Source organism: Polaromonas sp. P3_A5 (assembly GCF_056403055.1).
Genome location: NZ_JBFUGF010000001.1, coordinates 1 through 53,306 on the forward strand (window position 1 = coordinate 1; position 53,306 = coordinate 53,306).

Annotated in this window: 66 protein-coding genes and 1 riboswitch (1 of these 67 running past the window's edge); of the genes, 38 read left to right on the forward strand and 28 right to left on the reverse strand. The window is 61.1% G+C overall.

What is annotated here, in order from left to right; genetic code table 11:
* The 13 genes from AC1DU8_RS00005 to AC1DU8_RS00065 form a co-directional block, all read left to right on the forward strand.
* Positions 1-246, forward strand: a 246-nt coding sequence (locus AC1DU8_RS00005) for an EF-Tu C-terminal domain-related protein (protein ID WP_477686924.1), incomplete at its 5' end; no start/stop codon positions are given.
* Positions 247-271: 25 nt separating this feature from the next.
* On the forward strand, positions 272-586 hold the full coding sequence (gene rpsJ / locus AC1DU8_RS00010) for a 30S ribosomal protein S10 (protein ID WP_007838118.1): 315 nt from the start codon (positions 272-274) through the stop codon (positions 584-586).
* Between the two features lie 216 nt (positions 587-802).
* The gene (gene rplC / locus AC1DU8_RS00015; RefSeq protein ID WP_011481229.1) at positions 803-1,486 is read left to right on the forward strand and encodes a 50S ribosomal protein L3; all 684 of its coding nucleotides are present in this window, start codon (positions 803-805) and stop codon (positions 1,484-1,486) included.
* Complete coding sequence (gene rplD / locus AC1DU8_RS00020) at positions 1,486-2,106, forward strand: 50S ribosomal protein L4 (protein WP_011481230.1); 621 nt, start codon at positions 1,486-1,488, stop codon at positions 2,104-2,106. The genes rplC and rplD overlap by 1 nt, the downstream gene beginning before the upstream one ends.
* On the forward strand, positions 2,103-2,438 hold the full coding sequence (gene rplW, locus AC1DU8_RS00025; RefSeq protein ID WP_457281637.1) for a 50S ribosomal protein L23: 336 nt from the start codon (positions 2,103-2,105) through the stop codon (positions 2,436-2,438). Before rplD ends, rplW begins: the two co-directional genes overlap by 4 nt.
* On the forward strand, positions 2,438-3,262 hold the full coding sequence (gene rplB, locus AC1DU8_RS00030; protein ID WP_011481232.1) for a 50S ribosomal protein L2: 825 nt from the start codon (positions 2,438-2,440) through the stop codon (positions 3,260-3,262). The genes rplW and rplB overlap by 1 nt, the downstream gene beginning before the upstream one ends.
* 9 nt (positions 3,263-3,271) lie before the next feature.
* On the forward strand, positions 3,272-3,550 hold the full coding sequence (gene rpsS / locus AC1DU8_RS00035; RefSeq protein ID WP_007866503.1) for a 30S ribosomal protein S19: 279 nt from the start codon (positions 3,272-3,274) through the stop codon (positions 3,548-3,550).
* A 10-nt stretch (positions 3,551-3,560) separates the two neighbouring features.
* Complete coding sequence (rplV, locus tag AC1DU8_RS00040) at positions 3,561-3,890, forward strand: 50S ribosomal protein L22 (protein WP_007866508.1); 330 nt, start codon at positions 3,561-3,563, stop codon at positions 3,888-3,890.
* Between the two features lie 12 nt (positions 3,891-3,902).
* Positions 3,903-4,811, forward strand: a complete 909-nt coding sequence (gene rpsC, locus AC1DU8_RS00045) for a 30S ribosomal protein S3 (protein WP_457281636.1) — start codon at positions 3,903-3,905, stop codon at positions 4,809-4,811.
* 24 nt (positions 4,812-4,835) lie between these two features.
* On the forward strand, positions 4,836-5,252 hold the full coding sequence (gene rplP, locus AC1DU8_RS00050; RefSeq protein ID WP_122954483.1) for a 50S ribosomal protein L16: 417 nt from the start codon (positions 4,836-4,838) through the stop codon (positions 5,250-5,252).
* A 12-nt stretch (positions 5,253-5,264) separates the two neighbouring features.
* Positions 5,265-5,474: a 50S ribosomal protein L29 gene (rpmC, locus tag AC1DU8_RS00055; protein ID WP_431098894.1), complete on the forward strand. Its 210-nt coding sequence runs from the start codon at positions 5,265-5,267 to the stop codon at positions 5,472-5,474.
* Positions 5,471-5,740 (forward strand): 30S ribosomal protein S17, encoded by a 270-nt coding sequence (gene rpsQ / locus AC1DU8_RS00060; RefSeq protein WP_457281635.1) that lies wholly within the window; start codon positions 5,471-5,473, stop codon positions 5,738-5,740. Before rpmC ends, rpsQ begins: the two co-directional genes overlap by 4 nt.
* Positions 5,741-5,986: 246 nt before the next feature.
* Positions 5,987-6,493, forward strand: a complete 507-nt coding sequence (locus AC1DU8_RS00065; protein ID WP_457281634.1) for a peroxiredoxin — start codon at positions 5,987-5,989, stop codon at positions 6,491-6,493.
* A 166-nt stretch (positions 6,494-6,659) separates the two neighbouring features.
* Here AC1DU8_RS00065 and AC1DU8_RS00070 read toward each other — a convergent pair whose 3' ends face one another.
* Positions 6,660-7,148, reverse strand: a complete 489-nt coding sequence (locus AC1DU8_RS00070; RefSeq protein ID WP_457281633.1) for a GNAT family N-acetyltransferase — start codon at positions 7,146-7,148, stop codon at positions 6,660-6,662.
* 81 nt (positions 7,149-7,229) lie between these two features.
* Entirely contained in the window at positions 7,230-7,919 is a 690-nt protein-coding gene (locus tag AC1DU8_RS00075; protein WP_457281632.1) for a cytochrome b/b6 domain-containing protein, read from the reverse strand.
* Between the two features lie 188 nt (positions 7,920-8,107).
* On the opposite strand from AC1DU8_RS00075, the gene AC1DU8_RS00080 reads away from it, so the two are divergent.
* Positions 8,108-8,563: a c-type cytochrome gene (locus tag AC1DU8_RS00080; protein ID WP_457281631.1), complete on the forward strand. Its 456-nt coding sequence runs from the start codon at positions 8,108-8,110 to the stop codon at positions 8,561-8,563.
* 176 nt (positions 8,564-8,739) lie between these two features.
* Here AC1DU8_RS00080 and AC1DU8_RS00085 read toward each other — a convergent pair whose 3' ends face one another.
* Positions 8,740-9,255, reverse strand: coding sequence for a TlpA disulfide reductase family protein (locus tag AC1DU8_RS00085; RefSeq protein ID WP_457281630.1), 516 nt, complete (start codon positions 9,253-9,255; stop codon positions 8,740-8,742).
* Between the two features lie 15 nt (positions 9,256-9,270).
* On the opposite strand from AC1DU8_RS00085, the gene AC1DU8_RS00090 reads away from it, so the two are divergent.
* The 5 genes from AC1DU8_RS00090 (at position 9,271) to AC1DU8_RS00110 (ending at position 17,061) form a co-directional block, all read left to right on the forward strand.
* Positions 9,271-9,984: a DUF4197 domain-containing protein gene (locus AC1DU8_RS00090; protein WP_457281629.1), complete on the forward strand. Its 714-nt coding sequence runs from the start codon at positions 9,271-9,273 to the stop codon at positions 9,982-9,984.
* A gap of 543 nt (positions 9,985-10,527) precedes the next feature.
* A complete protein-coding gene (locus AC1DU8_RS00095; RefSeq protein WP_477726327.1) occupies positions 10,528-11,562 on the forward strand; it encodes a cytochrome-c peroxidase in 1,035 nt (344 codons plus the stop codon).
* Positions 11,559-13,367 carry a DAHL domain-containing protein gene (locus AC1DU8_RS00100; protein WP_457281627.1) on the forward strand — a complete coding sequence of 603 codons (1,809 nt, stop codon included), beginning with the start codon at positions 11,559-11,561 and terminating at the stop codon, positions 13,365-13,367. The genes AC1DU8_RS00095 and AC1DU8_RS00100 overlap by 4 nt, the downstream gene beginning before the upstream one ends.
* The gene (locus tag AC1DU8_RS00105) at positions 13,364-14,659 is read left to right on the forward strand and encodes a sensor histidine kinase (protein ID WP_477667594.1); all 1,296 of its coding nucleotides are present in this window, start codon (positions 13,364-13,366) and stop codon (positions 14,657-14,659) included. Before AC1DU8_RS00100 ends, AC1DU8_RS00105 begins: the two co-directional genes overlap by 4 nt.
* Complete coding sequence (locus tag AC1DU8_RS00110) at positions 14,656-17,061, forward strand: response regulator (protein ID WP_457281625.1); 2,406 nt, start codon at positions 14,656-14,658, stop codon at positions 17,059-17,061. Before AC1DU8_RS00105 ends, AC1DU8_RS00110 begins: the two co-directional genes overlap by 4 nt.
* Positions 17,062-17,298: 237 nt before the next feature.
* Here AC1DU8_RS00110 and phnD read toward each other — a convergent pair whose 3' ends face one another.
* The 9 genes from phnD to AC1DU8_RS00155 form a co-directional block, all read right to left on the reverse strand.
* Positions 17,299-18,270, reverse strand: coding sequence for a phosphate/phosphite/phosphonate ABC transporter substrate-binding protein (gene phnD / locus AC1DU8_RS00115; RefSeq protein ID WP_477726328.1), 972 nt, complete (start codon positions 18,268-18,270; stop codon positions 17,299-17,301).
* A 290-nt stretch (positions 18,271-18,560) separates the two neighbouring features.
* Positions 18,561-19,076, reverse strand: coding sequence for a DinB family protein (locus tag AC1DU8_RS00120; RefSeq protein WP_477726329.1), 516 nt, complete (start codon positions 19,074-19,076; stop codon positions 18,561-18,563).
* The gene (locus tag AC1DU8_RS00125; protein ID WP_457281622.1) at positions 19,076-19,282 is read right to left on the reverse strand and encodes a DUF1737 domain-containing protein; all 207 of its coding nucleotides are present in this window, start codon (positions 19,280-19,282) and stop codon (positions 19,076-19,078) included. The genes AC1DU8_RS00120 and AC1DU8_RS00125 overlap by 1 nt, the downstream gene beginning before the upstream one ends.
* 93 nt (positions 19,283-19,375) lie before the next feature.
* Positions 19,376-20,689 carry a D-amino acid dehydrogenase gene (locus tag AC1DU8_RS00130; protein WP_457281621.1) on the reverse strand — a complete coding sequence of 438 codons (1,314 nt, stop codon included), beginning with the start codon at positions 20,687-20,689 and terminating at the stop codon, positions 19,376-19,378.
* 219 nt (positions 20,690-20,908) lie between these two features.
* A riboswitch (glycine riboswitch) is annotated at positions 20,909-20,997 on the reverse strand.
* Positions 20,998-21,099: 102 nt separating this feature from the next.
* Entirely contained in the window at positions 21,100-21,642 is a 543-nt protein-coding gene (locus tag AC1DU8_RS00135; protein ID WP_477702069.1) for a GrpB family protein, read from the reverse strand.
* Between the two features lie 197 nt (positions 21,643-21,839).
* Positions 21,840-22,322 carry a thioredoxin domain-containing protein gene (locus AC1DU8_RS00140; protein WP_477726330.1) on the reverse strand — a complete coding sequence of 161 codons (483 nt, stop codon included), beginning with the start codon at positions 22,320-22,322 and terminating at the stop codon, positions 21,840-21,842.
* On the reverse strand, positions 22,319-23,053 hold the full coding sequence (locus AC1DU8_RS00145; protein WP_477726331.1) for an alpha/beta fold hydrolase: 735 nt from the start codon (positions 23,051-23,053) through the stop codon (positions 22,319-22,321). The genes AC1DU8_RS00140 and AC1DU8_RS00145 overlap by 4 nt, the downstream gene beginning before the upstream one ends.
* 22 nt (positions 23,054-23,075) lie before the next feature.
* Positions 23,076-24,131, reverse strand: a complete 1,056-nt coding sequence (locus AC1DU8_RS00150; protein ID WP_477689458.1) for an amidohydrolase family protein — start codon at positions 24,129-24,131, stop codon at positions 23,076-23,078.
* 49 nt (positions 24,132-24,180) lie between these two features.
* On the reverse strand, positions 24,181-25,413 hold the full coding sequence (locus AC1DU8_RS00155; protein ID WP_477689459.1) for a CaiB/BaiF CoA transferase family protein: 1,233 nt from the start codon (positions 25,411-25,413) through the stop codon (positions 24,181-24,183).
* Positions 25,414-25,600: 187 nt separating this feature from the next.
* Here AC1DU8_RS00155 and AC1DU8_RS00160 point away from each other — a divergent pair, with 187 nt between their 5' ends.
* The 5 genes from AC1DU8_RS00160 to AC1DU8_RS00180 all read left to right on the forward strand — a co-directional run bounded on the left by AC1DU8_RS00160 (position 25,601) and on the right by AC1DU8_RS00180 (position 28,936).
* On the forward strand, positions 25,601-25,978 hold the full coding sequence (locus tag AC1DU8_RS00160) for a DUF2513 domain-containing protein (protein WP_477689460.1): 378 nt from the start codon (positions 25,601-25,603) through the stop codon (positions 25,976-25,978).
* 86 nt (positions 25,979-26,064) lie between these two features.
* Complete coding sequence (locus AC1DU8_RS00165) at positions 26,065-26,580, forward strand: gamma-glutamylcyclotransferase family protein (RefSeq protein ID WP_477689461.1); 516 nt, start codon at positions 26,065-26,067, stop codon at positions 26,578-26,580.
* Positions 26,581-26,608: 28 nt separating this feature from the next.
* Positions 26,609-27,616: a CBS domain-containing protein gene (locus tag AC1DU8_RS00170; protein WP_477689462.1), complete on the forward strand. Its 1,008-nt coding sequence runs from the start codon at positions 26,609-26,611 to the stop codon at positions 27,614-27,616.
* Between the two features lie 49 nt (positions 27,617-27,665).
* Positions 27,666-28,046 carry a DUF1801 domain-containing protein gene (locus AC1DU8_RS00175; protein WP_477689463.1) on the forward strand — a complete coding sequence of 127 codons (381 nt, stop codon included), beginning with the start codon at positions 27,666-27,668 and terminating at the stop codon, positions 28,044-28,046.
* Between the two features lie 20 nt (positions 28,047-28,066).
* Positions 28,067-28,936 (forward strand): hypothetical protein, encoded by an 870-nt coding sequence (locus AC1DU8_RS00180; RefSeq protein ID WP_477689464.1) that lies wholly within the window; start codon positions 28,067-28,069, stop codon positions 28,934-28,936.
* Between the two features lie 151 nt (positions 28,937-29,087).
* On the opposite strand, the gene cynS is transcribed toward AC1DU8_RS00180, so the two are convergent.
* The 8 genes from cynS to AC1DU8_RS00220 all read right to left on the reverse strand — a co-directional run bounded on the left by cynS (position 29,088) and on the right by AC1DU8_RS00220 (position 36,067).
* Positions 29,088-29,531 carry a cyanase gene (cynS, locus tag AC1DU8_RS00185; protein WP_477689465.1) on the reverse strand — a complete coding sequence of 148 codons (444 nt, stop codon included), beginning with the start codon at positions 29,529-29,531 and terminating at the stop codon, positions 29,088-29,090.
* Between the two features lie 46 nt (positions 29,532-29,577).
* Positions 29,578-30,390, reverse strand: coding sequence for an ABC transporter ATP-binding protein (locus tag AC1DU8_RS00190; protein ID WP_477726332.1), 813 nt, complete (start codon positions 30,388-30,390; stop codon positions 29,578-29,580).
* A gap of 31 nt (positions 30,391-30,421) precedes the next feature.
* Positions 30,422-31,285 carry a nitrate ABC transporter permease gene (gene ntrB / locus AC1DU8_RS00195; protein ID WP_477689467.1) on the reverse strand — a complete coding sequence of 288 codons (864 nt, stop codon included), beginning with the start codon at positions 31,283-31,285 and terminating at the stop codon, positions 30,422-30,424.
* 136 nt (positions 31,286-31,421) lie between these two features.
* On the reverse strand, positions 31,422-32,786 hold the full coding sequence (locus AC1DU8_RS00200) for a CmpA/NrtA family ABC transporter substrate-binding protein (protein ID WP_477689468.1): 1,365 nt from the start codon (positions 32,784-32,786) through the stop codon (positions 31,422-31,424).
* A 300-nt stretch (positions 32,787-33,086) separates the two neighbouring features.
* Complete coding sequence (locus AC1DU8_RS00205; RefSeq protein WP_457281610.1) at positions 33,087-33,506, reverse strand: CBS domain-containing protein; 420 nt, start codon at positions 33,504-33,506, stop codon at positions 33,087-33,089.
* Between the two features lie 120 nt (positions 33,507-33,626).
* A complete protein-coding gene (locus tag AC1DU8_RS00210) occupies positions 33,627-34,286 on the reverse strand; it encodes a response regulator transcription factor (RefSeq protein ID WP_477689469.1) in 660 nt (219 codons plus the stop codon).
* Entirely contained in the window at positions 34,283-35,458 is a 1,176-nt protein-coding gene (locus AC1DU8_RS00215; RefSeq protein ID WP_477689470.1) for a sensor histidine kinase, read from the reverse strand. The genes AC1DU8_RS00210 and AC1DU8_RS00215 overlap by 4 nt, the downstream gene beginning before the upstream one ends.
* Positions 35,459-35,470: 12 nt before the next feature.
* Positions 35,471-36,067 (reverse strand): hypothetical protein, encoded by a 597-nt coding sequence (locus tag AC1DU8_RS00220; RefSeq protein WP_477689471.1) that lies wholly within the window; start codon positions 36,065-36,067, stop codon positions 35,471-35,473.
* Between the two features lie 217 nt (positions 36,068-36,284).
* On the opposite strand from AC1DU8_RS00220, the gene AC1DU8_RS00225 reads away from it, so the two are divergent.
* The 11 genes from AC1DU8_RS00225 (at position 36,285) to AC1DU8_RS00275 (ending at position 45,760) form a co-directional block, all read left to right on the forward strand.
* Positions 36,285-36,842: a hypothetical protein gene (locus AC1DU8_RS00225; protein ID WP_477667616.1), complete on the forward strand. Its 558-nt coding sequence runs from the start codon at positions 36,285-36,287 to the stop codon at positions 36,840-36,842.
* A gap of 15 nt (positions 36,843-36,857) precedes the next feature.
* On the forward strand, positions 36,858-38,165 hold the full coding sequence (locus AC1DU8_RS00230; RefSeq protein WP_477689472.1) for an MFS transporter: 1,308 nt from the start codon (positions 36,858-36,860) through the stop codon (positions 38,163-38,165).
* Positions 38,162-38,605, forward strand: coding sequence for a PTS sugar transporter subunit IIA (locus AC1DU8_RS00235; RefSeq protein WP_457281604.1), 444 nt, complete (start codon positions 38,162-38,164; stop codon positions 38,603-38,605). Before AC1DU8_RS00230 ends, AC1DU8_RS00235 begins: the two co-directional genes overlap by 4 nt.
* A complete protein-coding gene (locus tag AC1DU8_RS00240) occupies positions 38,574-38,843 on the forward strand; it encodes an HPr family phosphocarrier protein (RefSeq protein WP_477689473.1) in 270 nt (89 codons plus the stop codon). Before AC1DU8_RS00235 ends, AC1DU8_RS00240 begins: the two co-directional genes overlap by 32 nt.
* A 3-nt stretch (positions 38,844-38,846) precedes the next feature.
* On the forward strand, positions 38,847-39,773 hold the full coding sequence (locus tag AC1DU8_RS00245; RefSeq protein ID WP_477726333.1) for a tetratricopeptide repeat protein: 927 nt from the start codon (positions 38,847-38,849) through the stop codon (positions 39,771-39,773).
* A complete protein-coding gene (gene ptsP, locus AC1DU8_RS00250) occupies positions 39,770-41,533 on the forward strand; it encodes a phosphoenolpyruvate--protein phosphotransferase (protein ID WP_457281601.1) in 1,764 nt (587 codons plus the stop codon). The genes AC1DU8_RS00245 and ptsP overlap by 4 nt, the downstream gene beginning before the upstream one ends.
* Positions 41,534-41,740: 207 nt before the next feature.
* A complete protein-coding gene (locus AC1DU8_RS00255; RefSeq protein WP_457281600.1) occupies positions 41,741-42,199 on the forward strand; it encodes a Spy/CpxP family protein refolding chaperone in 459 nt (152 codons plus the stop codon).
* Positions 42,192-42,650 (forward strand): DUF4260 domain-containing protein, encoded by a 459-nt coding sequence (locus AC1DU8_RS00260; protein ID WP_457281599.1) that lies wholly within the window; start codon positions 42,192-42,194, stop codon positions 42,648-42,650. The genes AC1DU8_RS00255 and AC1DU8_RS00260 overlap by 8 nt, the downstream gene beginning before the upstream one ends.
* A gap of 31 nt (positions 42,651-42,681) precedes the next feature.
* Positions 42,682-43,701, forward strand: coding sequence for an alpha/beta hydrolase family protein (locus AC1DU8_RS00265; RefSeq protein ID WP_477726334.1), 1,020 nt, complete (start codon positions 42,682-42,684; stop codon positions 43,699-43,701).
* A gap of 8 nt (positions 43,702-43,709) precedes the next feature.
* Positions 43,710-44,396 (forward strand): response regulator transcription factor, encoded by a 687-nt coding sequence (locus tag AC1DU8_RS00270; protein ID WP_457281597.1) that lies wholly within the window; start codon positions 43,710-43,712, stop codon positions 44,394-44,396.
* Entirely contained in the window at positions 44,393-45,760 is a 1,368-nt protein-coding gene (locus AC1DU8_RS00275) for a sensor histidine kinase (RefSeq protein ID WP_477706930.1), read from the forward strand. Before AC1DU8_RS00270 ends, AC1DU8_RS00275 begins: the two co-directional genes overlap by 4 nt.
* A gap of 12 nt (positions 45,761-45,772) precedes the next feature.
* Here the strand turns inward: AC1DU8_RS00275 and AC1DU8_RS00280 are convergent, their stop codons facing one another.
* Positions 45,773-46,615, reverse strand: coding sequence for a DMT family transporter (locus tag AC1DU8_RS00280; protein WP_477701513.1), 843 nt, complete (start codon positions 46,613-46,615; stop codon positions 45,773-45,775).
* 218 nt (positions 46,616-46,833) lie between these two features.
* On the opposite strand from AC1DU8_RS00280, the gene AC1DU8_RS00285 reads away from it, so the two are divergent.
* Complete coding sequence (locus AC1DU8_RS00285; RefSeq protein WP_457281594.1) at positions 46,834-47,049, forward strand: hypothetical protein; 216 nt, start codon at positions 46,834-46,836, stop codon at positions 47,047-47,049.
* 13 nt (positions 47,050-47,062) lie between these two features.
* On the opposite strand, the gene AC1DU8_RS00290 is transcribed toward AC1DU8_RS00285, so the two are convergent.
* From AC1DU8_RS00290 to AC1DU8_RS00320, 7 genes are all read right to left on the reverse strand, one after another.
* The gene (locus tag AC1DU8_RS00290; protein ID WP_477726335.1) at positions 47,063-47,764 is read right to left on the reverse strand and encodes a helix-turn-helix domain-containing protein; all 702 of its coding nucleotides are present in this window, start codon (positions 47,762-47,764) and stop codon (positions 47,063-47,065) included.
* Positions 47,765-47,774: 10 nt separating this feature from the next.
* Entirely contained in the window at positions 47,775-48,812 is a 1,038-nt protein-coding gene (gene lipA, locus AC1DU8_RS00295; RefSeq protein ID WP_457281592.1) for a lipoyl synthase, read from the reverse strand.
* 49 nt (positions 48,813-48,861) lie between these two features.
* Entirely contained in the window at positions 48,862-49,572 is a 711-nt protein-coding gene (gene lipB / locus AC1DU8_RS00300; protein WP_477726336.1) for a lipoyl(octanoyl) transferase LipB, read from the reverse strand.
* A 28-nt stretch (positions 49,573-49,600) separates the two neighbouring features.
* Positions 49,601-49,918, reverse strand: a complete 318-nt coding sequence (locus tag AC1DU8_RS00305; protein ID WP_457281590.1) for an HP0495 family protein — start codon at positions 49,916-49,918, stop codon at positions 49,601-49,603.
* A 14-nt stretch (positions 49,919-49,932) separates the two neighbouring features.
* Entirely contained in the window at positions 49,933-50,838 is a 906-nt protein-coding gene (locus AC1DU8_RS00310) for a D-amino acid aminotransferase (protein ID WP_477667627.1), read from the reverse strand.
* A gap of 68 nt (positions 50,839-50,906) precedes the next feature.
* On the reverse strand, positions 50,907-51,452 hold the full coding sequence (locus tag AC1DU8_RS00315; RefSeq protein ID WP_457281588.1) for a DUF2062 domain-containing protein: 546 nt from the start codon (positions 51,450-51,452) through the stop codon (positions 50,907-50,909).
* Positions 51,453-51,489: 37 nt separating this feature from the next.
* Positions 51,490-51,936, reverse strand: a complete 447-nt coding sequence (locus tag AC1DU8_RS00320) for a DUF4149 domain-containing protein (RefSeq protein WP_477689481.1) — start codon at positions 51,934-51,936, stop codon at positions 51,490-51,492.
* 335 nt (positions 51,937-52,271) lie between these two features.
* Here AC1DU8_RS00320 and AC1DU8_RS00325 point away from each other — a divergent pair, with 335 nt between their 5' ends.
* Together AC1DU8_RS00325 and atpB are read left to right on the forward strand one after the other, a co-directional pair.
* Positions 52,272-52,718 carry an ATP synthase subunit I gene (locus tag AC1DU8_RS00325; protein WP_457306431.1) on the forward strand — a complete coding sequence of 149 codons (447 nt, stop codon included), beginning with the start codon at positions 52,272-52,274 and terminating at the stop codon, positions 52,716-52,718.
* A 31-nt stretch (positions 52,719-52,749) separates the two neighbouring features.
* Positions 52,750-53,306, forward strand: partial view of a F0F1 ATP synthase subunit A gene (atpB, locus tag AC1DU8_RS00330; protein WP_457281586.1) — the 5' portion only. Its footprint extends 295 nt past the window's final position; only the first 557 of its 852 coding nucleotides appear in the window; its start codon is at positions 52,750-52,752; the stop codon falls past the right edge of the window.

Here is a 53,306-nt window from a genome sequence, read left to right on the forward strand (position 1 = left end):
AAGGACGAAGGCGGCCGCCACACGCCATTCTTCAACAACTATCGCCCCCAGTTCTACTTCCGCACGACGGACGTGACCGGTGCGATCGAGTTGCCAGAAGGCAAGGAAATGGTCATGCCAGGCGATAACGTGTCGATCACCGTCAAGCTGATCAACCCGATCGCCATGGAAGAAGGCCTGCGCTTTGCCATCCGCGAAGGCGGCAAGACCGTCGGCGCCGGCGTCGTTGCCAAAATCATTGCGTAATTTCCGCAAACCATAAGGAATTACCATGGCCACCAAGCAAAAAATCCGCATTCGCCTGAAGGCGTTTGATTACAAGCTGATCGACCAGTCGGCAGCTGAAATCGTTGACACTGCCAAGCGCACCGGTGCGATTGTCAAGGGCCCCGTGCCCCTGCCAACGCGCATGAAGCGTTTTGACATCCTGCGTTCGCCCCACGTCAACAAGACGAGCCGCGACCAGCTGGAAATCCGCACGCACCAGCGTCTGATGGACATCGTGGACCCTACGGACAAAACCGTGGATGCCCTGATGAAGCTCGACTTGCCGGCTGGCGTGGACGTCGAAATCAAGCTGCAGTAAGCAAAAAATCGGGGTTTCGGCCACAAGCTGGCCCCCAAATCGACAGGTTTTAGCCCAGGTTTGCCATTTTTGGCCGCCTGGGCTATACTCTTGGGCTGTCCTTTGCATATTGGCTCCTTGCTTCTATGGATTGGGCGGTTTTATTAACAGTCTTTCACATCAAAACGTCTGTGGCCAATTGAAGTCGCAGCGGTGAAAGTTACGAAAGAACACATCATGAGTCTGAGCAACTCCCTCGGGTTGCTGGGCCGCAAAGTTGGCATGATGCGTCTGTTCACGGATGATGGGGACACAGTTCCTGTTACCGTGGTGGATGTATCGAACAACCGCGTGACCCAGGTTAAAACCGAAGCAAATGACGGCTACGATGCCCTTCAAGTGGCATTTGGCGCACGCAAAGCATCGCGCGTGACCAAGCCGGCCGCTGGCCACCTTGCGAAAGCAGGCGTTGAGGCTGGTGAAATCCTGAAAGAATTCCGCGTGACGGCTGACGTCGCAGGCAAATACGCTGCCGGTACTGTTGTGCCCGCAGCCGACGTGTTTGCCGTGGGCCAGCTGGTGGACGTGCAGGGCACCTCCATTGGTAAAGGCTACGCCGGCACCATCAAGCGCCACAACATGAGCTCGCAGCGCGCGTCGCACGGTAACAGCCGTTCGCACAACGTTCCCGGCTCCATCGGTATGGCGCAGGACCCCGGCCGTGTGTTTCCTGGTAAACGCATGACGGGCCACCTGGGTGACGTCACCGTGACCACGCAAAACCTGAACATTGTGCGCATTGACGAAGCCCGTCAGCTGCTGATGATTCGCGGCGCTGTGCCTGGTTCCAAAGGCGGTTTTGTCACGGTTCGCGCCGCGATCAAGGCCAAGCCCACCACCGCTGCTAAAGGAGCGAACTGATGCAGGTCGAACTCCTGAATGACCAAGGTCTGGCTTCGTCCAAAGTGGACGTGCCTGATACCGTATTTGGTCGCGAATACAACGAAAGCCTGATTCACCAGGTGGTCGTGGCCTTCCAGGCCAACGCCCGCCAGGGTACCCGGGCCCAGAAGGACCGTGAGCAGGTTCGTCACTCGACCAAGAAGCCGTTTAAACAAAAGGGCACCGGTCGTGCACGTGCTGGTATGACGTCTTCGCCACTGTGGCGCGGCGGCGGTCGTATCTTCCCGAACATGCCTGATGAAAACTTCACGCAGAAGATCAACAAGAAGATGTATCGCGCCGGCATGGCGTCCATCTTCTCGCAACTGGCGCGCGAAGGCCGCCTGGCTGTGGTTGATTCGCTGGCTGTGGATTCACCCAAGACGAAAGTCCTGGCTGACAAGTTCAAGGCCATGAACCTCAACTCGGTGCTGGTCATCGCTGATGTGGTTGATGAAAACCTGTACCTGGCTTCCCGCAATCTGGTGAACATCCTCGTGGTTGAGCCCCGTTACGCCGATCCGGTGTCGCTGGTTCACTACAAGAAGGTTCTGGTCACCAAGGCCGCCATGGACCAACTCAAGGAGATGTTCGCATGAGCGCCCGTAACCCATCTTCTCCAAAACTGAAATTCGACGAAGGCCGCCTGATGCAGGTTCTGGTCGCTCCCATCGTGTCTGAAAAGGCGACGATGATTGCGGACAAGACCAATGCCGTGACCTTTAAGGTGCTGCAGGACGCTACCAAATTTGAGATCAAGGCTGCTGTGCAGCTGATGTTCAAGGTGGACGTTCAGTCGGTTGCCGTCCTCAACATCAAAGGCAAGACCAAGCGCTTTGGCAAATCCGTGGGCCGCCGCGACAACATTCGCAAGGCCTACGTGACGCTCAAGCCAGGTCAAGAGCTCAACCTCGGTGGGGAGTCTGCGTAATGGCTGTCATTAAAATGAAACCCACCTCTCCCGGCATGCGCGGGATGGTGAAGATCTCCCGGGATCACCTGCACAAGGGTGAGCCTTACGCGCCGCTGCTGGAGCCACAATTCCAGAAGTCCGGCCGTAACAACAACGGGCACATCACGGTTCGCCACAAAGGCGGTGGTCACAAGCACCACTACCGCGTGGTCGACTTCAAGCGCAACAAGGACGCCATTCCGGCCAAGGTCGAACGTATCGAGTACGACCCCAACCGCACGGCCCACATTGCTCTGCTCTGCTACGCCGACGGCGAGCGCACCTACATCATCGCCCCCCGCGGCCTTGAAGTCGGCGCCACGCTGATCAGCGGTTCGGAAGCGCCGATTCGCGTCGGCAACACCCTGCCGATCCGCAATATTCCTGTCGGTTCGACGATCCACTGCATCGAGATGCAAATCGGCAAGGGCGCGCAAATCGCCCGCTCTGCCGGCACCTCTGCAACCTTGTTGGCCCGCGAAGGTACCTACGCCCAGGTGCGTATGCGCTCCGGTGAAGTTCGCAAGATCCACATCGAATGCCGCGCCACCATTGGTGAAGTCGCCAACGAAGAACACAGCCTGCGCCGTCTCGGCAAGGCCGGTGTGAAGCGCTGGATGGGTATTCGCCCGACCGTTCGCGGTGTGGTGATGAACCCCGTTGACCACCCGCACGGCGGTGGCGAAGGCAAGACCGGCGAAGGCCGTCATCCTGTCGATCCATGGGGTAACCTGACCAAGGGCTACCGCACCCGCAACAACAAGCGCACGCAAGTGATGATTGTTTCGCGTCGCAAGAAGTAAGGCTAACCCATGACACGTTCACTCAAAAAAGGTCCGTTTGTCGACCATCATTTGGTAGCCAAAGCCGACAAGGCCGTTACCAACAAGGACAAAAAGCCGATCAAGACCTGGTCGCGTCGCTCCATGATCCTGCCCGAGTTCATCGGCCTGACCATCGCCGTTCACAACGGCAAGCAGCACGTACCTGTCTACATCACCGATCAAATGGTTGGCCACAAGCTGGGCGAGTTCGCACTCACCCGGACTTTCAAAGGTCATCCGGCTGATAAAAAAGTTGTGAGAAAGTAAGGAAAAGACCATGGAAACACGTGCAACCCTCCGGGGCGTTCGTCTGTCGGTCGACAAGGGCCGTCTGGTCGCTGACCTGATCCGCGGCAAGAAAGTGGATCAAGCCCTCAACATCCTGAATTTCACGCAGAAAAAAGCTGCTGGAATCATCAAGAAGGTTGTGGAGTCCGCCATCGCCAACGCTGAACACAACGATGGCGCCGACATCGACGAGCTGAAGGTGAAAACCATCTACGTCGAACAAGGTGCCACGCTCAAGCGTTTCTCCGCGCGCGCAAAAGGCCGCGGCAACAGCATCAGCAAGCCCACGTGCCATGTGTACGTGGTCGTTGGCAACTAAAGGCAGCAGGATATGGGACAAAAAATCAACCCAACCGGGTTTCGCCTTGCAGTTAGCCGCAACTGGTCTAGCCGCTGGTACGCAAGCAACCGTGATTTCGCCGGCATGCTGGCTGAAGACATCAAGGTTCGCGAGTATCTGAAGGCCAAGCTCAAGAACGCTGCGGTTTCGCGCGTTCTGATCGAGCGCCCCGCCAAGAATGCCCGCATCACGATTTTCTCGGCACGTCCGGGCGTCGTGATCGGCAAAAAAGGTGAGGACATCGAGAACCTCAAGAAAGAACTGAGCCGCCAGCTGGGCGTGCCGGTCGCCGTGAACATCGAAGAAGTTCGCAAGCCTGAAATTGATGCCAAGCTCATCGCTGACAGCATCACCCAGCAGCTTGAAAAACGCATCATGTTCCGCCGTGCGATGAAGCGCGCCATGCAAAATGCCATGCGTCTGGGTGCCCTGGGCATCAAGATCATGTCGTCCGGCCGCCTCAACGGCATTGAAATCGCTCGTTGCGAGTGGTACCGCGAAGGTCGCGTGCCCCTTCACACCCTGCGCGCCGACATCGACTACGGCACCTCCGAAGCCAAGACCACCTATGGTGTGATCGGCGTCAAGGTCTGGGTCTACAAGGGCGACACGCTGGGCCGCAACGATGCGCCAGGCGCCAAGATGGTGGAAACACCGGCCGACGAAGAACGCAAGCCGCGCGGCCCACGCCGTGATGCCCGTCCTGGCGATCGCCCTGGTTCCGACCGTCCTGCTCCACGCGGTGCCCGTGCACCACGCGGTGCGACCAACACCGCTCCGGTAGATGGAAGCGACAAGCCGGCTGAAGCTACTCCTGGTAGCGAAGCCCCGAAAACCACCGTTAAGCGCGTCCGTAAAGCCGCGCCAGCTGCAGCAGCTGACGGTGCCAAGACCGAGTAATCGGTCTATTAACGGAGAATCAAAATGCTGCAACCCGCTCGCAGAAAATACCGCAAAGAGCAAAAAGGCCGTAACACCGGCATCGCAACCCGGGGTTCCTCGGTTGCGTTCGGTGACTTCGGTCTTAAATGCACTGACCGTGGCCGTCTGACGGCCCGTCAAATTGAAGCCGCACGCCGTGCGATTTCCCGTCACGTCAAACGTGGCGGCCGTATCTGGATCCGTGTCTTCCCGGACAAGCCGATTTCCCAAAAGCCTGCTGAAGTGCGTATGGGTAACGGTAAAGGTAACCCAGAGTACTACGTGGCTGAAATCCAGCCCGGCAAGATCGTCTTTGAAATCGTTGGTGTGCCTGAAGAGCTGGCCCGCGAAGCGTTCCGCCTGGCATCCGCCAAGCTGCCGCTGCGCACCACCTTCGTCAGCCGCATGATCGGCCAGTAAGGGGAAATGACAATGACCAAATCTACTGAACTGCGCCAAAAAGACGTTGCCGGCCTGAAAACCGAAGTCAAAGAGCTGCAAAAAGCCCACTTTGGCCTGCGCATGCAAAAAGCCACGCAGCAACTGACCAACCTTTCCACGCTGCGTTCCACGCGTCGCAGCATCGCTCGCGCCAAGACTATCCTGGCCGAAACCATCGTCAAGCAAGGAGCCAAAAAATGACGGAAGCTAAAAAATCCCTCAAGCGCACCTTGATCGGCAAGGTGGTCAGCGACAAGCGCGCCAAGACTGTCACGGTTCTGGTTGAGCGTCGTGTGAAACATGAGCTGTACGGCAAGATCGTATCGCTGTCCAGCAAGTACCACGCCCATGACGAAAAAGGCGAGTACCACACGGGTGACGTGATCGAGATCACCGAAAGCCGCCCGATCTCCAAGACCAAGAACTGGGTTGTGACCCGTCTGGTTGAAAAGGCTGCGGTCGTTTAAGTCTTGAGTTCAACTTAAGGCTGACTCCGGTCACGCTCAAAAAAACGGCTCACTTCGGTGGGCCGTTTTTGTTTGTGCTTTCTGCGATGCCGCTGGTGTGCCGCCGTCCCTCCGGGCTTTCGAAGTATGACCTTCACGTGCGCGCCGCCTTTTGCACAGTGAGCACACGCTTGCTGCCGCCGCACTACACTTCGGGGTTGATTTCCCCACTTCATTCACAACCCATCCATTCTTGAGGAGCACACCATGATCAAAGTAGGCGACACCCTTCCGGCCACCACGCTGATGGAATTTTCTGAAGTTGAAGGCAACGGCTGCAGCATTGGCCCCAATCCGGTCGACGTGGCCAAGGCCACCGCCGGCAAGACCATCGCCTTGTTCGCGCTTCCCGGTGCGTTCACGCCCACCTGTTCGGCCAAGCATGTGCCCGGCTACGTAGAGAAGTTCGCTGAACTGAAGGCCGCAGGTGTTGACGAGATCTGGTGCCTGAGCGTGAACGATGCGTTTGTCATGGGCGCCTGGGCACGCGACCAGAAGACCGGCGACAAGGTGCGCATGCTGGCCGATGGCAGTGCAGAGTTCGCCAAGGCCACGGGCCTGACGCTGGACCTGACGGCGCGCGGCATGGGCCTGCGCAGCAACCGCTACTCCATGCTGGTCAAGGATGGAAAGGTCGCCAGCCTGAATGTTGAAGGCCCAGGCAAGTTTGAAGTCAGTGATGCCGCCACGTTGCTGGCGCAAGCCAAAGGCTGATCACGCTGCCCCCCCGGCCCTTACGGGTCTGTCAAAGCCGCTGCCTCTTTGTCAGCGGCTTTTTTATTGTGCTCTGCTGGTGATGGCGGATTGACGTCGGCTAGTTAATTGCTATCAATAACATAGCTGCTTGCGCAAAGCCCCATTGGCCTGCAGCATGTTTTTCCTACAAATCGACCTTGAGATAGTGCGCGCCCGGGATCGGGTTGTGATAGTAGGGCGGTATCTCGGAGAATCCCAGCTCGGCATACAGGGCGCGCGCCGATTCCATGTCGTCCAGCGTGTCCAGCAGCACCGAGGAATAGCCCGCCACGCGCGCAGCATCCAAAGTCGCCTCCGCCAGCTGCCGGCCCAGACCGAGACGGCGAAACGGCAGGCGTACATACAGCCGCTTCATTTCCCCGGCATTCGGGTAGTCGACCGAGTCCAGTGCACGCAGCGCGCAACAGCCGGCGATTTCGCCGTCGACCAGAGCCAGCAGCAGCGCACCCTCAGGGTCATCGTACTCACCGGGCAGCTCGGCCAGTTCGGCCTCAAAGTTCTGGAAGCACAGGTCAATGCCGAGCTGCTCCGCATATTCGCGAAAAATCAGCCGCGTGGCAGCCAGCTGCGCCGGCGTGTCGGGCGTGATGAACTGGATGGAGGGGCGTTGCACGGATCGGCAGGAAGAAGTCGACAACCAGTTTACCGTGATTTGCAACTGGAGAGCAGGCCCGGGACGCCCCGGCCGGAGGCATCAAAATGCAGCAGGCGCGGCCAGTGTAGACACCCAGTAAGCCACGCCACCGCAGATCGCCAGGATCAGCGCTGCAGCCAGGCGCGAGACCGTGTCGTCCCGCGATGGCGGAGCCGGCACCACCAGCTCCTTGTCACCGTGCAGCATGGCGCCGACCAGGTTGTGCTTGCGGGTCAGGTAATAAACGATGGCCGCGATGTGCAATACCACCAGGGCCAAAAGCACCCATTTGCCAATGTTCTTGTGGTAGTTGGTTGTCAGGCTGACGGTGGCGTTGGAGACGAAACGTGTCAGGGGGCCGGCAAAGGCAATTTCGTCGTCGCTCAGCAGGCCCGTGCCGACCTGGGCCACCAGAAATCCCAGCATGGCGAACACCGAACCCGCACCTATCGGGCTGTGGCCGACACCGTGTTCGGGCTTGCCCTGGCCTTTGAGGTAGTTGATGACGCTTTGGGGCGCATAGATGAACGCCCCAAAACGAGACCAGCGCCCACCCACCAGGCCCCAGACAACGCGAAACAGCAGCAGGGCCAGCACGGTATAGCCAAACCGGAAATGCCAGACCATGGCGTTGCCACCGATGGTGCCGGTAATGGCCAGCCCAAGCACACAAGCCACCAGCGCCCAGTGAAAAAATCGCGTGGGGAAATCCCAGACGCGCACCTTGTGAAGATTTTTATTGGTGTACATGCTCACTCCTCGTTTTGTGATTGTTCTATGCAACGGTGCTCTTTATACGGCCTCGCTGCCACTTGGTGCTTTCCCGTAGCGCATAAGTTCCTGCGGAACTTATCTGGTCTGGCTAAACTCAGCCCTATGGCAACAGGCAAAGTGTGTTGCCATTGCCCCATCTTAAGAAAAAACCTACGAGGAAACCCATGAAAGCTTTTGCCTGTATCGCCGCAGCCGCCACATTGATGGCCATGGCTGCTCCGGCCTCCGCGCAGTTTGCCAAACCCGAAGATGCCATCAAATACCGCCAGAGCGCGTTGTTTGTCATGGGCCAGCACTTCGGGCGTGTCGGTGCCATGGCCAACGGCCGTGTTCCCTTCGACGCCAAGGTTGCAGCGGACAACGCAGAAATTGTGGCCGAGATGGCCAAGCTCCCGTGGGCCGCCTTTGGCCCCGGCACCGACAAGGGCGGCAACACCAAGGCCAAGCCTGAAATCTGGGCTGAACAGGCCAAGTTCAAGGAAGGCCATGAAAAGCTGGTCGCAGAGACCGCCAAGCTGGCCGCCGCGGCCAAGACCGGCAACCTTGATAACCTGAAGACCGCTTTCACGGCGACGGCTGGCAGTTGCAAGGCTTGCCACGACGCATTCAGAAATCAGTAACACCCCCGTCCAGGCTCACTGCGTGTAGCCTGTTCCCCCCTCGAGGGGGCGGCGCCTGGGGCCGGCGAAGCCGGACCCTCGGCCCCCGCTTGAATGGAGACATCTCCGCCCCGGGGTTGGGCAACAAAAAAGCCGGTTCGTTTGAACCGGCTTTTCTTTTGGGGGAGCGAAACGCTTCAGGTCTCTTTGAGAAGCTTTTCGATCAGCTGGTGCAGCGCTGCAAAGTCGGGCTCACCCACGTACTGCTTGACGATCTCGCCGCGCTTGTTGACGAGGTAAGTGGTGGGTGTGAGCTGCACATCGCCCCATGCTTTGGCCACTGCGCCGGTGTTGTCGATGGCCACCTTGAAAGGTAGTTGGCGCGTCTGCGTGTAATTGACGACATAGCTGGGTGGGTCGTAGCTCATGGCCACGGCCAGCGTGTCGTAGCCTTGGGATTGGTATTTGTTGTAGGTCGAAATGACCTTCGGCATTTCTGCCACACAGGTCACGCAGCTGGTGGCCCAGAAATTGACGAGGGTGACCTTGCCTTTGAGGTCTGCGGTGGTTTTTTTGCTGCCGTCCAGCAACACAAAGGTCGACTCCGGCGCGGCCTCGGCGCCGCCACATCCCGGCAGGCAAGCAAGGGCCGCCACAGCCAAAATACCGGCCAGTGCCGTGCGGCATACTGTCAGGCGGGATGTCAATTTCATTGGAAGGACCTCATCATGCAACGTCGCAATTTTAACCAGGCCGGCGTCAGCGCGTTGGGCGCACTGATATTGGCCACCTACCACCAGGCCCACGCACTCTCGCTCGGGGACTTGTCGGGCATCAGCAATGCCGACGCCAGCGCCGGCCTGAAAACAGCCCTCGAAAAAGGTGCTGTCGCCGCCGTCGCCCTGCTGGGCAAGACAGATGGATTCCTCGGCAACCCAAAAGTTCGCATTCCCTTGCCCGGATATCTCGAAGATGCTTCGAAATTGCTAAAAAACTTCGGCCAGGGCAAGCGGATCGATGAACTGGTGACGTCCATCAACCGGGCCGCCGAAGCTGCCGTGCCCATGGGAAAGGACCTGCTGGTCAATGCGGTACGCACCATGAACGTGAATGACGCGAAAAACATCCTGACCGGCGGCGAAACCTCGGTGACCACTTTCTTCGCTGAAAAAACCCGCGCTCCGCTGGGCGTGAAGTTTCTGCCCGTGGTGACCAAGGCGACCGAAAAAGTCGGCCTGGCCAACAAGTACAACGAATTCGCCGGCCGGGCCGCCGGCTTTGGCCTGGTCAAGAAAGAAGACGCCAACATCCAGCAGTACGTGACCGGCAAATCGCTGGACGGCCTGTACCTGATCATCGGTGAGGAAGAAAAGAAGATCCGGCAAGACCCGGTAGGCACCGGCAGCGCCATCCTCAAGAAGGTCTTCGGATCCATGAAATAACGGTTTTGCTGAAATGTCGCACCGGAAATCGGTTTTCAGCCCATATAGCGCGGGCGCAAGCAGCTATCAAAAAGTGAGCGACATAGAGGGCAGGGCGGCGGGATCTGGTTGAGGAACAGAGACGGCGTTCTCATGCGCCGGGCGGCTCCGAAAAAAACGCATTTGCTTACATGCGGTTGGTAAATATGACCACGCGGGAAATGCCTTAACAGCCCCGCCGATAAACGTGCTCTGATCAGGTTGCAGCGAACGGTCTGGAGCGGCTGCGGATACCGCGGATCACCGACGGTATGTAAAGAATGCCGCTCAAGCCGCCAAGCTGGGTTATGCAGGCTTCGTCCCGTGGCTGGGGGGCAACGGATGGACGCCGGCATGAAGCGCCGCCACGTCAGCAAATCCGGACAATTGCCGAAACATGGATTTATCATCAAGAAGGACAGCCATCGCTTCTCAGTGGGTGGCAACCTTGCGGTTCACGCTTCGGGGTTGCGTCCGGTTCGGATTCGCGCTTCGCACTCCCGCACGAAACCCACGAGGTGAGCCATGAACGAGCACCCCGATCCATGCTCCAGGGGCGCCAGCCCAGACCCTTCTGCCGCCACGGTTTCGGCGGTCACGGGATTGGGTGAGCGGCTGAAGCTGCTGCTGGCTGTGCTGACGTTCGCCTCCCATGCCGCCATCGCGGCCCCCTTGCTCAATGAGCCCATCCAGCCAATCCCCCTCACACTGAAGCAGGACCCGGCCCGTGTCGAAATCGGGCGGCAGCTGTTTCACGATCCACGCCTGTCCGGAAACGGGCGCGTGTCCTGTTTCAGCTGCCATGATTTGAGCAAGGGCGGCGGTGACGGCCGTGACCGCTCCGTCGGGCTTAACGGTGGGCTGACCGGTGTCAATGCCCCGACGGTGTTCAATGCGGCGCTCAATTTCAGGCAATTCTGGAACGGCCGCGCCGAATCGCTGGAGTCCCAGGTAGACCATGTCATGCTGAACCCGATCGAGATGGGGGCGAAGTGGGAAGATGTGGTTCGCAAGATAGCGGACGACGCGAAATACAAAAGCGCGTTTGGTGCGGCCTACAAAGACGGCGTGACCAAAGCCAATATCCAGAACGCCATCGCGACATTCGAACGGACGCTGATCACACCCAACTCACGCTTCGACAAATATTTGCGCGGTGACACCAACGCCATTACAGACGCGGAGAAGGTCGGCTACGCCAAGTTCAAGCAGTACGGGTGCGTCGCCTGCCACCAGGGCGTCAATGTGGGCGGCAACATGTTCCAGAAATTCGGCGTCATGGGCGACTATTTCGCCAGACGCGGCAACCCGACGGAAGCCGATCTTGGCCGGTACCTCGTCACGAAGGTGGAAAGCGACAAGCACGTCTTCAAGGTGCCAAGCCTGCGCAACATCGCGCTGACGGCGCCTTATTTTCACGATGCCTCGGCCAAGACACTGGAAGATGCCGTCGATGTCATGTTCAGGTACCAGCTCGGACGCGTTGCCTCCAGGGAAGACAAGGAATCCATCGTCAAGTTCCTCAATACGCTCACCGGCGAACGGGACTTCAAACCGTGAAAAAAAAGAATCAACTTGCCCTGGCGCCTATGGCGGTAATCACCGCCGTGCTGCTGTCCATCCTGGTGTTCCTGTATAGCAAAACCCAAAGCTTCGACGAGTCGCACTACTTTGAGGATATGGCTGTGCTGCGCCACCTGAAGCAGCTGGACGCGCAATGGGAGCTGGATGTGCTGAAGTCCAGGATCGGGATCAACACGCACTACGATGCGCTGGCCGATAACCAGGGCGGGATGGCCCGGCTCATGGAACAACTCGAGTCGGGCACCCACGCCCACAAGCACGATGCATCGGGGCAGGTGGACAAGCTCGCGGCGCTGGAACGCGCCGTGCAGGACAAAGCCGCCCTGATCGAGCAATTCAAGTCGCACAACTCTGTGCTGCGAAACTCGCTGGCCTTTCTTCCCACCGCGGCGGAAGATGTCCAGCAGTCGCTCGGGCCCGGCCGCGGCGCCACAGAGCCGGCGCTCCGGCAGATTTCGTCTGGCGTTAGCAGGCTGCTGCTCGCGAGCATGCTGTACAGCCAGAGCCCGACCGACGAAAAGGGTGCCGAGATAGAAGAGGAACTGGGCCGGCTTGACGGCAAGCTGCGCCATACTCCGCCGGGCATTGCCGACAGGCTGGGGATCTTCCGCGCGCATGTCCAGACCATCTTGCGCGAACAAAAAACAGTCAATGAACTTCTCGCGGGTATTTCCTCGGCACCGACCGCCAAGTTGCTCGATGCGGCCAACGATGCATCAACGATCGAGCAGCAGCGCGCGGGGGTGGAGGGCGAGCGCTACGGCCGCTACCTGCTAATTTTCTCGGCCGTGCTGGTGGCTCTGCTGCTGTATGCAGCCCTTCACGTGTTTCGCAGCCATGCCGTGATCCGGCGCGTCAACACGGAACTCCAGGCGGCCAATGAGCACCTTGAACAGCGCGTGCAGGAACGGACGAAGGAGCTGCGCCAGGCGCAAAGCGAGCTGATGACCACTGCGCGCCAGGCGGGCATGGCCGAGATTGCCACCAATGTGCTGCACAACGTGGGCAACATCCTCAACAGCGTCAACGTCTCGGCCGACCTCATCGGCAGCACCTTGCACAAATCCAGGGTGCAGGGGCTTTCCCGGGGCATGCAGCTGATGAACGAGCACGCCGCAGACCTGGCCCATTTTCTGGTTCACGACGAGAAGGGCAAGATACTGCCCGGCTATTTGAATGGGATCTCCCAGACCCTGGTGCAGGAGCAGCAGGGCATGCTCAAGGAGCTGGAACTTCTCACCAGAAGCATCGACCACATCAAGGACGTCGTCGCCACGCAGCAATCGTACGCAGGCGGCGGCAGCATCGTTGAGCCGGTGCAGATCAGCGACCTGGTGGAGGACGCGCTGCGGATGAACGGTGTCTCACTGGCGCGCCACGGAGTCACTGTGGTGAAGGAGTTCGCGCAGGTGCCAGAAGCACTGCTGGACCGCTCACGGGTCCTGCAGATTCTCGTGAACCTGATCAGCAACGCCAAAAATGCCATGGCGGGTATGCCGGCCGCATCGCACCAGATCACATTGCGGGTGGAGCCTGTTGGCGAGTCGACCTTGCGGGTCTCTGTCATGGATAAGGGAGAGGGGATACCGGCGGAAAACCTCACGCTGATTTTCTCGCACGGATTTACGACGCGCAAAACAGGCCACGGCTTTGGTTTGCACAGTTGCGCGCTGGCAGTCAGCCAGATGGGCGGGACACTTTCCGCTCACAGCGACGGGCCGGGTCTGGGGGCCACCTTCACACTGGAGCTGCCAATGGATATCGCGCAGACCAAATCATGACGCAGCTACAGAACCAGCGCATCCTGCTGATCGACGACATGCTGTCGATCCATGAGGACTTTCGCAAAATCCTCGCTGCGAAACCGGTGGCGCGTGATCTGGACGTTGCCGAAACCGAGTTGTTTGGTGAGGTCACGCAGATTTCCTACGGTGATTTTGAACTGGACTCCGCTTATCAGGGCGCCGAAGGTGTGGCCAAGGTGGAGGAATCCATCCGGGCCGGGCGGCCCTATGCCATGGCTTTTGTGGACATGCGCATGCCGCCGGGCTGGGACGGGGTGGAGACCATCGAGCGGCTTTGGGGTGTTGATCCGCATGTGCAGATCGTGATCTGCACAGCCTACTCCGACCATCCCTGGGAAAATGTGCTGGCGCGGCTGGACGTGCAGGACCGCCTGCTGGTGCTCAAAAAGCCATTCGACATGATCGAAGTCAGCCAGCTCGCGAGAACACTGACCGCCAAATGGGAGCTGGCGCGGCGCGCGGCAGCACAGGTGAGCAGCCTGGAAGATACCGTGCAGGATCTCAGGGCAACCGAAGCGGCTTTGCGCCAGTCCAACAAGGAACTCGAAGCCTTCTCGTATTCGCTCGCGCATGACTTGCGCTCTCCCCTGAACTCGATTGACGGCTTCAGCCACTTGCTGCAAAAGGCGGTCAGCGGTGATGCGGCGGAACGCGCGAGGCATTACCTGAGCCGGATACGCGAGGGAGTCAGGCAAATGGGTGAGCTCACGGATGGCCTTCTGCTGCTGGCCCAGGTGTCCCGTACCAACCTGAAGATCGAGACAGTCGACCTCACGGCAATAGCCGAGCGCGTGCGCGGTGACTGCCAGAAACGCAATACCGCGCGAGATGTGAAAGTCCACATAACGCCCAACCTTACCGCTGTGGGTGACTCCGCGTTGCTGTGCCAGGTAATGGAAAACCTTATTTCCAACGCATGGAAGTTCACCGTCCATGCCACTGCCCCCGAGATCTGGGTTGGGGCGCAGCACCCCGACAACGAAAGTACGGTCTATTTTGTCCGTGATAACGGCGTCGGGTTTGACATGACGTACGCGGACAAATTGTTCGGTACCTTCCAGCGCCTGCATTCACCGGGTGAGTTTGCAGGGATGGGAATCGGGCTGGCAAGCGCTCACCGGATCATTTCCCGTCACGGCGGTCGTATCTGGGCCGAAGGGGCGGTGGGGCAAGGTGCCACATTTTTCTTCACCATTCCATCGCCTGTGCGGCAACACTCGCCCGATGAAAGCCCGGCTGATGCGAAAAAACACAGGAGCCAGCCATGACTCAACTGCAGAACCGGCGCATTTTGCTGATCGACGACATGCCGTCCATCCACGAAGACTTCCGGAAAATTCTTGCGTCCAGGCCGGTTGCGCATGACCTGGACGATGCCGAAGCCCTGTTGTTTGGCGACGCCGCACCGGTATCCGATGATGGCTTTGAGCTGGACTCGGCCTACCAGGGACGTGAGGGTCTGGACAAGGTCGAGGTCTCCGTTCGGGCCGGGCGGCCCTATGCCATGGCCTTTGTGGACATGCGCATGCCGCCGGGCTGGGATGGTGTGGAGACCATCGAACGGCTCTGGCGCGTTGATCCAAAGGTACAGATCGTCATCTGCACCGCCTACTCCGACCATGCCTGGGAAGATGTGTTCGCGCGGCTGGAAGCCCGGGATCGTCTCCTGATTCTGAAAAAACCGTTTGATCCGGTTGAAGTCAGCCAGCTGGCAAGAATGCTGACCACAAAATGGGAGCTGGCGCAGCAGGCGGCAGCGCAGGTGAGCGGCCTGGAGGAAGCCGTGCAGGAGCGCACCCGCGCCTTGCATGACAGCGAATCACAACTGCGCCAGATCACGGACAGTGTGCCCGCCTTGATTGCCTATATCGACGCCGAACAGCGCTTTCAGTTCCATAACCTTGCCTACGAAGAAGTTCTTGGCCTGAAGCACGGCCAGATCCACGGCAAGACCATGCGCGAACTGATGGGCGACGAGCTCCACGAAAAAGAGCGGGGCAAGATTGAAGAAGCGCTCGCCGGTTACGCGGCGCAATACGATCGCACGCAGGTCACGTCAGATGGCCAGCTGCGCGACTACGTCATGCAGTACTTTCCACGCTACGGCGAAAACGAGGACGAAGGCAAGGTGGTCGGCTTTTTCTCGCTGGGCACCGACGTGACCGAACTCAAGCGCATTGACCGCATGAAGAGTGAGTTCGTCTCTACCGTCAGTCATGAGTTGCGCACCCCGCTGACCTCCATTCGCGGCTCCCTGGGCCTGATCGCCGGCGGCGTGGCCGGGGAGCTGCCGGCCATGGCCAAAAACCTGGTCGGCATCGCCACCAACAATTGCGAACGGCTCATCAGGTTGATCAACGACATTCTGGACAGCGAAAAAATTGAATCCGGAAAAATGCGTTTTGACTTCCAGCAGATGGAACTGCAGCCTCTGCTGACGCAAGCCCTGACGGCCAACGAAGGCTTCGCAGGCCAGCACAACGTCAAGCTGGTTCTGGACGCACCGGCAGAAGCGGTAAGGGTCAGCGTCGACAGCGACAGGCTGACCCAGGTCATTACCAACCTGTTGTCCAACGCCGTGAAATTCGCGCCGGCCCAGTCCTGCGTGGAAGTCCGGCTGCTGTGCAAGAACGGCAGGGTCCGGGTGGAAGTCGCCGACAGCGGCCCCGGCATTCCCGAAGAGTTCCGAAAGCGCATCTTTCAGAAATTCTCGCAAGCCGACACATCGGACACCCGAAAAATGGGTGGTACGGGCCTGGGCCTGAACATCTCGCGCGCCATCGTGGAGCGGATGGGCGGCCAAATCGGGTTCACGACGGAAACCGGCGTCGGAACTGTTTTCTTCTTTGAGCTGCCCGAGGCGGTGCCGGCGCCGATTCAAACCAGCATCAGGTCCGGGGCAGCGACCAGGCCGCTCATCCTGGTCTGCGAAGACGATCCCGACATTGCCCGCCTGATCAACCTGATGCTTGATAAAGGCGGCTTTGACTCGGACATGGTGCACAGCGCAGGGCAGGCGCTGGAGCAAGTCATGCTGATGCCCTACGCTGCCATGACGGTCGACCTGAACCTGCCCGACCAGGACGGCATCAGCCTGATTCGTGCACTGCGCCGCGAAGAGGCGACGAAAGACCTGCCGATCGTGGTGGTCTCGGCCAATGCTGAAGAAGGCGAGCTCGAGTTCAATACCCAGCCCCTGGCGGTTTCAACATGGCTGGAAAAACCCATCGATGAGAACCTCCTGATCCTCAGTTTGCACCGTGCCATCGGTAACATGGCCGAAGGCCGGCCGCGCATTTTGCACGTCGAGGACGACCTCGATATCCAGCGCATTGCCGCGGCCATTGCCCAGGACTTTGCCACCTTTGAATTTGCCGCCACGCTGCGCGAGGCACGCGACCAGCTGGCGCGCCGCCGCTATGACCTGGTGCTGCTTGACCTGACGTTGAAAGACGGCTCGGGCTGGGGACTGCTGGACACCATTGAAGCGCTCGACATCGTGCCGCCAGTGGTCGTGTTTTCCGCGCACGATGTGGAGCCGAAGCAAAGCCAGCGTGCGGAGGCGGTGCTGGTGAAAGCACACACTTCCAACGAGCAGCTGATTCGGACCCTGCAGCGGGTGCTCGATGAAAGCCTCTGGGGAACGGTTCACCCACCTTTGAGTGCCTGAAATAGACTCACCCCCGTCCAGGCTCACTGCGTGTAGCCTGTTCCCCCCTTCCAGGGGGCGGCGCCTGCGGTCTGGCAAAGCCAGTCCCGCGGCCCCTGCTGGTGAAATACCTCCATCACTGGCGTACTCACAGAATCTTCAGGCCAGCTCGAGCCGTGGAACCGGCTTTGCCGGGCCACAGGCGGGCGGCCCCCTCGGGGGGCAGGGAGCTACACGAAGTGAGCGACCGTGGGGGCTCTACTTCTTTTGACTGGCGCGGTAGACCTGCATCACCGTCGCGAAGTCGCGATCAAAGTTGATGGGCAGGAAGGTGTCGTTGCCGGGCAGCTGCTTTTTCAGTGTGGGTGAGAAGCTGTAGCTGAACGAGCATTTCTTCACGCGTGCCTGCAGTTCGGGCGAAACGTCCTTGCTCATGGTCCAGGTTTCCGTCATGAAGGGCGGGCTTTCCCAGAGCGTGCGGATGCTCGAGCCTTTGACGTCGCCCTTGACGACCATGCGCTGGTACAAATCGCTGGCCACGGCTGCGGCCGGATAAAAACCATGCATCACGCCCGTGACGGAGCGCTCGTGGCCGTTGGAGAACACGACTTCGTAGTCCTTGTCCGGCGTCAGGCCCAGCGCCGGGAACAGCGCGCGCGGCGCGAGGTTGCCCGAGTTCGAGGTTGGCGTGGTGTGCGCGATTTTCTTGCCGATCAGGTCCTTCGGTTCCCTGTACGGGCTGTCGATGCGGGTGATCAGAATCAGTTTGTAGGAGTTGCGCAGGCCCGTGGCCTTGTTGCCCGGAACGCCAAACGGCGCCGGCTGGCCGGCGGTGACCAACTGCGCAGCCAGGCCGGGGTTGACCTGTGCCAGCTGGACCTTGCCGGCCGAGATACCTTCAATCAGCTCTTTTTCACCGAGGATGTCGATGTTGCTGGTCTTGTCCATCGATTCGCCTTGCGCGTTTTGCAGGTCGATGTTTCCGCAGCGTGACAGGTGGCTGAAGTAGTCGCCCCACAAGGCCATGGTTTCGCTCTTGCCATAGGTCTTGGGCATGGCCACGACCATTTTTTCGCGAGGGCCGGAATATTTTTCGGGCGCGGGCGCGGGGGTGGCGGCCGCTGCTTTTGCCTTGCGTGCAGGCTTCGCCTCGTCGGTCTGGGCTGTTGCCGAACCCAGGGCGCAGGCGGCGCTGGCCAATATTGCTGCATGGCGCAGATAAAACTTCATGTTGATCACTCCAGTTGTCTATGAAAAAACCGATACGCAGGAATGCAGGTTTGTATGCCGCTGGCTATACACAAACCGCGCTCCCAACCCAATCAGTGTGCATGACGGCGCGTCAAAACGAACTTTTTGTTACATTCGAATGAATACCTTCGTGACATAAATCAGCGTATCTGCTTCAGAGGCTGTTGTTTTTTCATTGAAAAGACGGCCCTGGCAACCTGTAAGCGCCTGGGAGGCGGCCAATACTGCGCCTCAGGATGCCCGTGCTGTGCGACAGGGGGGTGAAGGCCTCAAGCGGCGAGGGAGGCGTCGATTTTCCCGAGCAGCCATTGCAGACCGGCCAGGTGTTGCTGGTCATGGCTGCACAGGTAATGCACCAGGCTGCGCAACGTGAGGGCGCCGTAACCTTCGAATTCCGCCGTGCGGCCCAGTTGTTCGGGCGTGATGCCCGACAGCATGGCCATCGTCCGGGTGCGTGCTGCCCGAAACGCCGCGAAGACTTCCTGCGCATCAGCAGCCGCGTAGTCGCGTTCCTTTTCCAGTACATAGCCGTCCAGTGATTCCAGCACGGGATTGGTTTCCGACAAGGTGCGCTGAAATCGCACGTGGTAGCCGTCGATCTCGATGTCCCGCACGTGGCAGATCTGCGCGAGGGCCGTGAAGTGTTCGCTCGGAATGCCTTCCCACGACGGCGGCGTCCAACCCTTGTGGCTTTCAGGAATCGCATCGTAAAACTGTTCCAGATGGCGCGGAAAATCCGCCATGGCCTGGAGCGTTGCGGGGTTCAGGGGCAGGGCACTGCTCATCAGCCGGCCTTGCGCAGCGAAGGCCACAGCACCGCCTGCGCCACGATCACGTTCTCGCCATTAAAGGTCGCCGCCGGCGAGCCGTAAAGCTCGTAACCCAGCGCCAGCGCCTCGCTCACGCGGCGGCAAAAGCTCGCGTCATCAGGGCCGGTAAGGAGCCTGTAGGTGGGAAGACCGTCGGGGGGCGTGGTGGCGGGTGATGTCATGGCGGCAAGCGGCTGATGAACGGAGGGCGATATTACCGTTTCCGCCCACCTGCTGCAGGACGCCGTGCTTCAGACCCCCTTTTCAGGCCTTGCTCAGGCCTTCGCCATCCCCGGCAATGCCATCACACGCCCCGGTGCCGGCATCCCGGTAAACGCAAAGTCGACTTCCGGCACGCGCCCGCTCACGATGTCCGCAATCGCCGCGCCCGAGCCGCAGGCATGCGTCCAGCCCAGTGTGCCGTGGCCCGTGTTGAGAAAGACATTGGAGGCCTTGCTTTTGCCGATGTAAGGCACATTGCTCGGCGTGGCCGGCCGCAGGCCTGTCCAGAACTGCGCGCCCTCGCCGTCCGTCATGTCGGGAAAGAGCTGCTTCACACGGCGCACGATGGCGTTGCAGCGCACCAGGTTCAGCTCGGTGTTGTAGCCGTTGAGCTCGGCCGTGCCGGCAATGCGCAAGCGGTTGCCAAAACGCGAGAACACCAGCTTGTACTCGTCATCCGTCAGGCTGACCTGGTACGACGCCGCCTCGTTGATCACGGGCAGTGTGACCGAATAACCCTTGGCCGGGTAGATGCGCAGGCTTTGCCCCAGCACCTTGGCCCACTGCGCGCTGAAGGCGCCCAGGCACATCACATACGCGTCGGCTTTCAGCATCTCGACCTTGCCGCCGGCCTCGCCGCTGCCCATCGCCACCTGCACGCCGTTCAGCTGCCCCTCTGCAGCGTCCAGGCCCAGCACCGTGGTGTTGTACAAAAATTTCACACCGGCCTGCTCGCAGCGCGCCGCCAGCGCGGCGGTAAACGCGCGGGCGTCACCCGATTCATCGCTGGGTGTCATGCTGCCGCCCACGATGCTGCCGCGGCATTGCGCCAGCGCGGGCTCAATCGCCACACACTCGTCGGCCGTCTTCATGTCGAGTTCGCAGCCGTGCTCGCGCATGATGCGCGCGGGCTCCTGCGCCGCATCGTACTCGGCCTGGCTGGTGTAGAAGTGCAGGATGCCCTTGGTCTGCGCGTTGTACAGCAGGCCCAGCTCGGCGCGCAGTTTTTGCAGCGCGCCGCGGCTGTACATGCCCAGGTTCACGATCTGCTTGATGTTTTGTGCCGTGCGCGCGGGCGTGCAGTTGCGCAAAAACTCCAGCCCCCACAGCCACTGGTTCACATCGGCGCGCAGCCTGAAGAGCAGCGGTGCGTCTTCACGCGCCAGCCATTGCAGCACTTTCAGCGGCGCGCCCGGGTTGGCCCAGGGCTCCGCGTGGCTCACCGATATTTGCCCGCCGTTGGCAAAGCTGGTTTCCATCGCGGCCGCGTTGCGGCGCTCCACCACCGTGACTTCATGGCCGCGTTGCGCCAAATACCAGGCCGTGGTGATCCCCGTGACACCCGCACCCAAAACCATGACTTTCATGGCGATTCCTTTTCATTCAAGCAGAACATTGCAGTAGCGCAAGCGCCGTGCCAGGGGTTGCTGTTGAATCGGAAGAATCGTGGCAACCGCCAAGCCATCACATGCTTGCGGCCGCTTCCACTGTCCTTGTTACCTGAGAGATTCAGCCGTTGCTTGGGGCTTCGGCTTTGCTCCTTCGGTGCGCTGCACCTTGCGTGCGGCGTCTCTCCAGACGGCTGTGTGTTCCGGGCAGTACGGGACCTGAGCGATTATGGAAGTTTGCGCCTTCGGTGGCTGCCTTTGGGGCAGCGCTCTCCTGCTTGAACGGGTTTGAATTTACCACCGAAGCCTGTTTTGCCAAGCGTGAATGCGGCGTTCAGTACAGGTCTAGCGGGTTGATTCAGCGGCTTAATAGTAGGAAGCAGGGAGGCTCAGCCTTCGCTGGCCGCCTGCACAAACGCGGCTTTGGCATCGGTATAGGCCTCGCGGTCACCCGGGTGCCTGGCCGCCAGTTCCGCCTTGAGCGCGGCATAGCGCGCCGCCAGCGCCGGGTCCGAACGCAGGGCGTCGCGAAAACGCAGGCGCTGCGCCCACACCTCGCCGCCGTGAACCACCAGGTGCAGATGATGCGTGCGCCGCCCTTCTGTCCAGCGCATCAGCCATTTACGGTCGGTCAGCGAGGCATTGAATTCAGCGGAGGTCGTGTAACCGTTGGCGCACAGCGGCGCCAGAAGCGCCTCGGCCGCCGCCATGGATTCCACACCGGCCAGCATGTCGATCACCGGTTTGGCCGCCAGGCCGGGCACGGCTGTGCTGCCGATGTGCTGGATGTCGATCAGGCGGGCCGGCAGCTGAGGGGAGAGCGCAAGCAGGCGGTCCCGCTCAGCCACAAACTGCTGGGGCCAGGCTGGGTTGTAGGCCTGCAAGACCACTTCCTCGTGGATAGCGGCAAGCAGCGATTCCTGGTCAGTCATGCGCGTGACGGCTGGCAGGTTGTTGTGCAGGGGCAAAAAACGCTGTGCGACACGCCAGAATCCTTTGCGGGGCTATTTTTGGGGCGGTTTTAAGCATGAAAAAGGCCATTTGCCCAATCAGTGATTGCGCGAGCAGCTATCAAAACAATAGCAACCAGAAATCCCCACGGCTGCGAATGGGGCGGTCTGCATTTCATTTACCTGAGCGCCAGCACAGCTTTGCGCGCCTGCGTCAGCCGCTCTTCCAGGTAGGCGCCATAAAAGTCGACAGACGCCAGGCCAACCAGCCGTTCCGCCAGGTCTTGCCCGGCCGGGCCCAGAAACAGCACCGTGGGGGTGAAACCGGCTTTCCATGCCGCGACTTGCGCGGCGGCTGTCGTCACCTGGCCGTCAAAGCCGGTCAGCGGTGTCGTGCGGTCGCTGATGTTGAGCTGCCAGGCGTGCAGGCTGCCGTCTCGTTGCCCTGGCAGCAGGTAGTTGCGCCGTACCAGCTCGCAGAATGGGCAGCCGGGCAGGCTGACCAGCAGCACCAGCGGCTCATTTTTAAGGGCGGCGATTCCAGCGGCAGCCGGCAAAGAGGCCGGCACAGGCAAGGCCGTGTCTTTGGCCAGCGCAAGCTGGGGCACGGCCAGCCCGGCTGCCAGCGCGGCTGTGAACTGGCGGCGGGCCACCTGGCTCATTCAGCGCTTTCCAGCAAAATCTTCGTCAGCGCAGCCGGTTCGCTGATCATGGGGTCATGGCCGGTTTTGATTTCGACCACGCGCGAATTCGGCAGCCATGCACCGTCCCAGAACTTTGCGTCCTTCACGCGCAGCCGGCTGGGTTCAATCGTGGCCAATGCGGGCTCGGTGCAATTCACAAAAGTGCGCGGCACGGCGGCTACGCGCTGCATATCAAAGTGCAGCGGTGCCTGGTAGGTGTTGCCGGGGTGCGGCGTCTGCCGGCGCTTGACCCATTCGCGGTCGGCATCGTGCAGGCCGAACACCTCCGGGTCGGGCGCCGGAAAGCTGAAGCTGGGTGAAGCCTGCGCCGCCGCCATGCGCTGCTGCTGCGTGGCGCTGGCCTGCGTGCTGCTCCAGCTCTCGCCGGGCTTGGGCACCACCGCATCCACATACACCAGGTGCTTGATGCGGTCGGGCATGCGGTCAGTGACAGCCGTGCCGATCATGCCGGCATAGGAATGCACCGCGAGCGTCACCTCGTGCAACTCTTCCGCCTCAATCAGGTTGATCACGTCGTTGATGTGCGTGTCGAGGTTGATCGTGGGTGAAAGCAAATGGGCGCGTTCGCCCAGGCCGGTCAGTGTCGGCGTGAACACCTTGTGGTGGTCCAGCTGCAGCGCCTGCGCCACCCGCCGCCAGCACCAGCCGCCGTGCCAGGCGCCGTGCACCAGAACAAAATTGTGTTTCATCGCTTTACCTCCGTGTGTTTCTTCAGGCAAATTCTTCGCCAAACAGCAGCGACCAGGCATTGCGGTACGCGACCTGATGCCGGACATTCTCCGGCAGCTGCTGCAGGAAATAGCGGTGCTTCTGGTCATAGGACACCATGCGGTCCATCCGGTCTCCGCCCAGATCTAGCGCCGACAGAAAGCGTTTCGGATGGGCGACTATCAAGTCGCGCCATTCACGGGCCAGCCCGCCGTCGCTGCCCCAGACGCGCGCATGCCGCTGGTTGCTCAGGGGATAGATTGAAGCGGAGTCGCCGAAAGCCGTGTCGAAATGCAGGTTGGCGAAGCGCCGTATCAGGCCGTCCACATACGCCGCGTTGTAACGCGTGGCCCGCTCGATGTAGCGGATTTGCGCCAGATGGCACCAGACCACTTTGGCCCTGGGGTACTGCGCCAGCATGGCCTCCAGCGGCGTCAGCAAGTCGTCCTCGATTTCATAGTGGATCTGGAAAGCGACGCCGGTTCTTTCGCTCAGCGCGAAGACGCGGTGGCCTACGGGGCCGTCAATGGGGATCTGGACATCGCGGTCGTCCCCCATGCCGTGTTTGACCTGCCGTGGCGACGGGTAGTGGCGAAACTCATACTCGCCCAGGCACATGATTTGCCGTTTCTCGATGGCCGCCTCCTGGCCGTCCATGAATTCGGTGGGCGCCTCCGTCAGCGCCGGCGGCTGGCCGCCGTTCCCCACGGGGATAAAACGGTCCGGATAGGCTGAAACCAGTTTCTCCGACAGGGCGTTGAAGCGCACGCCCTTTTTAAACTCGCCCTGGCCTATGTCCGCCGACAGAGCCATCAGGCCAATGTTGAGCCCGTCCATGTTCTTCGCCACGAAATCGATGTCCAGCTTGCCGGGGTTGCAGGAGCTCTCGATGTCCACATAAGGCAGCTCGCCTGCCGCAAGGATTTTCTTCAGGCGCTGCGCATACCCGGCTTTCAGCACCCCGAAGTCGGCCATGGCCTGGGCATGACCCAGCCCGGGCAAGGCGGCGCCAAGGGGCAGGCCCAGCATGGTGGTGATCATGCGGCGTCGAATCATCATGCGAAGCGTTCTCCTGTGTGGGTGAATGCCGGGCAGGCTTGCCCGCCGGTCAAATCGTCTTGCCGTCCTTCAACTCGGACAGTTTCGTTTCGGAATAGTTCAGCAGCTCGCGCAGCACTTCATCCGTGTGCTGACCCAGCAGCGGCGGCGGTAAATCGGTCCGCACCGGTGTTGCGCTCATGCGGATGGGGCTGGAGACCAGTTTCAAATCATCCTTCACCGGGTGCTTCCACTCCGTCACCATCTTGCGCGCCTCAATCTGCGGGTCGGCAAACACCTCTGCCAGGCTGTTGATCGCACCGCACGGCACTTTTGCCGCCTCCAGCGCTCCCAGCCAGTCGGCCTTGCTGCGCGTCTTCATCACGGCTTCCAGGATCGGCACCAGCTGGCCGCGGTTCTGCACGCGGTCGCGGTTCTTCGCAAAAAGCTGGTTGGTCGCCAGCTCCGGAATGTTGGCCACCGCACAGAACTTCGCATACTGCGAGTCATTGCCCACCGCGAGGATTAAGTGATCTTTGCTGCCATCCGCGGCCGGGGCCACTTCAAACACCTGGTAAGGCACGATGTTCTGGTGCGCATTGCCCGCCCGGCCCGGCGCCTTGCCGCTCACCAGATAGTTTGCGCCCAGGTTGGCCAGCATGGCCACCTGCGTATCCAGCAGCGCCATGTCCACCTGCTGGCCCTCGCCGGTTTTCTCGGCATGGCGCAGCGCGGCGAGTATTGCCACCGTCGCATACATGCCCGTCATCAAATCCGCCACCGCCACTCCCACCTTCTGCGGCCCGCCCCCCAGGTCGTCACGCTCGCCGGTCACGCTCATCAACCCGCCCATGCCCTGGATCGCATAGTCATACCCCGCGCGGTCGGCATAAGGCCCGTTCTGGCCAAAGCCCGTGACCGAGCAGTACACGAGGCGCGGGTTAATGGCCTTCAGCGACGCATAGTCCAGCCCATAACGCGCCATGTCCCCAACCTTGAAGTTCTCCACAAACACATCGCAATGCGCAGCCAGCTCACGCACCAGCGCCTGGCCCGCAGGCTGTGCGATGTCGCAGGTGACGGAGCGCTTGTTACGGTTGGTCCCCAGGTAATAAGCCGCCTCGGTGTCCGCACCCTGCGCATCCTTCAAAAACGGCGGCCCCCAGGTGCGGGTGTCGTCACCCGTGCCGGGGCGTTCAATCTTGATGACGTCGGCCCCCAGGTCGGCGAGTGTCTGCGTACACCAGGGGCCCGCGAGTACGCGGGAGAGGTCGAGGATGCGGATGCCGGATAGGGAGTTCATGTCGCCATTTTGCACTTTGCTTGGGGCTACGCTGATCGCAGGACGCCGGGATATGAGCAGCTTTTCAATGCCGTAAAGCCCTCCGATTGGAGGATGGGCCGAACTGCTTGCCTAGGCTAAGCTGCCATAGTCAAACTGCCAACGGCTCGCTAGAAGAAGCGCGCGCGGCCACAACTCAGGAGTTGCCATGAAAAGAAACTGGGAAACTATTCGCGAGCTTCTATCCAAAGTAGAGGAGTGCAGTCTCCCTACGGAAATGGTTCAGCTTTCCCAATTCCCGGAAGAACGTGCGTCAGAAATCTCATACCACATGAGCCTTCTTATAGAAGCGGGTCTTGTTAACGGCCAGATGGTGAAAACGATGGGCCCAGAAGTGAAAGACTTTTTTGGTCAGAGGCTTACCTGGGAAGGGCATGAGTTTCTGGATTCGATTAGAAGTGACACAGTGTGGGCAAAGACGAAAAAGCTGTTTACGGAGCAAGGTGTGTCCATGACATTTGAACTCGTGAAGTCCGTGGCGAAAGATGCAGCCGCAGCGCTGATGAAAGGTGCACTCGGGGGCTGATGGCTGCGTACCGAAAATATGCAACGCCACGTTTGTATTTCGGTCGATTTAGGCATTAAAAATCATATGTGTATTGGAGTGAATCGATGGCACTCGTTTTTCAGTATGGCTCGAACATGTGTAGCGCTCGCCTTAATAGCCCGGATAGATTAGCTGGTGACGCGAAAGTAATCTGTATTGCTCAGTCCGTAGATCTTTTCGAGTTTGCATTCACTGTATTCAGCAAAACAAATAATTGCGCGGCCGCTGACATTGCTTCAAGCGAGAGCGGCCAATGCATATTTGGCGTGCTCTATGAGATTCCTGATTTTCTTATCTCCCGAGAGTCTGCGAAGACGCTCAACAGGCGATCAATGGATGCAATAGAAGGCGAGGGTACCAACTACATTCGTCAGGCAATCCAGCTGCAAAAAGTTGATGGATCGAAGGTCGAGGCGTTGACTTACGTTGTCAAAGACCGTAAGTCCGATATAAAAACCTCAAGGAAATACGTCCAGCACATCTTAGAGGGCATGAAGGAACACAACATTCCAGAAGAGTACCGCAGATACGTGGTGTCCCAGGTAATTGCAAACAATCCAGATTTAGCTCAAGAGTTTTGAATCGCAGCCGTAGACCTAGGAGTTACCAATGGCTCAAGCCGAAGAAAAACTTACAGCGATCGTCGACCAACTAAAGAGAGGCGTAGCGCCGCCCAAAGAGTCGGTGCGGGCTTTCTTACTTTGGTTTGGTGCGGAGCGGCGCGGATATCGCGTCGTCCGTCTTATTCGCAACGCTCTTAGGCGGCATGGCCTGACAACATCGCCGGACTTTGAATGGGCCTATATCGACGGCCAGGTGGCGTTTGTGAAGGCACCTCTCGAGGTTCAAGGTCCACAGGGAGTAGCAGACGACTCCGCATCAGATCCTACTTACAGGATTCGCAGTCTGGCGTCAGCAAACCGGGCTCCGATCAGTGTTACGCCTGATTCCTCAGTGCAGCAGATAACGACGTTGATGATGACTAATGACTTCTCGCAGCTTCCTGTGATGACTGGACCACGAGATGTCAAGGGCGTGGTCAGTTGGAAGACGATTGGGATGAGGTTAGCGCTTAAGAAGCCCATCGCCACTGCTAAGGATTGCATGGAAGAGCCTAGGATACTTAGCGCGGCTGAGCCATTGTTTTCTGCGATATATGTCGTGGCTGCGAACGATTACGTTCTTGTTCAAGCTCACGATAAGACTATCTGCGGAATCGTTACAGCGAGCGATTTGAATGAGCAGTTTCGCCTGCTCGCCGAGCCCTTCTTGCTTGTAGGTGAGATCGAGAACGGAGTTCGACGATTGCTGCATGGCAAATTTACGCAGGTTGAGCTTATAGCTGCTAAAGCACCAGGTGACGATGGCCGTCAAATTGATACTCCAGCAGATCTGACATTTGGCGAATATATCCGGCTTGTTGAGAGCGATAAAAATTGGAAAAAACTCAAAATCGAAATTGACAGAGTAACTTTCGTCGCGCACCTCAATCGCGTGAGAGACATTAGGAATGACGTCATGCACTTTGATCCTGATGGCTTAGAAGACGACGATCTGAGGTTTCTACGCGAGTTCGCTCACTTCTTAAAGCGCTTAAGAGATGTTGGCGTTACTTAATGGGAGGATCACTTGTTCAATCTACAAGCACGGCCTAGGACTTGCCATGATGAAGAAGACTCTTCCAGCCGCTAGCCCTGATGCATATGTGACTGCCCTGTCCGGCTGGCAGCGTGCCACCGTCGAGCAACTACGGGCCGCCGTCCTGGGCGGCGTCGCGCTGGATGAAGTCATCAAGTGGGGCCACCTGGTCTATTTGTCGAACGGGCCGGTGCTGTTGATCCGCGCTGAAGAAACCCGCGTGCTGTTCGGCTTCTGGCGGGGTCAACGCCTTCGCGAGATAGACCCGTTGTTAAAACCCGGCGGCAAGTACGAAATGGCGACGAGAGAGTTTCATGAGGGTGAGGAGGTCAACGTCACCTTGTCGGGCCGTCTTGTCAAAGAAGCGGTACGGCTTAACAAGATGCTCGGCGACCCCACCAAGCTCTAATAACGCTCTGGACTCCAAGAATGCAACCACGCTACGAAGAGAAGACTTTCGAGAGTTACTTCAATAACGAGCTTGACCGGAGGGCGGTGGTTTACTTCCCATTTGGTCAGGTTCAAGAGGGCGGAATGGGTGCAGACGCTTCAGGTTTCTCTCGAAATCGATGGCTTTGGCGGCGCCTGGGGCACCCGTTCTTCTTTCGTCCGCCGTTTGGAGGTGTGGACCTACGCGACATCGCCGACGAAATGGAGCATCACCTGGGGCAAGAGATTCGGAACATCCCTCGTATCAAGGCAAACCTCCTATTTCAGTACAAGAGACCGGAGCTAATTACTACTAAGCTTGGTTCTGAATGGAGTCACTGGAATCAGAAATATTTCAGGTACGACGTTTACAAAGAGCAGCAGGCCTTGCTTGAGCACATCGATGCAAAGTTCGGTTCCCAAGCACTCATTCTCTATGCTTCGCCGGCATTGGTGGACGTCAACGATCTGGTTGATGCCAAGATTAACGGATGTCTTATTGAAAACACGAATTTCAGAAAAGCCTCAGAGCTGACTGGACATCACAGAAACACATATACCAAGGCCGGAACTCATTCAATCGCGTGTAGTGAGCCAGAACGACTTGAGTCGTTTGATTTGCTGAAGAATCTGGAACAACTCGAAGATCTGCAAGCCTCGAAAAACGAAGAGTTTATGGTTCGATTTGCAAAAAGTGTCCGAGTCGCTGCCGGGGAGAGCGCCTTCCTTGGAGGCGCATACAGGCGCGAGCTTCAAAACTATGTAGAGCTAGATACGGAAAGATATCGATTGTTTTTCTCTCTGATTTCAATGAGTATCTTTAGGGACCTCAGTGGCGTCCAATGGGTGTTGGCTGTAAACGATCGATGACATACCTCTACGCGTAACGCTACTGAAAGCTGCCACCCCGCGGCGTTAGCAGCGCATGGCTCAACTCCAATATTGGGAAGCAAAGTGGAACATGTATGCGTTTTGCTTTGCCCGGTTCCCGGCAAGAGACCCCTAGGCCTCACCAGCAACGTCAATACGTCTTGTACGGCAAAAACTTCCCCGATAACACCACATTCACCCGGTCCCCTTTGGGATCCGGCTGCCTCACGATGTCCATGCTGAAGTCAATCGCGCTCATGATGCCGTCGCCGAATTCTTCGTGGATCAGTTCCTTGATCGTGGTGCCGTAGACGCTCACGATTTCGTACCAGCGGTAGATCAGCGGGTCGGTGGGTACGGGTGTTGTTAGTGAGCCTTTGTACGGCACGACTTGTAGCCATTTTTGTTCTTCGGTTGTCAGGCCAAAAATCTTGCCAATCACTTTGGCCTGTTTGGCGTCAAAGGTCATCTGGCCCAGGCAGCCGGCGGTAACCCATTCCTTGCTGAGGCCGACCTTCTTCGCGACGGACTCCCAGGTGATGCCTTTGCTGACTTTGACGGTGATGATTTTTTCGGTGATGTCGTTGCGGTTCATGGTTTGCTCCTGTATGTGAGATGGGTGAAGTGAAAAGCGGGAATGGTCAATGCGCCTTGGCGCGGGTGACGAGGAAATCGACGATGTGGTTGCGCAGGTCGTAGTAACCGGGCAGGTGGTGCAGGCCGGCGCGGGTGCGTTCCCGGGGCAATGGGTTGATGACTTCTTCGGCGATGCGGCCGGGTGCGTAGACGCCGTCGTTGTCGGTGCCGTTGCTCATCAAGAGGATGCGGTCTGCCAGCAGGATGGCTTCGTCTACATCGTGGGTGATCATGAAAACCGTTTGCTGTGTCTCGCGCACGATGGCCATGAGTTCGTCCTGGATGGTGCCGCGTGTCAGGGCATCGAGTGCGCCGAAGGGCTCGTCGAGCAGCAGCATCTTGGGCTGGATGGCAAAGGCGCGGGCGATGCCTACGCGTTGCTTCATGCCGCCTGAGAGCTGCGACGGTTTTTTGTCGATGGCGGGTGTGAGGCCTACCATGGCGACGAACTTTTCCACATGCGCATTGACTTGTGCCGATGTCCAGTCGGCCCAGCGTGACACCACCGCAAACGCGATGTTCTTGCGCACGGTGAGCCAGGGCATGAGGGCGTGGCTCTGGAACACCACGCCGCGCTCCAGGCTGGGGCCGCCGATCTCGCGGTTTTCCATGAAGATGTGGCCGGCGGTGGCGCTGTCGAGTCCGGCCAGCACATTGAGGATGGTGGTCTTGCCGCAGCCTGAGTGGCCGATGATGCAGACGAACTCGCCCTTGCTGATGCTAAAAGACACATCGGCAAATACCGGCCGGGCGGGCGTAAAGGCTTTGCTCAGGCCTTCGATCTTGAGGAATCCCTGCTGCATGTTGTGTTCTTTCATTGGCGTGGCGACAGGGGCGCGCGCAATAGGCTCACTCCACATAAGTGACGACCTTCTGTAGTTGAGCGAAGGCCAGGTCCAGCAGCATGCCGACGATACCGATGACCAGGATGGCGAAGATCACGTTGGTGAGTGAGAGGTTGTTCCACTCGTTCCAGACGAAGTAGCCGATGCCGGTGCCGCCCACCAGCATTTCGGCCGCCACGATCACCAGCCAGGCGATGCCCATGGAGATGCGCATGCCGGTCAGGATGGTGGGCGCCGCCGCCGGCAGGATGACCTGGAAGGCCTTGCGCAGGGGGCTCACTTCGAGCGTGCTGGCCACGTTGAGCCATTCACGTTTGACTGAAGCCACACCGAAGGCGGTGTTGATCAGCATGGGCCATACCGAGCAGATGAAGATCACAAAGATGCCCGAGATCGATGAGTCCTTGATGGTGTAGAGCGCCAGCGGCATCCACGCCAGCGGCGAGATGGGTTTGAGCACCTGGATGAAAGGGTCAAACGCCCGGCGCAGCAGCGGCGACATGCCGATCACAAAACCCAGTGGCACGGCCACCGCACACGCCAACAGAAAGCCCAGGCCCACGCGCGCCAGCGAATGGCCGAGCTGGATCAGGATGCCCTTGTCGTTGGGGCCGTTGTCATACAGCGGGTTGGACACCTGCTTCCAGATGGCCGTACCCATCTGGCCCAGCGTCGGGAAGCCGGTGGTCTTGGTGCTGCCTGGGTCTTTGCCCATCATCTTCTGGTACTCGATCTGCTCGGCGCTCAGGCCCGCCGTGCTGGCTGCCGGCGTACCGGATGCGGGCAGCGTGGCCACGTACCAAATGCCCAGAAAGGCGAAAAAGATAAGCAGCGAGACCAGGCCCGCCTTCAAATTTAAGGATTTCATGGCGCAGCAGGAAGTGAGTGAGCATGGAGCTCCAAGGAAAACCAAGCAGGGGCCGCGGAACCGGCTTTGCCGGGCCGCAGGCGCAGCGGCCCCCTCGGGGGGCAGGGAACTACACGAAGTGAGTGACCGTGGGGGCTCATAGCTTGTTGATGCTGAAGCTTTTTACGTACTCATCCGGCTTGGCAGGGTCAAACTCCTTGCCCATCACCTTGAATTTTTTGTAAGCGCCTTCAGGCGGCTTGAATCCCGCCAGTGCCATCTGCTTTTTGGCATCCGTGAGCATGAAAACTTTCTCAGCGATCTGTTTGTAATTGACTTCACCCTTCACATAGCCCCAGCGCTTCATCTGCGTGAGCATCCATACCGCCATGCTCTGCCACGGCACAGGGTCAAAGTTGGCGCGGTCCGGCACGTTGCGGATATTGCCCAGACCGTCGGCGAACTTGCCTGTGAGCACCTGCTGCAGCACGGCCTCGGGCTGGTTGAGGTATTGCGTAGGCGCGATCACCTTGGCGATCAGGTCGCGGTCTTTCGGCTGGCTGGCCATGAAGGATGCGCCCAGCACGGCGCGGTACAGCGCGGCAAAGGTGTTGGGGTTCTGCTTGATGAACTCGTCGCTGACGCCAAAAGCGCAGCAGGGGTGGCCGTCCCAGATTTCCTTGGAGAGGATGTGGATGAAACCGACCTCGTCGTACACCGCGCGCTGGTTGAAAGGATCCGGGCCGAGGAAGCCGTCGATGTTGCCGGCGCGCAGGTTGGCCACCATCTCGGGCGGCGGCACAACCCGCAGCTGTACGTCGGTGTCGGGGTTCAGGCCGTTCTCCGCGAGGTAGTAGCGCAACAGGAAGTTGTGCATGCTGTACTCGAAGGGGATGGCGAACTTGAAGCCCTTCCAGTTCTTCGGGTCGCGGTTGTTCTTGTGCTTCACATGCAGCGTGATGGCCTGGCCATTGGTGTTCTGGATGCTGGCCACATTCATGTTGACCTGGTTGGAACCGAGGCCCATGGTCATTGCCAGCGGCATGGGTGACAGGAAGTGGGAGGCGTCATGCTCCTTGTTGATCATCTTGTCGCGTATCAGCGCCCAGCCGGCGGTTTTGTTGAGCTGGACGTTCAGGCCTTCTTTTTTGTAAAAGCCCAGCGGGTCGGCCATGATCAGCGGGCTGGCGCAGGTGATGGCGATGAAGCCGATCTTCAGATCCTTCTTTTCCAGGGGCACGCGGTCTTGCGCCATGGCCTCCAGCGCACCGAGCGGTAGCACCGAGGCAATCGCAGCGCGCGCCGTGTTGGCGCCCACCGCGCGCAGGAAGTGGCGGCGCACGCTGTCAACCGGGAACAGCGCCTTCACCAGGCTGGCTTCCATGAAGCTGTGCGAGAGCGCTTGCGGGCTGGCGGCAGACGCATTGGCGGCCTGGTGATCGGCCGCGCTGTGGTCCCTGCCGCAGCTGCATTTGAGCATCAGGGGCTGGTCGGCGTCGTAGGGAGAAAAGAGGTCAGACATGGCGCGCACCTTTCTTTGGAAGATGCGGCTGTCTTGCAAGCAGCGGGCCAATTTTGGCCAATTGGGGCGAAAGCGCGGCAGGTGCCGCATTTCGCTGTGGATGCCATGACAGGGTGTAGGGCACTCACTACAAAAACCGGCGCAGCGGAGTCGGCATGCTGCCTTTTCGTGCGCCGGCGCAGGCGTTTAATGGTTTTTTTGAACCTTCAGCAGCTTCGCGCCTGCGCACAGCGGCGCGGCGGTGCCGTCACCGCACCAAATCCGCGCAGGGCACCGCCCGGCACCCTGCGGTGGGGGCGATCACGCCGGTGAGGAGATTTCGCCCAGCGACTGGCCAACGTCTTCTTCGTCCTGCCCCTTGACCGCGATGTCGCCAATCGAAATGATGCCGACCAGGCCATCCGAGGCATCAAGCACCGGCAGGCGGCGTATCTGGCTGGTAGCCATCTCGGCGAGCACCGTGTCCAGGTCGTCGCTTTCGCGGGCGGTGCGCACGTCGGTGCTCATCACCTTGCTCAGCGGCGTGTCACCGTCCAGGCCCTGCGCCACGGCGCGCACGACGATGTCGCGGTCGGTCACGACGCCCAGCAGTTTGTCGCCCTCGCACACGGGAATCACGCCCACGTCGAGTTCGTCCATCGCTTTCGCGGCCGAAGCCACCGTGTCAGTGGAGGCCAGGGTTCGCACATTGCGGGTCATCACGTCGGTGACGGTTGTCATTGAAATACTCCTTGGGTTGAGCCGGCGGCGCCGTCTGCAACCAGCATGCAGCGCTGGTGGGTGCTTTTTAATCAGCGGGCACCCAAGCGGCCGTAGGACAAGGCCGCGCCAATTGCGCCGTCAGGAGCTGGCAGATGTTTTTGCGTGGCGTTCGGCGTACAGCGCCAGTTCCACGTCATTTTTGGCGCCGGTTTTTTCCAGGATGCGCAGCCGGTAGGTGCTGACGGTGTTGGACGCCAGGCCCAGTTGCGTGCCGATCTCGCCCACGGACTTGCCGGCCGTGAGCAGGCGGAAGACCTGGTGTTCGCGGTGCGACAGGGCTTCAGCGCCGCTGCGCCCGCCGTTGCCACCGACTGCGCTGGCCAGCGCTTCGGCCGTGGCGGCTGAAACGTACATGCCACCAGCCGCCACCTTGCGCACCGCGGCAATCATGTCGTCGGGATTCGCGCTTTTGTTGAGGTAACCGGCCGCACCCAGCTTGATGCAGCGCACCGCGTATTGCTTTTCGGGGTAGGTGCTGAGCATCAGCACCGGCAGGCGCGGCCAGCTTTTTTTCAGGGCCTGCAGCACATCCAGGCCATCGCGCTCGGGCAGGGCAATGTCCAGCAGCACGGCGCTCAAGCCTTTGTCTCCACCCAACGCGTCGACGCGCTGCAGGATGTCGGGGCCGGTCTCCGCTTCGGCCACCACTTCAATTTCGGGCGCGTCGGCCAGCACCTGCTTCAGGCCTTCACGCACGATGCGGTGGTCGTCGCCGATCAGGATTTTGAGGGTGTTCATAACTGGATCCGAAGGTTAAAGAGGGAGCCGTGGCCGACCTGGCTGGTGATCTCCAGGCTGCCGCCCAGGTGGCGCGCGCGCTCCCGCATGCCCATCACGCCGTAAGCATTGGCCGCTTCAAAGGCGGCGGCTTCGGCGCCGCGGCCGTTGTCCTGCACGGCGATGCTGATGTCACTGGCCGTGGCGCGTATGGTGATGGCCACGCGGCTGGCGGCCGCATGCCGGCCTACGTTGCTGAGCATTTCCTGGAAGATGCGAAAGATGGCAATCGCTGAAGGCTCGGGCAGCGGTGCCGCATTGGCCACGTCCATTTGCCAGTCCAGCGCCAGTTCGGCCGACTGCACGAACTCATGCGCCTGCCAGTCCAGCGCCGCCCACAGGCCCTGGTGGTCCAGGATGCTGGGGCGCAGGTCGGTGATGATGCGGCCCACGTTGTCGACCGCGCTTTCAATCAGCCGCCCCATGTTCTGGCATTTGCTGCGCATGGTGTCGCGCATGGCCTGCGCGTCGCCGGGTTCGCGCTGCTGCTGTTCGCCCAGGCGTTTGTCGAGCCAGCCCACGTCCATCTTCAGCGCCACCAGCAGGCTGCCCAGCTCGTCATGTACCTCGCGCGCGATGCGCGTGCGTTCTTCCTCGCGCACAGTGTGGGTGTAGGCGGTGAGCTCGCGCAGGTGCTGCAGCGCTTCAGACAAGGCCTGGGTGCGTTCGCTGACGCGCTGCTCCAGCACCGCATGCGCCTGGCGCAGTGCGTCTTCAGCCTGGCGGCGCGCCGAGATGTCGACGAAGGTGACCACCGCGCCCTGCACCACGCCGCCTTCGACGATGGGGTGCGATGAGTATTCAACGGCAAACGCGCTGCCGTCCTTGCGCCAGAACAGCTCCGTGTCGATGCGGCAAGGCAGCGCCTTGCGAAAGGCGTTGAAGATGGGGCAAAGGTGCTCGGGGTAGTGCGCGCCGCCCGCGTGGGAGTGGTGCGCCAGCTCGTGCATGTTGTGGCCCAGCACGTCGGCGGGGGCGTAGCCCAGCTGCTCGGCGCCGGCACGGTTGATGAATGTGCAGCGGCCGTCCATGTCGATGCCGAAAATGCCTTCACCGGTGGACTCGAGCAGCTGCGACAGCTTGTCGCGCCAGACAGGCTGGTTGGCGCCGGGAAGGTGGGCGGGTGCGGGCATGGCGTAGTTCGGTTAACCGCCGTAATCCGTAAATTCGGTAAACATCTTGTCAGGGCAACGCCCGCCTGAGGCGTTGCGCTCGTAGTAGTTCCAGCGATACGCCATTTCGGTGTTGTCCTGGCAAGCCACACCCTTGTAGAGCTTGCCGTAAGTGGCTCTGGCGCCCGAAGATGATCGAAAGCTGTCAAGGCTTTCAACGACCAGCACACCATCTTTGGGATAAACCTTCAGCACGCCAAAAGACGCATTGCTCGGTATGTCGTAATCAACATAGAGTTCGGTCCGCTCGGGATTCGGGCGCGCTTTCTCTACCAATATAAAAACCGCCTGTTGCTGCTCCACCAGCTCTTGCTGCGTCAGGTGGGTAAATGACTGGGACTGCATTTTTTTGCCGAATTTCAGCGCCGGGCCCAGCACCAGAAAAGGTTTTCGCTCGTCCGTAGAGGCAGGGTTGAACCGGTGTTGAAGCGGTTTTTTAAACCGGTTAACGACAGCCGAGAAAATTTCGTCGTCGCTAAAGTTTTGATTCTGCAGCTCCAAAGCCCAGACAGGGCTTGCAGCACATAGCAGCAGCGCAGCCAGTAATCGTGTTTTGAAATCCATCATCATTGAACGGTAGTGATTGTTGGACCGCATCATGGCATGGCAAAGCCTGAGTTCTTTCCATACTGCACATGCGGGCATGAGCAAACATCGTGCCCAGCTTGGTGCGTGGCCGGGACTGTATCAACCCAAAATTGGTACTGAAGCGGGCTGGACGGAGCGGCCTGCCCCAGCTTCGCCCCAAAACGGGCTGCTTTTTTTGATTCCCTGTAAAGTCCAAGGCATGCTTACGATTTCTGGAGGCGCAGCGCACCTCTCGCCGCGGCCGGTCGCCGCCTTTGCCCTGTCAGTGATGATCTTGCTCGTGGCCTGTAGCCCCACGCTGAACTGGCGCGAAGTGCGGCCTGAGGGCACGCGCCTGGCGCTGCTTTTGCCCTGCAAGCCCGACAAAGCCGAAAAGGTGGTTCCACTGGGTGGCCCGGCAACTACCTTGCGCATGCTGGGTTGTGATGCCGGCGGCGCCACTTTTGCTGTGGCGGTGGCCGACCTCGGTGACGCGTCAAAAGCGGCGCCCGTGCTCGCACAGTGGCAAAGCCTCACGCTGGCCAACATGAAGGCCGGGCCTGCGCCGCAGGTGTCGCCACTCAAGTTGCCCGGCGCCGCCGCCTTGCCACCGGCCTCGCTGGTCAAGGCCGAGGGGCAGGGCCCCGACGGCAAACCGGTAAGCGGGCAGGCCGCCTACTTTGTGCAAGGCCCGCAGGTGTTCCAGGTGGTGCTGTATGCCCCGCGCATCGCGCCCGAGGTGGCCGAGACATTTTTCTCCAGCCTCAAGTTTGAATAAAGTGGCTTGCCTTTCATGACCAGCGCAGAAGCTTCCTTGCCGACCTCCCCGAATACCGCTGCGCCGGCTGCCAGTTCGCACCCGGGCCGGCTGGATGCAAAAACCGGCGCTATTGTTTTCCTGGCGTTTGCCGCCGCGTATTTCTGCTCGGCGCTGGTACGGGCCATCACCGCCACGCTGGCGCCTGTGCTCACGCAGGAGTTTTCGCTGCATGCGCGCGACCTCGGCCTGCTGGCGGGCGGCTATTTCCTGGGCTTTGCCGCCACGCAGCTGCCGCTGGGCACCTGGCTGGACCGCCACGGCCCCAAGCGCGTGATCCTGTGCTTTCTGGCGCTGTCGGTGCTGGGCTGCCTGGCCTTTTCGTTGAGCACCAGCTTTGCCTGGTTGCTGGCGTCGCGTGTGCTGGTGGGCATGGGCGTCAGCGCCTGCCTGATGGCACCGCTCACGGGTTACCGCCGCTGGTATGAGCCGGCCACGGTGCTGCGCGCCAATTCGTGGATGCTGATGACTGGTTCGCTCGGCATGCTGGCGTCTACCCTGCCGGTGCAGTGGCTGATGCCCTTGACGGGCTGGCGGCCCCTCTTCTGGATACTGGCCGCGATGATCTTGCTGTCGATGGCCGCGCTCGCCTGGGTTGTACCTACATGGCAGCTCAACAGAAAGCATGAAGGCCCAGAAGCCGCCGCACCGGCGGTGCCGGCCGAAGTCGGCTACGCGCCGATCTGGCGCAGCCGCTACTTCCGCAAGATGACGCCGCTGGCATTCTTCAATTACGGCGGGCTGGTGGCGGTGCAGACCCTGTGGGCCGGCCCCTGGATGATCAGGGTCGCGGGCTATACGCCGCTGGAGGCGGCGACCGGCCTCTTCTATATCAACGCCTGCATGCTGGTGACCTTCTGGAGCTGGGGCATGGTGAACCCCTGGCTGTCGCGGCACGGCTGGGGCGCTACCCGCTTGATCACCTGGGGTGTGCCCTTCAGCCTCACGGTGCTGGCGGTCAATATCGCGGCCGGCACCTCCACCGGATGGCTGGGCTGGGCGCTGTTTTGCATGGGTTGCAGCGTCATGGGCCTGGCGCAGCCCGCGGTGGGCATGGCGTTCAAGGCCTCGCTCGCCGGCCGGGCGCTCTCGGCCTACAACCTCATGATTTTTGCCGGCGTGTTCACCGTGCAGTGGGGAATCGGCTTGCTGATCGACGTGTTTGCCGCCATGGGCCTGGCACGGGTGGCGAGCTTTCAGGCGGCGATGTCCGTGTTTTTGTGTTGTTGTATCGCCTCATATGGGTATTTCCTCAGTGTGAAAGCTGATAATTCACCGCAATGAACGGCATTTTCATCATCGCTCACGCTCCTTTGGCCTCTGCCCTGCGCCAATGCGTGTTGCATGTGTTTCCGGACAACGCAGCGGGTATTTCCGCGCTGGACGTGCAGCCCAACATGCCGCCCGAAGAAACCCTGGCCCAGGCGCGCATCATGCTGACGCAGCTCGGCACCTCGCATGCCTTGGTGCTGGTTGACGTGTTCGGCGCCACGCCCTGCAATGTGGCGCAAAAGCTGGTGGACGGCGTTCATTCCAAACTCATCACCGGCATCAACCTGCCCATGCTGCTGCGCACCGTGTCTTACCGTCACGAGTCGCTCGATGCGCTGGTAGCGCGCGCGCTGATCGGCGCCACGCAGGGCGTGATGCAGGTGGCCATCACCGCACCGCAAAATCAGGTACGCCGAAATCATGATAAAGACCAGCACGAGCATCAACAATAAGCTGGGCCTGCATGCCCGCGCCTCCGCCAAGCTCACCAAACTCGCCGGCAGCTTTGGCTGCGAGGTCTGGATGAGCAAGGGCGAGCGCCGCGTCAACGCCAAAAGCATCATGGGCGTGATGATGCTGGCCGCCGGCATGGGCAGCACCGTGGAGGTCGAGACCAACGGCAACGACGAGCAGGCCGCGATGGAGGCCATCCTCGCTTTGATCGCCGACAAGTTCGGCGAAGGGGAATGACCGATGCCCAAGCGGATTTCAAAGGCGGGCCAGGCGTTTCGCGCCAATGAACGGGGAATCCAGCTTCACGACGAAGGCGAGGATGACCGTGCCCTGGCCTGCTACCGCGAGGCCCTGAGCTTCAGGCCCGACTGGGCCACGCCCTGGTACAACATCGGCCTGCTGCACAAGTACCGGTGCGAATGGCGTGAATCCCTGGAAGCGAACCTGGAGGCCATCCGCCTGGACCCGTCCAGCCAGGGGGCCATCTGGAATGCCGGCATTGCCGCTACCGCCCTGGGCGAGTGGGCCCGTGCACGCAGCGCCTGGAAGCAATACGGCATCGACATCGGCGAGGGCGATGGGCCGGTCGATTACCCCATAGGCGCGACACCTGTTAGGGTGGCCGTCGACGGTGAGCCCGAAGTGATCTGGACCCGGCGTATCGATCCGGCCCGGGCCGTGATTGAAAGCGTACCCCTGGCGGCCTCGGGACGGCGTTACGGCGATTTGCTGCTGCATGACGGCGCGCCCAACGGTTACCGAAAAATCGGCGACCTGGAGAAGGCTGTCTTTGACGAACTGCAGGTGCTCAAGGCCTCTGTCTATTCGACATTCGAAGTTGTTGTTGAAGATGCAACAAGCGCTGATCTGGATGACTTGTACGCGCGCTTTAAATCGGACAGTGTCGTCATGGAAAACTGGACGGAGACGCTTCACACCCTGTGCAAGGCCTGCTCTGAAGGCCGGCCATTTGCAGAGGGTGGTCACAATCATGATGAGCCGGCCCGCGATGACGGCTCATGGCGGCTAGGCATCGCGGCGCTGGAAGCCGGGCAGGCCCGGCGCGCGCTTGATGCGTGGCTGGTCGCGAAGCCGGGTGTGAAACTCTCGGGCTTCGAATGCGTCCTGGATGCAAGCACTGCGCAACACCATGGGAGCGCTGCATGACTTTTTCCGTCCACGGCCTCGCCGTCTCTCGCGGGATCGCGATCGGCCGTGCCGTGCTGGTGGCCTCCAGCCGCGCCGACGTGGCGCACTATTTCGTGGACGACGCCAAGACGGCAGACGAGATCACGCGGGTCAGGGTGTCGCGCAATGCGGTGATGGAGGAAATCACGCGCCTGCAGCAGGACCTGCCCAAGGACGCGCCGCACGAGCTGGCCGCGCTGCTCGATGTGCACCTGATGCTGCTGCAGGACGAGCAGCTGATCAGCGGCGTGAAGCACTGGATCGTCGACCGCCATTACAACGCCGAGTGGGCGTTGACCACGCAGTACGAAATCATTGCGCGCCAGTTCGACGACATGGAGGACGAGTACCTGCGCGAGCGCAAGGCCGACCTGGAGCAGGTGGTCGAGCGCATCCTGCGCCACATGAAGGGCGTGGCCTCGCCGGTGCAGCCCGCGGCCCAGGCCGGCGCCAGCCGCAAGCAGTCGCAGCAGGACCTGTTGCTGGACGACACCACCGACGTGCCGCTGGTGCTGATCGCGCATGACATTTCCCCGGCCGACATGCTGCAGTTCAAGCAGAGCCTCTTTGCCGGCTTTGCCACCGATGTGGGCGGCAAGACCTCGCACACCGCCATCGTGGCGCGCAGCATGGACATCCCGGCGGTGGTCGGGGCGCGCAGCGCCAGCCAGCTGATCAAGCAGGACGACTGGGTCATCATCGACGGCGAGGCCGGGGTGTTGATCGTCGACCCGTCGCCCATCATCCTGGCCGAATACGGCTTCAAGCAGCGCCAGGGCGAGCTGGAACGCCAGCGCCTGAACCGGCTCAAGCACACGGCGGCGCTGACCATCGACGGGCAGAAAGTCGATCTGCTGGCCAATATTGAAATGCCCGAAGACACGGTGGGTGCGGTGGCTGCCGGCGCCGTCGGCGTCGGGCTGTTTCGCAGTGAATTCCTTTTCATGGGCCGCAGCGGCAAACTGCCCGACGAGGAAGAGCAATACCAGGCCTACCGCAAGGCGATTGAAGGCATGCACGGCCTGCCCGTCACCATCCGCACCGTGGACATCGGCTCCGACAAGCAACTGGATCGCCACAAGGCGCAGGACACCCACCTCAACCCGGCGCTGGGCCTGCGCGCGATTCGCTGGAGCCTGGCCGACCCGCCGATGTTTTTGACGCAGCTGCGCGCCATTTTGCGTGCGGCCGCCCATGGCAAGGTCAACCTGCTGGTGCCCATGCTGGCGCATGGCAGTGAAATCCGCCAGACCATGGCACTGATCGACCGTGCGCGCGCGTTGCTCGACAACAAGGGCGTTCCGTACGGGCCGGTGCGGCTGGGCGCGATGATCGAAATCCCGGCCGCGGCGCTGACGCTCAAGCTCTTCCTGAAGTACTTCGATTTCCTGTCCATCGGTACCAACGACCTGATCCAGTACACGCTGGCCATCGACCGCGCCGACGAGGCGGTGTCTCACCTGTACAACCCCTGCCATCCGGCCGTGTTGCGGCTGATCGCCGACACCATCAACGAATGCAACGCGCAGGGCAAGGGTGTCAGCGTTTGCGGCGAGATGGCCGGTGACGTCACCATGACGCGGTTGTTGCTGGGCATGGGCCTGCGCAGCTTTTCCATGCACCCGTCGCAGATCCTGGCGGTGAAGCAGCAAATCCTGCGCGCCGATGCCGCCAAGCTGCAGCCCTGGGCTGAACAGGTGCTGGCCTGCGAAGAGCCGGCGACGATGCTGCAAGGCTGACGGCTGTCAGGCTGCCATTGCTATTAAAAACATAGCTGCTCGCGCACATCCTGATTGGGCTGGAGCCCGAAAACGTTGCTAAATCTTGCCCATCTGCCCATTCAGGGCGGCTGAAACAAAGCGAAACACGCCGCAACCGCGCTGCAAACCGCCCAGGGCCCCCCGCGGGCACCATGAGGAACCTTCACTTCTTCTTTGAGGCTCCTCATGAAACATCGCGTTAAAAAAATCCTGCTCGGCCTTTTCGGCGGGGCGCTCATCGTCGGCAGCCTGGGTGCGTGCTCGCACGGCGGCCACGGCTGGCACGGCGACGCCGGCTCCCCTGAGGCGCGCGCCCGCATGGTCGAAAAAATCGGCTCGCGCCTGGACCTGGACGCTGCGCAAAAGCAAAAACTCGCCGTGCTGGCCGACAAGCTGCAGGCACAGCGCGCGGCCCTGCGCGGCAGCAGTGAGCCACGGGAAGCCGTTCGCGGCCTCTTTGCCGGCAACAAGCTGGACCAGGCCGGCGCCAAAAAGCTGATCGAGGAAAAAACCGCCGCGATTCAGTCCGGCAGCCCGGAAGTGATCGCCGCAGCGGCGGACTTCTTTGACAACCTCAAACCTGAGCAACAGCAAAAAGTGCGCGACTTCATGGAGCGCGGCCGCCGCTGGGGTTACCGTGGCTGAGGCACTTTTCTTCCCGGCAGGCCGAACGGCGGCAACCGCTGTGCGCCGCATCGCCAAGGTGGCTGCCCCGGGCAGCGCCAACGGCGGCGTACGCCTGCTGCTGCGTGCCGAAGGGCTGGTGGTGGTGGCCGCCGCTGCGGCGGCCTACGCCCAGTTCGGCGCGGGGTGGGGCTGGTTTGCGGCGCTATTTCTGGTGCCCGACCTCTCTTTTCTGGCCTACCTGGCCGGGCCGCGTGTGGGGGCTGCTGCCTATAACGCCATGCATTCCTACCTGGGCGCCGTCGGCCTGCTGGCGGCTGGCGTTTTGGGCGCTGCACCCATGCTGGTGGCGGCTGGGTTGGTCTGGTGCGCGCATATCGGCTTTGACCGCCTGCTGGGTTACGGGCTCAAGTACGGTGCGGGGTTCGGGCACACCCATCTGGGGCGCATCGGGCCCAAAGATCCGTGGTGAATAGCGCCTTTCTCCGCTTCAAAGGAGCCCGATGTTGAAATCGCTAACTTGCAGCATGCTCGTTGCTTTGGCGTCGATCGCCGGCTTGGTGGACGCCACTGAACCTTCCGGCGGAGCCGGCTTTCGTCTGATTCAGCTTCCCGATCCTGTCACGCAGCAACCGATGCAGGCGGCGGTGTTCTATCCGGCAGCGCCCACGTCTGAAACAACCAGGATGGGGGCTGTCGTTGTGTCTGCCGTGAAGGATGCGGCGCCGATAGGTGCGCGCCATCCTATGGTGCTGCTCTCGCATGGCAATGGTGCCGGCCGGTTCAGTCACCACGATACAGCGACATTCCTCGCGCGTCATGGCTACGTGGTGGCCGCAATCGAGCATCCGGGCGACAATTTTCGCGACAGCAGCGGGGTCGGCACCGATCGGGTGCTGATTGGAAGGGCGCTGCAACTGTCCGCACTGCTGGATTTCCTGTTGCAGGCTCCGGCCTCTGCGGGCCTGATCGATTCCCGGCGGGTGGGCGTTGCGGGTTTTTCGGCAGGCGGCTATTCGGCCCTCTTGCTGATGGGCGCCAAACCGAAGTTCGAGCTGCTCAGTGCCTATTGCAAAGCCTTGCCGACAAGTGTTCTATGTGCCGGTGGCGCAAAGGTTTCCCTGTCGTCGCCCCCGCTGATCGCGAAGACCGACGACCGCATCCGCGCCGCGTTCGTCATGAGCCCGCCGGGAGTCTTCTTTGACCGCGAAAGCCTGTCGCAGGTCTCGAGGCCGGTGCATTTGTACGCGGCCGGCGCCGATTCCGTGCTCCCGGCCAAGGAGAATGCGATCAAAGTGAAGGAACTGCTCCCCTCATTGGCCCGATACACCGAGATCCCCGCTGCCGACCACTTCGTGTTTCTCGCGCCGTGCACGTCGGAGATGCGCGGCGTCGCACCCGCTCTGTGTACGGATCCACAAGGCGTCAATCGGGCTGCTGTGCATGACAATGTGAACCGCGATGCCTTGATGTTTTTTCAGGAGCAACTCCAGGTCGATGCGAGTTTTCTGAAGCGAATGTAGCCAATCCTATGCCCCATATCCTGCTGATCGACGACGACGAACACCTGGCTGCGCCGCTGGCCGCTTACTTTGCCCGCTTTGACTTTGTGCTCGAAAGCGCGCTGCGCCCCGGCGAAGGCCTGGCCATGCTGCGCGCCGGCGCGTATGACGCAGCCATCCTGGACGTCATGCTGCCCGAGATGGACGGCTTTGCGCTGTGCCGCGAGATCCGCAAGGAAAGCGACATCCCCATCGTGATGCTGACGGCCCGCGGCGACGTGATGGACCGCGTGGTCGGGCTGGAGCTGGGCGCCGACGACTACCTGCCCAAGCCTTTTGAGCCGCGCGAGCTGGTGGCGCGCCTGCAGACCATTTTGCGGCGCCAGCGCAGCGCACCGGCTGCGGCCACCCAGCGCCATGTGTTCCAGGGGCTGGTGATCGACGTTGAAACGCGCGAGGTGCTGCGCCTGGGCGAAAAGGTCGAGCTGACCGGCACCGAGTTTGAATTGCTGGCCCTGCTGGCGGCCGAGCCCGGCAAGGTGTTCAATCGCGACGACATCCTCAATCGCCTGCGCGGCCACGAGGCCGAGCTGTACACGCGCGCCGTCGACATTGTGGTGAGCCGGCTGCGTAAAAAACTGGAGCCGCTGGACTGCATCAAGACCTTGCGCAACGCGGGCTATGCCCTTGCCGCCGGCAAAGTGGGTGTGCCATGAGGCGCTGGAAAACGCGCCGGGACTGCCGGGCCCGCGAGCGCTCACGCCCCGAGCGCTGGCGCCACCGCTGGAAGCATTCGCTGCGGCTGCGGCTGATTACCGTATTCCTGCTGCTGGCGCTGGCCATGGGCGCGGTGTTCATGAGCGGCATGCAGCGGGCGTTTTCAACCGGTTGGCGCGACGCAGCCAAGCCGCTGATCAGCGACTACATGGACCGGCTGGTGGCCGACCTGGGTTCGCCACCCGACGTGGGCCGCGCCCAGGCGCTGGCCGCGCGGCTGCCGATTTCCATCCGCATCGAGGGGCCGCAGGTCAACTGGCAGTCGCACCCCGACAGGCCAGACCGCAAAGTATTCGACGCCCGCGCCAAAGACTGGCTGAGCCGCACCACGGCCGACGGCCATCGCGTGATTTTTGGCCCCGGCACCGCGCCCTGGCAGACGGCGCCACATGGGGTGTTTGGCTGGATCACGCTTGCGCTGCTGTTGGGCTTGCTCGTGGGCGCCTATGCCTATGTGCGGCGCCTGCTGCGCCCGCTGGACGACATCCGCGCAGGCGCCGAGCGCTTTGGCCGCGGCGAGTTCGCAACGCCAATTCCCCTGCGCCGCCGCGACGAACTCGGCGACCTGGCCGGGCGCATCAACACCATGGCGCACGATATTGAAGGCATGCTGAACGCCAAACGCGCCTTGCTGCTGGCGCTGAGCCATGAGCTCCGTTCCCCGCTCACACGTGCGCGGCTCAATGCCGAGCTGTTGCCCACCACGCCCGAAGGCACCGGAGCCGGCGAACGCGAGCGCGAGGCGCTGCTGCGCGACCTGGGCGAAATGCGCGACCTGATCAGCGACCTGCTCGAAAGCGAGCGCCTGGCCAGCCCGCACGCCGCGCTGCAGCGCGAACCGGTGGACCTGGCGGCGCTGGTGCGCGAAACAGCCACCGAGGTGCCGGGGGCATCAGAGATGGTGCTGGACCTGGCGACAGGCCTGGCACCGCTGGCGCTGGACCGCATGCGCGTGCGCCTGCTGGTGCGCAACCTGATGGACAACGCGCTGCGTTACAGCAGCGGCGCCGGGAGGCCGCCGCAGGTGTCGCTGCAGCCGGCGGGCGGCGGCGTGATGCTGGAAGTACGCGACTTCGGCCCGGGCGTGGACGCCGCGCAACTGGCACATTTGACCGAGCCCTTTTACCGCACCGACGGCGCACGCCAGCGCGCAACGGGCGGTGTGGGACTGGGCATGTACTTGTGCCGGCTGGTGGCCGAGGCGCATGGCGCCGAACTGCAGGTGCGCAATGCGGAGCCGGGCCTGGCCGTGTGTGTGCTGTGGCCTGCTATTGAATCAGGAGCTGCTCGCGCCCGTTCTTAAAGGGCTGCGGGCCTATTTGGCTCTTGTTCCCAGCAGCGCAGCGCCGATGATCATCACCGCCGCCAGGGCGATGCTCCAGCTCAGCGCGCGGCCGCTCACCCCCATCAGCAGCGCAGTCGAGCCCAGCGGCGTGAGGTAGCTGAGGATGCCGATCTGCTGCGCGTCGCCCAGCTTCAGGGCCTTGTCCCAGAGAAAGAACGCCGCGCCCAGCGGCCCTGCGCCCAGCACCGCCAGCAATAGCCAGTCTTGCACCGACAGCGTGGCGGCAGGCTCCAGCGCCCAATGGCACAGCAGCGAGAGCACGCCTGAGACCAGGCCGAAGAGGCCGATGGCTGCGGTAGGAAAGGCCGGCACCCGTTTTGTCAGCAGCGAGTAGCTGGCCCAGATAAAGGCCGAGGCGAGCGCCGGGAGATAGCCCCATGACCAGCCGCCGGAGGAAGATCCGTCGGCCCCTGTGCCCAGAATGGCGATGGCCGCGCCAGAAAAGCCCAGCAGGCCTGCGACTACATGCACGGTGCGTAACTGCACCCCAGGCAGAAACAGCGGCGCCAGCACCACCATGAAGAGTGGCCAGAGATAGTTCACCAGGTTGGCCTCTACCGCCGGCGCATACCGCAGCGCGATGAAAAGCAGGAAGTGATAGCCGAAGAGGCCATACACGCCGAGCGCCAGCGTGGCGGTGGGAATCTTCCATTGCGTGCGGTCACGCAGCACAAAAGGCAGGGCCAGCAGGCTGCCGGTCAGCAGCGCAACGCCGGTGAGCAGAAAGGGCGGAACGTGTTTGAGCGAGACCCCGAGCGAGGCAAGCAGGGTCCAGAGGGCGATGGCGCCCAGTGCGTACAGATTGGCTGGCATGGCGGCAAGCATAGGGGGCCGCACCGGGCGCGTCGTTGCAGGGCAACGCTTTGTTGTCGTGCAACGACGGTTCTAGGGGCTATGTCCTACGCGCAGACCAACATCCGGTAACGAGCTTCACGTGCGAGGGGCGCCGCAGACACCTTGCCCGTACGGACTTCAGTTGCAATGGCATGGCAGATTTCTCCGAAATCGCATGAAACCCAAGGAGACTCACCATGAAAAAGCTTTCCATCCTCTTGCTGGCGCTGGCCGGCATGGCCGCCCTGTCGGGTTGCGTGGCTTACCCGGTAGCCTATGACAACGGACCGCAATACCGTGTCGTGCCCGCCCCCGCGCCAGGTTATGGCCCTGGCTATGGCCGGGGTGACCGCGATGGCGACGGTGTGCGCAACCGCTACGACCGCCGGCCGAACGACCCGAGCCGCTATTGAAAATCCGTAAAGGTCAGGCGCTGCCCGGCCCGGCGCGCCGCATCGCGGCCGTCAGGGCTGAGGGCGACTGGTAGCCGCAGTGCAGCGCGGTGTCGGCCACGCTCATGCCGCGGCCGCGCAGCTGCACGGCCAGTGCCAGGCGTTGCCGGCGCAGCCACTGCATCACGCTGAGGCCGGTCTCGCGCCGGCAGCGCGCGGCAAACTGCGTCGGGCTTAAAAATACTTGCGCGGCCAGTTGCGCGACGCTCAGGGGCTCATGCAGGCGCTGCTGTGTCCAGGTGGCCAGCTGTTCCCAGTGGATGGGCCGCGCATAGCGCAAGGGCGTTGATGCGGGTGTTGTGGGTTGCCAGGCTTCCAGCAACAGCGCCGGGCCATGGTGTTGGGCAAGGCCACCGGCTTGCTGCAGTGCTTCGGCCAGGTAATGGGCCAGCGCCAACGCTTGCCCGGTTTTGGCGGGGTCCGCTGCGCAGCGGGCCCAATCAGGTTGTGCGGTGTCCAGCACCAGGCAGCGGCTGCCGTCACGTGATTCGAAGTCATGCCGGTCGCCGGGTGTGATCACGCAGCCCTGGCCGGCCGCGATGCGCCGCCCGCGGCCGCGCACCTCCAGTTCCAGCACACCGCTCAGACCCAGCAGTACCTGGAAGTGGTCATGCGCATGGCTGCCGTGCGACGCGCCGTAGTGGCGCAGCGACAGGGAGCCTTGCGGCAGGGTCATGTTGCGGGAATTAAAGAGCAGCGATGGCCGCGTCGGCCTTGTCGGCCACACCCGCGGCATGGGCCTGCTGGTCGGCGTGGTAGCTGCTGCGCACCATGGCGCCCACGGCGGCGTGGGTAAAGCCCATTTTGTAGGCTTCTTCTTCAAACATCTTGAAGGTGTCGGGGTGCACATAGCGGCGCACCGGCAGATGGCTGGTGGAGGGCGCCAGATACTGGCCGATGGTCAGCATGTCGATGTTGTGCGCGCGCATGTCGCGCATCACCTGCAAAATTTCTTCGTCGGTCTCGCCCAAGCCCACCATGATGCCGCTCTTGGTCGGCACATCGGGGTGCAAGGCCTTGAACTTCTTGAGCAGGTTCAGGCTGAAGTTGTAGTCGCTGCCGGGGCGCGCTTCTTTATAAAGGCGCGGCGCGGTTTCGAGGTTGTGGTTCATCACGTCGGGCGGTGCGGCCTTCAGGATCTCGAGCGCGCGGTCGTCGCGGCCGCGGAAGTCGGGCACCAAAATTTCAATGGTGGTGGCGGGCGAGAGCTCGCGGATCTTCTGGATGCATTCCACAAAGTGGCCGCTACCGCCGTCGCGCAGGTCGTCGCGGTCCACGCTGGTGATCACCACGTATTTGAGCTTGAGCGCCGCGATGGTTTTCGCCAGATTCAGCGGCTCGCTCACGTCCAGTGGATCCGGTCGGCCGTGGCCGACGTCGCAAAACGGGCAGCGGCGCGTGCACTTGTCGCCCATGATCATGAAAGTGGCCGTGCCCTTGCCGAAGCATTCGCCGATGTTGGGGCAGCTGGCTTCTTCGCACACCGTGTTGAGCTTGTTCTCGCGCAGGATCTGCTTGATCTCGTAAAAGCGCGTGGTCGGGCTGCCGGCCTTGACGCGGATCCAGTCGGGCTTCTTGAGCATTTCGCCCTGCACCACCTTGACGGGGATGCGCGACAGCTTGGCCGCGGCCTTTTGCTTGGCCAGCGGGTTGTAGCCTTCCACGGTCTGGACGTCGCGGACCACGGGGTTGGCCGTGGCTTGGAGGGGGTCAGGTGTGCTCATGAATTGGTGTTTCGTGTTGGCGGCAGGTGGTTTTGCACTTCAGGGAGCTTCAAGGCGCCAGGTAGGTGACGAGCTTGCGGCCCAGCACATCCGCGGCTTCCTGCCAGCTTGCCGATACCCCGATTGTAGAAAGGTCTGTGGTTTTGAGCCCCACATACCCGCAGGGGTTGATCCGGGAGAAGGGTTCCAGGTCCATCGCCACATTGAGCGCGACCCCGTGGTAGGTGCAATTCCGGCTGACTTTGATGCCCAGGGCGGCGATCTTCCCAAGGCCGCGAAAAGGGTCCATCGGGTTCACCGGGCCGGTCAGGGCCGCGTGGGAAGCCGGGTCGTCCAGCCGCACATAAATGCCGGGCGAACCCGTTACGCGGTGCCCGGTCACGCCGAAATGCGCCAGGGTCTTGATGACGGATTCCTCGATGCGGTAGACGTATTCCTTGACGTAGTAGCCGGCGCGCTTCAAATCGATGAGCGGGTAGGCCACCACCTGGCCGGGGCCGTGGTAAGTCACCTGGCCGCCACGATTGGTCTGCACCACCGGGATGCTGCCGGGGTTCAGCACATGGTCGCTTTTACCCGCCAGCCCCTGGGTGTAGACCGGCGGGTGCTCACAAATCCATAGCTGGTCGCGCTCATCCTGATTGGGTTTCAGGCCATTCCCACTTGAAATTCCGGCGCTGCGCGCCGCCGTGAAGGCCTGCATGGCTTCGTAGGTGGACAGGTAATCAACCCGACCTAGTGTGCGTGTTTCGGCCTGCATGTGCGGCGGCTTTCCCGTTGGGTCGTGACTACAACACGACCTTGACCATCGGATGCGTCGACAGCGTGCGGTAAAGCTCGTCGAGCTGCTCGCGGCTGGTGGCGGTGACAGTGATGGTGACGCCCAGGTATTTGCCGCCCTTGCTTTCGCGCAGCTCGATGGTGGAGGCGTCGAAGGCCGGGTCGAACTGGTGCGCGATGGACGTGATGGCCGCCACCATGCCGTCGACCTTTTCACCCATCACCTTGATCGGGAACTGCGAGGGATATTCGATCAGCGATTCCTGGCGCGAGGGCTCCGTTCCGGGAACTCCGATGATTTTGGGGATGCTGGGGGAAGTCGTCATGGCAATGGGTCCTTTCAGGCCACTTTGGCACGCTGGTATTGAGCGTACAGCTTTGCATAAATGGGGCCAGGTTTGCCTTTTTCCACTCCGTGGCCGACCGCCTGGCCGTCCAGCAGGGTGATGGGCAGAACCTCCTTGGTGGCCGACGAAAGCAGCAGCTCGTCCGCTGCCAGCACTTCGGCGCGGGTGATGCGGCGCAGCTCAAAAGGAATGCCCGCCGCGCGGCACATCTCTTCGATCAGGCCAAAGCGGATGCCTTCAAGGACCAGGTTGTCCCTGGGCGGCCCCGAGACTTTGCCGTCCTTGACGATCCAGACGTTGCTGGAAGCGGCTTCGCTCAGGTAGTCGCCGCGGAACATCACGGTTTCGACCGCGCCGGCGTCGACGCTGATCTGGCGCGAAAACACCGCGCCCAGCAGGCTGGTGCTTTTGATGTGGGCCTTTTCCCAGCGGAAGTCGTCGGCGGTGACGCAGGCCACACCTTTTTCGCGTGCCTGGTCGCTGGGCAGCTTCATCGGGTTGCACATCACAAAGACGGTGGGTGTCAGGCCCGGCAGCATGGGATGGTCGCGCATGGCCACGCCGCGGGTGATCTGGATGTACACCAGTTGATTGCCTTTTTCGGCTGGGGCGCCCGTGGATTGTGCGCAAGCAGCTATCAATTTAAGAGCAATATCCAGCCACCCGGTACGGGTCAGCGGGTTGGTGATGCGCAGCTCGGTGAGGCTGCGTTCCAGCCGCGCCATGTGCTGCTCAAAACGAAACGGCTTGCCTGCATACGCCGGCACCACTTCATAAATACCGTCGCCGAAGATGAAGCCACGGTCCATCACGCTGATCTTGGCGTCTTTGAGCGGGGTGAATTCGCCGTTGAGGTAGCAGGGGGTGTCGGGAAGGGGGCTGGCGGGAAGCGTGGTCATGGGTCTGTTTGAAAAGGAAATGAAAGTGCGTCGGAATGGCTGCTGGTGGACGGCCTGTACCGGATTGTCTAACGTCTGGCCGTTTGCCGGCGGCGGCGTTTGAACCAGATGCGAACGCGCCAGCCCAGCTTGACCAGCAGATAGCCGGTAATCGAGCCCAGCACGGCAAAGATGCCCATGCCCAGGATGGCAGGCCCGCCGAAGGAGGCTGCCCACGCCACGATGCCTGCGCCTTCCGAGATGCGGATGGGCGGCGGCGCGTCCAGCAGCAGATCGCCCACCTGATAGGCCAGCCAGAGCCAGAAGCCCACGGTGAAAGGGTTGGTAATGAAGGTGATGCCGGCGGCCACCGGAATATTGGCGCGCCACCAGACGCTGTGGGCGGCGGCCGCCACGGTTTGTGCAAATGGCAGGGCAAAGGCCCAGAATATGCCGATGGCCACACCGCGCGCCACGGCCTCGTGCTGCAGCCGCCACAGCTGGGGATCCAGCAGGCGGTGGGCCACCGGTTTGAGCCACCGGTTTTGCGCCAGGACTTCACGTGTCGGCACGGATGCTTTCAGCCGGTCCGTCCAGTGCCGGTGTTGCGGCGCCTTCCTTTTAGGGGCGCTCATGGCAGGCGGTTTTCAAGATGGCCGGTTTGCTCCGGCATCAGGCAACAAAGATCACGGCGGCGATCGCCAGCGCGCCCAGCACCAGGTTGACCATGGCCAGGGTGGCGATTTGCCCGACACGGCGTCCGCCTTCAGGCCAGTCGGATGCGCTGACAGCGAGCTTCAGGCGCCGGAAAGGGCCGAAATACAGATGCCCGAACAGCGCGAACATCAAGAGGCCGACGCCGAACATCAGGTGCCAGCCCAGGGGGGCGGTTTTCATGCCCGCGGCCAGCAGCATGGCCAGGCCTGTCACCAGCAGGACGCCGATGGTGCCCCAGACCAGAGCGAAAAATCGCTGCATGACCTTTGCGATGAGCGGTAGGCGTTGGGGTGGCGCCAGCTGTTCGGCGACGGCAGGCCGCAAGGCGAACAGCATGAATACCACCCCGCCCAGCCAGGCAATGGCGGCGGCAATGTGCAGGAATTTCATCAGGGCGGGCATGGCTTCTTTCGGTGGGTGGAAGGTGATGGATGCGGGGCTTGGGCCATCGTGGAGCATCACGTGCAACTACGTAGGAGGGTCGGCGCGCCGCAGTCGCCGGACAATTGTGAACCACCCGCTGCGAGCCGCACCCAAATGATGCGAATCGCCCCTAATTCATATTCAGGCCGGGGGTTTTGTCGGATACGCAGGGGTTTCTACGTATAATCAAGGGCTTTGCTGATAACGGCCCTGTAACTTTTCCGTAATTTGTGACGACCAAAATGGCAAATTCGGCAAAGTCAGCGACAAACCCGGGAAATCCGGGTGCGACAGGGCGTAGTGTCACGGAAGAGATGGAGACTGGCGATGAGGGTTTCAAGCCCTTGACGCGTGAAGAGGCCCAAAAGCTTCGTGAAGCGGACCCCTCGGTTTCCCCTTGGGTGGTATTGGCAGGGCAAAGTGTGGTGGGTCTTGTGGTGGCGCTGGCCGCCTGGGGATTGACCGGAAGGCAAAGTGCAGGCTGGTCCGCCCTTTATGGTGCGCTGGCGGTGGTCATCCCGGGTGCGTTGTTTGCGCGCGGCCTGACCAGCAAAATGTCTTCAATGAATCCGGGCGCTGCGGTGGCTGGATTTTTTTTGTGGGAAATGGTCAAGATTGGCCTGACGGTAGCGATGTTGTTCGCTGCTCCCCGAATGGTTTCGGATTTGAGCTGGCCGGCAATGCTGGTTGGCCTTGTAGTGACAATGAAGGTGGTCTGGCTGGTGCTTTGGTTCCAGTCCCGGCCGAAAAAGTTGGCGTAATCCATTTTCAAGAGTTGAAAAGAGTTCGTAAATGGCTGAATCTTCCGGAAACGCTTTGACCGCTGGTGAGTACATTGGTCACCACCTGGTCCATCTGCAAAACCACAAACAGACTGGCATCGTCGACTTTTCCGTTGTCAATTTCGACACGATTTTCTGGGCCATCACCCTGGGTGTGATCGGTATGTTCGTGATGTGGCGTGTGGCCAAAAGCGTGCACGCCGGCGTTCCCGGCCGCCTGCAGGCGGCTGTTGAAATCCTGCTCGAAATGGTGGACAGCCAAGCCAAGGGCATCGTTAAAAACGCCGAATCGCGCAAGGCCGTCGGCCCACTGGCGCTCACCGTATTCATCTGGATTTTCCTGATGAACTCCATGGACTTCCTGCCTGTCGACCTGTTCCACACAATTTTTGCTGTGACCGGCCTCGATCACAGCATTCACAACTTCCGCGTGGTTCCCACGGCCGACCTCTCGGCCACGCTGGGCATGTCCTGCGGCGTGCTGCTGGTTTGCCTGTACTACAACGTCAAGATCAAGGGTTTTGGCGGCTGGGTGCATGAGCTGTTCTCGGCCCCGTTCGGCGACAA

Coding starts and splice junctions, on each gene's coding strand:
- AC1DU8_RS00320 (WP_477689481.1), bottom strand. CDS start 51,936: ATGCCCGCCCTGATGAAATTCCTGCACATTGCCGCCGCCATTGCCTGG.
- rplB (WP_011481232.1), top strand. CDS start 2,438: ATGGCTGTCATTAAAATGAAACCCACCTCTCCCGGCATGCGCGGGATG.
- AC1DU8_RS00180 (WP_477689464.1), top strand. CDS start 28,067: ATGCAACCACGCTACGAAGAGAAGACTTTCGAGAGTTACTTCAATAAC.
- AC1DU8_RS00275 (WP_477706930.1), top strand. CDS start 44,393: ATGAGGCGCTGGAAAACGCGCCGGGACTGCCGGGCCCGCGAGCGCTCA.
- AC1DU8_RS00215 (WP_477689470.1), bottom strand. CDS start 35,458: ATGCCCGCACCCGCCCACCTTCCCGGCGCCAACCAGCCTGTCTGGCGC.
- AC1DU8_RS00145 (WP_477726331.1), bottom strand. CDS start 23,053: ATGAAACACAATTTTGTTCTGGTGCACGGCGCCTGGCACGGCGGCTGG.
- AC1DU8_RS00285 (WP_457281594.1), top strand. CDS start 46,834: ATGAAAAAGCTTTCCATCCTCTTGCTGGCGCTGGCCGGCATGGCCGCC.
- AC1DU8_RS00310 (WP_477667627.1), bottom strand. CDS start 50,838: ATGACCACGCTTCCCGCCAGCCCCCTTCCCGACACCCCCTGCTACCTC.
- AC1DU8_RS00105 (WP_477667594.1), top strand. CDS start 13,364: ATGACGCAGCTACAGAACCAGCGCATCCTGCTGATCGACGACATGCTG.
- AC1DU8_RS00325 (WP_457306431.1), top strand. CDS start 52,272: ATGGAGACTGGCGATGAGGGTTTCAAGCCCTTGACGCGTGAAGAGGCC.
- AC1DU8_RS00140 (WP_477726330.1), bottom strand. CDS start 22,322: ATGAGCCAGGTGGCCCGCCGCCAGTTCACAGCCGCGCTGGCAGCCGGG.
- AC1DU8_RS00155 (WP_477689459.1), bottom strand. CDS start 25,413: ATGAACTCCCTATCCGGCATCCGCATCCTCGACCTCTCCCGCGTACTC.
- AC1DU8_RS00255 (WP_457281600.1), top strand. CDS start 41,741: ATGAAACATCGCGTTAAAAAAATCCTGCTCGGCCTTTTCGGCGGGGCG.
- AC1DU8_RS00280 (WP_477701513.1), bottom strand. CDS start 46,615: ATGCCAGCCAATCTGTACGCACTGGGCGCCATCGCCCTCTGGACCCTG.
- AC1DU8_RS00270 (WP_457281597.1), top strand. CDS start 43,710: ATGCCCCATATCCTGCTGATCGACGACGACGAACACCTGGCTGCGCCG.
- rpsS (WP_007866503.1), top strand. CDS start 3,272: ATGACACGTTCACTCAAAAAAGGTCCGTTTGTCGACCATCATTTGGTA.
- AC1DU8_RS00095 (WP_477726327.1), top strand. CDS start 10,528: ATGAACGAGCACCCCGATCCATGCTCCAGGGGCGCCAGCCCAGACCCT.
- AC1DU8_RS00125 (WP_457281622.1), bottom strand. CDS start 19,282: ATGACATCACCCGCCACCACGCCCCCCGACGGTCTTCCCACCTACAGG.
- AC1DU8_RS00225 (WP_477667616.1), top strand. CDS start 36,285: ATGCTTACGATTTCTGGAGGCGCAGCGCACCTCTCGCCGCGGCCGGTC.
- AC1DU8_RS00315 (WP_457281588.1), bottom strand. CDS start 51,452: ATGAGCGCCCCTAAAAGGAAGGCGCCGCAACACCGGCACTGGACGGAC.
- AC1DU8_RS00245 (WP_477726333.1), top strand. CDS start 38,847: ATGCCCAAGCGGATTTCAAAGGCGGGCCAGGCGTTTCGCGCCAATGAA.
- rpsQ (WP_457281635.1), top strand. CDS start 5,471: ATGACGGAAGCTAAAAAATCCCTCAAGCGCACCTTGATCGGCAAGGTG.
- lipB (WP_477726336.1), bottom strand. CDS start 49,572: ATGCAGGCCGAAACACGCACACTAGGTCGGGTTGATTACCTGTCCACC.
- ntrB (WP_477689467.1), bottom strand. CDS start 31,285: ATGAAATCCTTAAATTTGAAGGCGGGCCTGGTCTCGCTGCTTATCTTT.
- AC1DU8_RS00165 (WP_477689461.1), top strand. CDS start 26,065: ATGGCACTCGTTTTTCAGTATGGCTCGAACATGTGTAGCGCTCGCCTT.
- AC1DU8_RS00135 (WP_477702069.1), bottom strand. CDS start 21,642: ATGACTGACCAGGAATCGCTGCTTGCCGCTATCCACGAGGAAGTGGTC.
- AC1DU8_RS00085 (WP_457281630.1), bottom strand. CDS start 9,255: ATGAAATTGACATCCCGCCTGACAGTATGCCGCACGGCACTGGCCGGT.
- rpsJ (WP_007838118.1), top strand. CDS start 272: ATGGCCACCAAGCAAAAAATCCGCATTCGCCTGAAGGCGTTTGATTAC.
- rplW (WP_457281637.1), top strand. CDS start 2,103: ATGAGCGCCCGTAACCCATCTTCTCCAAAACTGAAATTCGACGAAGGC.
- rpsC (WP_457281636.1), top strand. CDS start 3,903: ATGGGACAAAAAATCAACCCAACCGGGTTTCGCCTTGCAGTTAGCCGC.
- AC1DU8_RS00290 (WP_477726335.1), bottom strand. CDS start 47,764: ATGACCCTGCCGCAAGGCTCCCTGTCGCTGCGCCACTACGGCGCGTCG.
- AC1DU8_RS00080 (WP_457281631.1), top strand. CDS start 8,108: ATGAAAGCTTTTGCCTGTATCGCCGCAGCCGCCACATTGATGGCCATG.
- AC1DU8_RS00175 (WP_477689463.1), top strand. CDS start 27,666: ATGAAGAAGACTCTTCCAGCCGCTAGCCCTGATGCATATGTGACTGCC.
- AC1DU8_RS00210 (WP_477689469.1), bottom strand. CDS start 34,286: ATGAACACCCTCAAAATCCTGATCGGCGACGACCACCGCATCGTGCGT.
- rplC (WP_011481229.1), top strand. CDS start 803: ATGAGTCTGAGCAACTCCCTCGGGTTGCTGGGCCGCAAAGTTGGCATG.
- AC1DU8_RS00235 (WP_457281604.1), top strand. CDS start 38,162: ATGAACGGCATTTTCATCATCGCTCACGCTCCTTTGGCCTCTGCCCTG.
- phnD (WP_477726328.1), bottom strand. CDS start 18,270: ATGAAGTTTTATCTGCGCCATGCAGCAATATTGGCCAGCGCCGCCTGC.
- AC1DU8_RS00090 (WP_457281629.1), top strand. CDS start 9,271: ATGCAACGTCGCAATTTTAACCAGGCCGGCGTCAGCGCGTTGGGCGCA.
- AC1DU8_RS00075 (WP_457281632.1), bottom strand. CDS start 7,919: ATGTACACCAATAAAAATCTTCACAAGGTGCGCGTCTGGGATTTCCCC.
- rplP (WP_122954483.1), top strand. CDS start 4,836: ATGCTGCAACCCGCTCGCAGAAAATACCGCAAAGAGCAAAAAGGCCGT.
- lipA (WP_457281592.1), bottom strand. CDS start 48,812: ATGAGCACACCTGACCCCCTCCAAGCCACGGCCAACCCCGTGGTCCGC.
- AC1DU8_RS00265 (WP_477726334.1), top strand. CDS start 42,682: ATGTTGAAATCGCTAACTTGCAGCATGCTCGTTGCTTTGGCGTCGATC.
- AC1DU8_RS00065 (WP_457281634.1), top strand. CDS start 5,987: ATGATCAAAGTAGGCGACACCCTTCCGGCCACCACGCTGATGGAATTT.
- AC1DU8_RS00150 (WP_477689458.1), bottom strand. CDS start 24,131: ATGATGATTCGACGCCGCATGATCACCACCATGCTGGGCCTGCCCCTT.
- AC1DU8_RS00190 (WP_477726332.1), bottom strand. CDS start 30,390: ATGAAAGAACACAACATGCAGCAGGGATTCCTCAAGATCGAAGGCCTG.
- rplD (WP_011481230.1), top strand. CDS start 1,486: ATGCAGGTCGAACTCCTGAATGACCAAGGTCTGGCTTCGTCCAAAGTG.
- cynS (WP_477689465.1), bottom strand. CDS start 29,531: ATGAACCGCAACGACATCACCGAAAAAATCATCACCGTCAAAGTCAGC.
- rpmC (WP_431098894.1), top strand. CDS start 5,265: ATGACCAAATCTACTGAACTGCGCCAAAAAGACGTTGCCGGCCTGAAA.
- AC1DU8_RS00110 (WP_457281625.1), top strand. CDS start 14,656: ATGACTCAACTGCAGAACCGGCGCATTTTGCTGATCGACGACATGCCG.
- AC1DU8_RS00120 (WP_477726329.1), bottom strand. CDS start 19,076: ATGAGCAGTGCCCTGCCCCTGAACCCCGCAACGCTCCAGGCCATGGCG.
- AC1DU8_RS00130 (WP_457281621.1), bottom strand. CDS start 20,689: ATGAAAGTCATGGTTTTGGGTGCGGGTGTCACGGGGATCACCACGGCC.
- AC1DU8_RS00160 (WP_477689460.1), top strand. CDS start 25,601: ATGAAAAGAAACTGGGAAACTATTCGCGAGCTTCTATCCAAAGTAGAG.
- rplV (WP_007866508.1), top strand. CDS start 3,561: ATGGAAACACGTGCAACCCTCCGGGGCGTTCGTCTGTCGGTCGACAAG.
- AC1DU8_RS00205 (WP_457281610.1), bottom strand. CDS start 33,506: ATGACAACCGTCACCGACGTGATGACCCGCAATGTGCGAACCCTGGCC.
- AC1DU8_RS00305 (WP_457281590.1), bottom strand. CDS start 49,918: ATGACGACTTCCCCCAGCATCCCCAAAATCATCGGAGTTCCCGGAACG.
- ptsP (WP_457281601.1), top strand. CDS start 39,770: ATGACTTTTTCCGTCCACGGCCTCGCCGTCTCTCGCGGGATCGCGATC.
- AC1DU8_RS00220 (WP_477689471.1), bottom strand. CDS start 36,067: ATGATGATGGATTTCAAAACACGATTACTGGCTGCGCTGCTGCTATGT.
- AC1DU8_RS00170 (WP_477689462.1), top strand. CDS start 26,609: ATGGCTCAAGCCGAAGAAAAACTTACAGCGATCGTCGACCAACTAAAG.
- AC1DU8_RS00230 (WP_477689472.1), top strand. CDS start 36,858: ATGACCAGCGCAGAAGCTTCCTTGCCGACCTCCCCGAATACCGCTGCG.
- AC1DU8_RS00240 (WP_477689473.1), top strand. CDS start 38,574: ATGATAAAGACCAGCACGAGCATCAACAATAAGCTGGGCCTGCATGCC.
- AC1DU8_RS00200 (WP_477689468.1), bottom strand. CDS start 32,786: ATGTCTGACCTCTTTTCTCCCTACGACGCCGACCAGCCCCTGATGCTC.